General features: G+C 70.3%; 30 protein-coding genes, 1 tRNA gene and 2 pseudogenes (1 of these 33 only partly in view). 16 read left to right on the top strand and 17 right to left on the bottom strand.

Annotated elements, in window-relative coordinates; translation table 11 throughout:
• Positions 1–7, bottom strand: a pseudogene (locus tag ABZZ74_RS25970) (ATP-binding protein) (its annotated part extends 95 nt beyond the left edge of the window); the annotation flags it as partial.
• 289 nt (positions 8–296) lie between these two features.
• Here ABZZ74_RS25970 and ABZZ74_RS25975 point away from each other — a divergent pair.
• Together ABZZ74_RS25975 and ABZZ74_RS25980 are read left to right on the top strand one after the other, a co-directional pair.
• A pseudogene (locus ABZZ74_RS25975) lies at positions 297–1,283 on the top strand (IS701 family transposase); the annotation flags it as partial.
• A complete protein-coding gene (locus ABZZ74_RS25980) occupies positions 1,260–1,403 on the top strand; it encodes a hypothetical protein (RefSeq protein WP_356768853.1) in 144 nt (47 codons plus the stop codon). The pseudogene ABZZ74_RS25975 and the gene ABZZ74_RS25980, both read left to right, overlap by 24 nt.
• Before the next feature lie 175 nt (positions 1,404–1,578).
• On the opposite strand, the gene ABZZ74_RS25985 is transcribed toward ABZZ74_RS25980, so the two are convergent.
• From ABZZ74_RS25985 to ABZZ74_RS26000, 4 genes are all read right to left on the bottom strand, one after another.
• A complete protein-coding gene (locus ABZZ74_RS25985; RefSeq protein WP_356768786.1) occupies positions 1,579–2,019 on the bottom strand; it encodes a DUF4304 domain-containing protein in 441 nt (146 codons plus the stop codon).
• 128 nt (positions 2,020–2,147) lie between these two features.
• Positions 2,148–13,100 (bottom strand): LamG-like jellyroll fold domain-containing protein, encoded by a 10,953-nt coding sequence (locus ABZZ74_RS25990; RefSeq protein ID WP_356768788.1) that lies wholly within the window; start codon positions 13,098–13,100, stop codon positions 2,148–2,150.
• 314 nt (positions 13,101–13,414) lie between these two features.
• Positions 13,415–13,936, bottom strand: coding sequence for a hypothetical protein (locus ABZZ74_RS25995; RefSeq protein ID WP_356768790.1), 522 nt, complete (start codon positions 13,934–13,936; stop codon positions 13,415–13,417).
• Between the two features lie 31 nt (positions 13,937–13,967).
• Positions 13,968–14,681 carry an HNH endonuclease family protein gene (locus tag ABZZ74_RS26000; protein ID WP_356768845.1) on the bottom strand — a complete coding sequence of 238 codons (714 nt, stop codon included), beginning with the start codon at positions 14,679–14,681 and terminating at the stop codon, positions 13,968–13,970.
• A gap of 194 nt (positions 14,682–14,875) precedes the next feature.
• Between ABZZ74_RS26000 and ABZZ74_RS26005 the strand changes: the two genes are divergently transcribed.
• Together ABZZ74_RS26005 and ABZZ74_RS26010 are read left to right on the top strand one after the other, a co-directional pair.
• Complete coding sequence (locus ABZZ74_RS26005) at positions 14,876–15,061, top strand: antitoxin (protein WP_356768792.1); 186 nt, start codon at positions 14,876–14,878, stop codon at positions 15,059–15,061.
• Positions 15,062–15,200: 139 nt separating this feature from the next.
• Positions 15,201–15,965 carry an SDR family oxidoreductase gene (locus tag ABZZ74_RS26010; RefSeq protein ID WP_356768794.1) on the top strand — a complete coding sequence of 255 codons (765 nt, stop codon included), beginning with the start codon at positions 15,201–15,203 and terminating at the stop codon, positions 15,963–15,965.
• A 31-nt stretch (positions 15,966–15,996) separates the two neighbouring features.
• On the opposite strand, the gene ABZZ74_RS26015 is transcribed toward ABZZ74_RS26010, so the two are convergent.
• The 6 genes from ABZZ74_RS26015 to ABZZ74_RS26040 form a co-directional block, all read right to left on the bottom strand.
• On the bottom strand, positions 15,997–16,776 hold the full coding sequence (locus ABZZ74_RS26015; protein WP_356768796.1) for an ABC transporter permease: 780 nt from the start codon (positions 16,774–16,776) through the stop codon (positions 15,997–15,999).
• The gene (locus ABZZ74_RS26020) at positions 16,773–17,744 is read right to left on the bottom strand and encodes an ATP-binding cassette domain-containing protein (RefSeq protein WP_356768798.1); all 972 of its coding nucleotides are present in this window, start codon (positions 17,742–17,744) and stop codon (positions 16,773–16,775) included. The genes ABZZ74_RS26015 and ABZZ74_RS26020 overlap by 4 nt, the downstream gene beginning before the upstream one ends.
• A gap of 34 nt (positions 17,745–17,778) precedes the next feature.
• On the bottom strand, positions 17,779–18,444 hold the full coding sequence (locus ABZZ74_RS26025; RefSeq protein WP_356768800.1) for a DUF4097 family beta strand repeat-containing protein: 666 nt from the start codon (positions 18,442–18,444) through the stop codon (positions 17,779–17,781).
• Between the two features lie 186 nt (positions 18,445–18,630).
• Positions 18,631–22,185: a transcription-repair coupling factor gene (gene mfd / locus ABZZ74_RS26030; protein ID WP_356768802.1), complete on the bottom strand. Its 3,555-nt coding sequence runs from the start codon at positions 22,183–22,185 to the stop codon at positions 18,631–18,633.
• Positions 22,186–22,423: 238 nt separating this feature from the next.
• On the bottom strand, positions 22,424–25,003 hold the full coding sequence (locus ABZZ74_RS26035) for an FtsX-like permease family protein (protein WP_356768804.1): 2,580 nt from the start codon (positions 25,001–25,003) through the stop codon (positions 22,424–22,426).
• Positions 25,000–25,788 carry an ABC transporter ATP-binding protein gene (locus ABZZ74_RS26040; protein ID WP_133045909.1) on the bottom strand — a complete coding sequence of 263 codons (789 nt, stop codon included), beginning with the start codon at positions 25,786–25,788 and terminating at the stop codon, positions 25,000–25,002. The genes ABZZ74_RS26035 and ABZZ74_RS26040 overlap by 4 nt, the downstream gene beginning before the upstream one ends.
• Before the next feature lie 392 nt (positions 25,789–26,180).
• On the opposite strand from ABZZ74_RS26040, the gene ABZZ74_RS26045 reads away from it, so the two are divergent.
• Positions 26,181–27,707, top strand: coding sequence for an MFS transporter (locus ABZZ74_RS26045; RefSeq protein ID WP_356768806.1), 1,527 nt, complete (start codon positions 26,181–26,183; stop codon positions 27,705–27,707).
• Between the two features lie 109 nt (positions 27,708–27,816).
• Here ABZZ74_RS26045 and ABZZ74_RS26050 read toward each other — a convergent pair whose 3' ends face one another.
• Positions 27,817–29,004, bottom strand: coding sequence for a hypothetical protein (locus ABZZ74_RS26050; protein ID WP_356768808.1), 1,188 nt, complete (start codon positions 29,002–29,004; stop codon positions 27,817–27,819).
• A gap of 277 nt (positions 29,005–29,281) precedes the next feature.
• Between ABZZ74_RS26050 and ABZZ74_RS26055 the strand changes: the two genes are divergently transcribed.
• Both ABZZ74_RS26055 and ABZZ74_RS26060 read left to right on the top strand, forming a co-directional pair.
• Entirely contained in the window at positions 29,282–29,749 is a 468-nt protein-coding gene (locus ABZZ74_RS26055) for a DUF485 domain-containing protein (RefSeq protein ID WP_356768810.1), read from the top strand.
• Entirely contained in the window at positions 29,746–31,359 is a 1,614-nt protein-coding gene (locus ABZZ74_RS26060; RefSeq protein ID WP_356768812.1) for a cation acetate symporter, read from the top strand. Before ABZZ74_RS26055 ends, ABZZ74_RS26060 begins: the two co-directional genes overlap by 4 nt.
• A gap of 62 nt (positions 31,360–31,421) precedes the next feature.
• On the opposite strand, the gene ABZZ74_RS26065 is transcribed toward ABZZ74_RS26060, so the two are convergent.
• The 3 genes from ABZZ74_RS26065 to ABZZ74_RS26075 all read right to left on the bottom strand — a co-directional run bounded on the left by ABZZ74_RS26065 (position 31,422) and on the right by ABZZ74_RS26075 (position 36,876).
• Complete coding sequence (locus tag ABZZ74_RS26065; protein ID WP_356768814.1) at positions 31,422–32,309, bottom strand: cellulose-binding protein; 888 nt, start codon at positions 32,307–32,309, stop codon at positions 31,422–31,424.
• A 192-nt stretch (positions 32,310–32,501) separates the two neighbouring features.
• Positions 32,502–35,855, bottom strand: a complete 3,354-nt coding sequence (locus tag ABZZ74_RS26070; protein WP_356768816.1) for an SUKH-4 family immunity protein — start codon at positions 35,853–35,855, stop codon at positions 32,502–32,504.
• 7 nt (positions 35,856–35,862) lie between these two features.
• Entirely contained in the window at positions 35,863–36,876 is a 1,014-nt protein-coding gene (locus ABZZ74_RS26075; RefSeq protein WP_356768847.1) for an SMI1/KNR4 family protein, read from the bottom strand.
• Between the two features lie 354 nt (positions 36,877–37,230).
• On the opposite strand from ABZZ74_RS26075, the gene ABZZ74_RS26080 reads away from it, so the two are divergent.
• Positions 37,231–37,779 carry a YwqJ-related putative deaminase gene (locus ABZZ74_RS26080; protein WP_356768818.1) on the top strand — a complete coding sequence of 183 codons (549 nt, stop codon included), beginning with the start codon at positions 37,231–37,233 and terminating at the stop codon, positions 37,777–37,779.
• Between the two features lie 79 nt (positions 37,780–37,858).
• Positions 37,859–38,353, top strand: a complete 495-nt coding sequence (locus tag ABZZ74_RS26085) for an SUKH-3 domain-containing protein (protein ID WP_356768849.1) — start codon at positions 37,859–37,861, stop codon at positions 38,351–38,353.
• Between the two features lie 12 nt (positions 38,354–38,365).
• On the opposite strand, the gene ABZZ74_RS26090 is transcribed toward ABZZ74_RS26085, so the two are convergent.
• Positions 38,366–39,670 carry a histidine kinase gene (locus ABZZ74_RS26090; RefSeq protein ID WP_356768820.1) on the bottom strand — a complete coding sequence of 435 codons (1,305 nt, stop codon included), beginning with the start codon at positions 39,668–39,670 and terminating at the stop codon, positions 38,366–38,368.
• Positions 39,671–40,001: 331 nt separating this feature from the next.
• Here ABZZ74_RS26090 and ABZZ74_RS26095 point away from each other — a divergent pair.
• The 7 genes from ABZZ74_RS26095 to ABZZ74_RS26125 all read left to right on the top strand — a co-directional run bounded on the left by ABZZ74_RS26095 (position 40,002) and on the right by ABZZ74_RS26125 (position 45,584).
• Positions 40,002–40,076 (top strand) — tRNA-Gln (locus ABZZ74_RS26095).
• 118 nt (positions 40,077–40,194) lie between these two features.
• Positions 40,195–41,643, top strand: coding sequence for a bifunctional UDP-N-acetylglucosamine diphosphorylase/glucosamine-1-phosphate N-acetyltransferase GlmU (glmU, locus tag ABZZ74_RS26100; RefSeq protein ID WP_356768822.1), 1,449 nt, complete (start codon positions 40,195–40,197; stop codon positions 41,641–41,643).
• 87 nt (positions 41,644–41,730) lie between these two features.
• The gene (locus tag ABZZ74_RS26105) at positions 41,731–42,705 is read left to right on the top strand and encodes a ribose-phosphate diphosphokinase (protein WP_133045902.1); all 975 of its coding nucleotides are present in this window, start codon (positions 41,731–41,733) and stop codon (positions 42,703–42,705) included.
• 190 nt (positions 42,706–42,895) lie between these two features.
• Complete coding sequence (locus tag ABZZ74_RS26110) at positions 42,896–43,489, top strand: 50S ribosomal protein L25/general stress protein Ctc (RefSeq protein WP_356768824.1); 594 nt, start codon at positions 42,896–42,898, stop codon at positions 43,487–43,489.
• A 69-nt stretch (positions 43,490–43,558) separates the two neighbouring features.
• Positions 43,559–44,161: an aminoacyl-tRNA hydrolase gene (gene pth / locus ABZZ74_RS26115; protein WP_133045900.1), complete on the top strand. Its 603-nt coding sequence runs from the start codon at positions 43,559–43,561 to the stop codon at positions 44,159–44,161.
• A gap of 88 nt (positions 44,162–44,249) precedes the next feature.
• Complete coding sequence (locus ABZZ74_RS26120) at positions 44,250–44,750, top strand: hypothetical protein (RefSeq protein WP_356768827.1); 501 nt, start codon at positions 44,250–44,252, stop codon at positions 44,748–44,750.
• Positions 44,751–44,885: 135 nt separating this feature from the next.
• Positions 44,886–45,584, top strand: a complete 699-nt coding sequence (locus tag ABZZ74_RS26125; protein WP_356768829.1) for an LPXTG cell wall anchor domain-containing protein — start codon at positions 44,886–44,888, stop codon at positions 45,582–45,584.
• A gap of 66 nt (positions 45,585–45,650) precedes the next feature.
• Here ABZZ74_RS26125 and ABZZ74_RS26130 read toward each other — a convergent pair.
• On the bottom strand, positions 45,651–45,745 hold a 95-nt coding region (locus ABZZ74_RS26130; RefSeq protein ID WP_356768851.1), incomplete at its 5' end, for a phosphoenolpyruvate carboxylase.

Here is a 45,745-nt window from a genome sequence, read left to right on the forward strand (position 1 = left end):
GGGCCAGGACATCAGCACGGCGGAATGGGAAGCGGTGGTCACTGCCGATCCCGGCCTCGCGACGGCGCCGCTGTGGTGGAGCGCCGGGCGGATCGTGTCCAAGAACTCGAGCGATGCGGTGATCGCGAAGATGCGCGAGTGGCCAAGGCGCTCATGGCACGGGGCCAGGGCGACGACGGCGAGTACTACGACGCCTGATGCGTGCGGCCACCGCGAGATGATCAAGGGTTGTGTGAACTCCTGAAGATCTTGCGGTGGCCGCAGGTCACAACATAGACGCCGGCCGCTGGCGGGCGATGTTCGACCAGGCTATGGCCCTGATCGCGGACCGGATCAAGCGAGTGGAGCCGCGGGCGACGGCCCGTGCCCTCGTATTCGGCCTGCTGTCCGGCGTGGAGCGCTGTGGGCGGTTGGCCGAGCAGGCCGGCCATACCCGCCCGGGAGCGATGCAACGGCTGCTGCGAAGCGTCCGTTGGGATGCCGATGCCGTTCGCGACGACGTCCGGGCTTACGTCCTCGAACACCTCGGTGCCGACGACGGTGTCCTGATCGTGGACGAGACCGGCTTCTTGAAGAAGGGCACCGCCTCGGCGGGTGTGCAGCGGTAGTGCACCGGCACCGCGGGCCGGATCGAGAACACCCAGGTCGGCATGTTTATCGCCTACGCATCCCGCAGTGGACAGGCGTTGATCGACCGTCGGCTCTACCTACCCGACGCCTCGTGATGCCGGGACGCCGAGCGCCGAACCCGCGCCGGAGGGACCGAGCAGGCCCAGTTCGCGACCAAGCCCACACTGGCCGGGCAGATGATCGCCGCAGCACTTGACGCCGGGATCGACGCGTCCTGGGCGACCGGCGACGAGGCCCACCGCCAAGACCCGGCCTACGAGCCCTGTTGGAGGGGTCGGCTACGTCTTGGCCGTCGCCTGCAGCACACGTGTGCGGGCCAACCATGGGCGGACCGTCGCCCGCGCGAACGCGGTCGCCGACCCCGCCCCCGGGTCGGCCTGGCACCGGCAGAGCGCCGGAGCCGGGGCGAAGCGACCGCGCTTCTATGACTGGACCTGGCTAGAGGCCGCGGCGAGCTCGCCTTCTATCTGTGCTGGTCCCCGAGGCGCGTGCCGCTGTCCGAGCTGGTCCGGGTGGCCGGGACGCGATGGTGCATCGAGGAGTGCTTCCAGGCGGCGAAAGGCCAGGTAGGACTGGATCACTAATCGATCCGCCATTGGACCGCCTGGCAGCGGCATATCACCCTGGCCATGCTCGCGCTGGCCTTCCTGGCAGCGCTCGCCGCCGACGCGAGCAGGCAAGACCGACCCAGCCAAACCGCCCCGTCCGTCCGCAGCACCGAACCGATCGACCTGACCGTGCCTGAGGTGCGCCAGCTGCTTGGCGCCCGCTGAACCCACTGAGCGCCTCCCCATGTCGACTACTGCACTGGTCAACCTGGCGCAGACACCACCAGGCCGGCGCCCACCGCAGCCATTACCGGCGGCGGCTCGAGCTGCCGGCCGGCGAGGAAATCCCCATCCGGGCCCCAGCGCCATCACTTTGTACGCATATCACTCAAACTCCGCCTCAACCTTTCAGCCGTCGCCGTTCACTCAAAGCAGGCAGCGCGTAATCCGTGCAAGCTGACACAACCTTACCGGCGAGATCGTCCGGAGAAGTCTCGTGAGTCACGTTCCACCAAAAGTCTTGCCCCCCAGGCATCAACGCCCCAATCCGGGACCACCAAGCCCATTTTCCATAAACCTTATTGGGGCTAGGTCGCGCAGGATATTTGGCGCCCGCGTCCAGCATTTCTTGCCATTTCCCTTTGGGTACAGCAGCGACGTTGATCGTAAAACGCAGCTGCATTGCAGTTGCTCCTGAGGATTTCTGGAATCCGAGCAAGAGCCACGTCTCATCATCCGGAAGTTCGAATACCTGACCGGAACCGACGAAGCCATGCTTGCGTAGCTCGGGGGAAATGTTCGTACGGATTGCCGTCGAAAGTACATCTTGTGCGGTCGTCATGCGTCACCTCTTCGATTGGCAGGCCAGTCGCCGACTGCTATGCAGAAACCCTTCAGCCGAACAAGCAAGCCTGCATGGGCACACTCTCGATTATCAGGGGTGTCCATGCAGGCTCCTGACCAGGGAAGCTAATAGTGCAGCTTGAGTTTAACTCCCTGTCTAAGGAGTCGCCAAGCAACGCTGCCGGTTGGGCCCATCTTGCCGGTCAATGGACTCCTGAAGAATTCCCACTCCTGCTCATCATGGGTTCCATCATTAAGTAGGGTCGCGTCGTTCGTCATCTCCTGCCGAATTGACGAGACATTGGAGACGCGCCCCACCTTCACTTCAATTGCCTTGGTTCCGCCCGAAGGAAGCGGAACTTCAACATCAGTACGCCGCGTCGTACCATTCGGCATAGCGTGACTTACCTCGCGCTGAGCGCCAGGAAGACCGTCAGCTACCTCGTCGGCATACGCGTCTCCGATTTTCTTGTTCAGCTTGACGCCTGTGAACTCGGGATCGGTGACCTCTCCGCCGGGACCACATTCGAATGCGTCGCCGGGTTTGATGTTGTGAACCAGAATCGGCGTATTTCCAGCGACCACGTAATACGTGTGGAGAGCACCGATGGTCAGGTCGTAAGTGGTGGTGTGTGCGTGGTACAGCCGAACCCCGGTGACCCTGGCCGTCCCGGTCGGCGTCTGCAGGACGTCGCCGGCCTTCAGGTCCTTCGCGTCGACGAACGCCGACTGCGTCTCGTCGTAGAAGGGGTGGTGGAAGGTCGTCGTCAGGTGTGCGTCCTGCGCATCCGACATGGTCCCGGCAAGTGCCTTGCCGCTCTGAGCGGACGGCACCGACGAGACCGCCGCGACCGTCTTCGTCGCCGGCTCCTGAGCGGTGCCGTGGCCGTGGCTCGCTGCCAGCGCGCCCAGCACCGCCGCCGACGCCGCCAGGCCGAACGCCGCCTTGCGGGCGACCTTCTTGGCCAGTGACTTCGCTCCAGCCTTCACACTCTGCTTCGCGGTGGAGTCGGCTGTCGCCTTGATCGTCAGGTCCACGAAGTCGTGGTCCGTGTGCGTCACGATCACCGCGGTGACCTTGTGCGCCTGCGTACCCGCCACGCCCGGCACCGAGTTGGCGATCGTGTCGCCCACCCGCACCTGGTCGATCGCCTTCGTCGAACCGTCGGCCAGCAGCACCCTGGTCGCGCCGGTGAAGCTGTGCGGGATCGGGCAACTCGCGCCCTCGTCCTCCGACGAATGGGACTGCGATCTCGACCCGGCCGCTTCGGACTCCGCCGCCGAAGCCGCCTCATCCGTGGCGTCCGCCGCCCCCGACTCCCCCGCCTCCGCCGCCTTCCCGAACAGCCCCCCGACGACCTCCATCGCCTTCGGGGCCGCCTTGGCGAGGAGCTTGCCGCCCAGGGAGCCCAGGGCGCCGCCCAGCGCGCCGGTGACCGCGCCCTCGACCGCCGAGCCCGCGAAGGCTCCGACGCTGCAGTCGCTGCCTCCGTTGTCCGCGCACTTGAAGCCCTGCTCGACCAAGGAGCCGGCCGCGCCCGCGAGCGCCGCGCAGCCGATCGAGCCGACGCCCGCCGTCGCCGCTTCGCAGCCCGCGAAGACCACCGTCGACACCACGATCGACGTGATCGCCGCCGCGTGGTGCTTGACGAACTTCGCGGTCGTCTTCACCGCCTTGACCGTCGCGTGGTACGCGGTGCGTGCCGCATGCGCGACCGCCTTCGCCGCCTTCTTCACGGCGTGGGCGACCTTGTGCGCCGCCTTCTTCACCGCGTGCACCACGCGGTGCACGGCCCTCGACACCTTGTGATACGCCGTATGCACCGCATGGACGGCCGCATGGTAGATCCGTCTGACGTGCCGGACCGTGTAGTGGTACACCCGCCGCGTCACCCGCACCGTCGCCCGGTACACGTCCCGCACCTGGTGCACGACCTTGTGCGCCGCGTGCTTGACCGCGTGGACGACCCTGCGGGCCACGTGCTTGGCCGCGTGGTAGACGGCCCTCGCCACGTGCTTGACCTTCTTCGCCACGTGCTTGACGGCCTGTGTCTCGCACGAGCCGGTCCACCAGGAGCAGTGACCCGACGGGTCGGTGCCCACCAGCGGGTTGTCGTCGACGTACGCGAACGGGTTCGCCGCCACCGAGTCCGGCGTCGGGTTCGGCGACACACTGTCCTTGTTCAGGAACTCACCCGTGTTCGGGTTGTACCAGCGCGAGGCCGTGCCGACATCGCCCGTGCCGGGCTCCGTCCACCCCGACTGGAAGCCCAGATGGCCGATCAGCGACGCCGTCGCCGTCACCTTGCCCAGCGGGTCGTACGTCGCCGAGCCGGACAAGCTCGTCCCGCCTGACGTGAATGTGCCCACCACGTCGTCGTGCAGGTCCGTCAGTGCCAGGGACCCGGAGGACGAGCCACTCGCCTTGATGCCGACCAGGCCGCCCGTCGGGTCGTGCGTGTACGTCGCGTCGCCGTCCGACGCGATCGTGTTGTCGGCGCCCGAGTAGGCGAAGGTGCGGGTCGAGGAGGCGCCCGTGTCGGTGTCCGTGATGTTCCGGCCCAGTGCATCCAGCGTGTAGGACTGTGTGCCGGCCGTGATCTGGTCGCCGAAGGCGTCCGTCTTGTACCCGACCGTGCCGCCCGCCGTCGACGACTCCTGTGTCATCGTGCCGCGCGCCGAGTACGTGTACGTGTGAGTGCCGTCCGAGGTCAGTTGGTCCCGGGCGTCGTACGTGTACACGTCCGAGCCGACCCGCACCCGGTTGCCCGAGGCGTCGTACTGGTACGCCTTCGTGGTCGTGCCGTTGTTCCACGAGGTCAGGCGGTCCGACCAGTCGTAGGTGTACGTGTTCGACGACGCGCCCGTCACACCCGTCGTCGTCTTCGACGTCAGGTTGCCGTTGTTGTCGTAGCCGTACGTGAAGCTCGACAGGGTCGACGCGCCCTGCACCAGGACGTCGCTGGAGAGTTCGTGCGCGCTGTTGTAGTTGAACGTGCGGGTCTGACCGGTGCTGCCGTACTTGATGGTCTTGACGTTGTTCAACTGGTCGTACGTGTACGTCAGATGCGTGCCGCTCGCCGCGTCGTCCAGGGAGGACAGCCGGCCCGCCGTGTCGTAGCCGTACGACTGGGTGCCCGCCGCGTCCGTCCTGGTCAGCATCGAGCCGTCGTCGTTGTACGTGAAGCTCGACGAGCCCGCCGAACCGGAGGTGGTCAGGACGTCGCCGCGGTCGTCATAGGTGAACGCGTCGTGCGTGGACGCCTGGTGGTCCACGGCGCCGGTCGTGCCCGCCTCGTCCGTGTCCGCCGACGTCACCCGGCCGTCGGCGTCGTAGGAGAAGCTGTGCTTCGCCGACGCCGCCTCAGCGCCCGCTCCGGACATCGTCTTCAGCTGGCCGTTGGCGTCGTACGTCATCGACGTCGTGACACCGCCGGGCGCGGTGGCCGAGGTGACGTTGCCGTCCGCGTCGTAGGCGAAGGTCGTCGTGGAGTCGGCGGCCGAGGTGTACTGGGACGTCGTCGGCTCGATCACCTTCTCCTGCTGGCCCCACGGGGTGTAGCCGTAGCGCCAGGAGTTGCCGCGGCCGTCGGTGAAGCGGGTGCGGTTGCCGGCCTGGTCGTAGCCGAAGGACGTGGTGATCGAGGTCGTGGCGTCGACCGGCTCGACCTGCTGGGTGATCGTGCCCGCCGCGTCGTAGGTCCAGCGCGTGGTGTGCTGGTTGGCGTCCGTCGCCGCGACCAGGTTGCCGTTGCCGTCGTACTGCTGCGACGTGCCGTACAGGAACGTGCCGCTCGAGTCGTAGCTGCGGGTCGCCGTCGGGTCGTCGTTGACGTTGTAGTCGGTGACCGTGTAACTGCCGTCCGCCAGCGTCGTCCTGGTGTTGTTGTCCTCGAAGTCGTAGGTGTAAGAGGTGGAGTTGCCCGCGCCGTCGGTCACCGAGGTGACGTCGCCCGCCCGGTTGTAGGCGTACGAGGTCGTCACGCCGCCCGGAGTCTGCACCGACGCCAGGTGGGCGCCGTAGGGGTTGCCGGTGGTGGCGCCGTAGGAGTAGTTCGTCGTCAGCGTGCGTGTCGACGGGTAGCGCTCCAGAGTCGTCGCCGTGGCCTGACGGCCCAGGAAGTCGTACGTCGCCTGGGTCTGGGCACCCGTGCCGTCCGTCACCGAGCGCTCTTCGCCGTTGGCGTCGTAGACGGCGTGGGTCTTGGTGCCGTCGGGCTCGGTCGTCTGGGCCAGGTCGCCCAACTGGTCGTAGAGGTACGAGGTGGTCTTGCCGCCGGGAGTCGTCGCGCTGGTCTGGTTGCCCTCACTGTCGTACGTCCAGACGGTCGTGCCCGCGTTGGGGTTCGAGGCACCCGCCGGCGTGTAGGACGGGAGGGTCTCGCTGACCTTGTTGCCGTCGGCGTCGTAGGCCGTGGTGGTGACCAGGCCGTTGGGGTCCTTCTCGGCGACCGCCTCACCGAAGGTGTTGAAGCCGCTGTAGGTGACCGGGCGGACCGTCTGAGCGTTCGCCGCGATGCCGTCGGCCTCCGCCTGCACCGCCGGTGCCGTGGTGGCCGCGAGGTTTCCGGCCTCGTCGTAGTCGTAGTTGGTGGTGTGCTGCTCGGGGTCCGTCATGGACGTGGGCAGACCCCGCTGGTCGTACGTGTACTTGGTGGTCTGTTGGTCCGAGGAGCCGACCGTGCCACCACTGCGGCCCTTGCCGTAGAGCGAGGAGATCTCGCTCGCCGACAGGGCCCGCTGGTAGGTCTGGACGTTGCTGACCGAGCCGTTCACGGCGTTGCTGACGGTGCCCGAGGCGGTCTCGGCGCCGCCGATGGACAGCGGGCCGGATCCGGTCCACGGCGCGGGGTTGCTCGCACTGCCCGCGAGGGCGCCGTTGACGTACAGGTTCATGGTGCCCGTCGACTGGTCGAAGACGCCGACCAGATGGGTCCAGGTGTTCAGCGCGGGCGCGCCGGAGGCGTAGGCGTTGTAGTACGCCGACGGGGTGCCGGAGGAGTCCGAACTGGGTGCGATCAGGCGGAAGACACCCTGGCTGGAGGCGTACTGGAGATAGAAGGAGGACCGGTTGGTGCCGCCCTGGGAGACGAAGGTGCGGAACGTCGACGTGTCCGACAGCTTCACCCACGCCGAGACGGTGTAGGAGGCGCTGGTGTCCAGGACCAGGCTGTTGGTGGCCACGATGTCGCCGTTGCCGCTGGTGTCGCCGCTGAACTGGGCGGCGTCGTCCGACCAGGTCACGCCCGGTCCGGCGGTGGCGGTGTTGCCGGTGCCGGAGGCGTCGGTGACGGACCTGCCGGAGGTCTGGTTCAGCTTCCACCAGCCGGCCGGGTGCCCCGATGCGTCGCCGTACAGCGTCTCGCTGAGCAGGTTGCCCATGTCGTCGTACGTGTCGGTGGTGGTGCGGTCGTAACCGGTCGCGTCGTGGTCGTTCTCCGAGGCGACCTGGTCGTCCGGGGTGTACGAGACGGTCGACACGCGGTCGACTCCGGTCGGGTCGACGGTCGTCGACGTCGTGCGGTCGGAGGCGTCGACGGTGTACTGGGTGACGTTCTCGCCGTTGTCCGTCGTCTGGCTGAGCAGGTTGCCGGCCGCGTCGTAGGTGTCCGACTCCAGGGTGTAGGTGCTGCTGCCGTCGGAACTGGCCCGCTTCACGGTCGCGGTGAGGCCGTCGTCGGTGTAGGTGTACGACGTCTTGTTGCCCATGGCGTCGGTGACCGACGCGAGCCGGCCGGCCGGGTCGTAGGCGCGGGAGGACTCGACGAGCGAGGTCGCGGTCTGCGGGTTGACCGGGTCGCCCGTGTACATCAGGGCCTGCGTGAGCAGGTTGCCGTTGTCGTCGTAGGTGTAGTCGGTCTCGTTGCCGGAGCTCGTCACCTCCTTGGTCTTGTTGCCGGAGGTGTCGTAGGAGTACGTCGTCGTGTTGCCGTAGGACGTGCCCGCCGCGACGTTGGCGTCGGACTGGGTCCACAGCCGGTCGTAGCCGTCGTAGGTCTGCGTCTCGGTGCGCGAGGCGTCACCGCCGCTCGCGTCGGAAACGGTCTGCGAGAGGACGTCGCCGTCGTCGTCGTAGACCGTGCTGGAGACGGCCGCGTGGGTGGCGCCCTGGACCCGGTCGGTGATCTGCGGGTCGCTCTCCCTGGTCACCTGGCCGTTCTTGTCGTACGTGTAGCTGGTCGTCAGTCCGTTCGGGTAGGTGTCGGAGACGACCTTCTGGCTCAGGACCTGGCCCAGGCCGTCGTAGGTGTACGACGTCACCAGGCCGATGGCGTCCGTGGTGGAGGCGACGTCGCCGTTGGAGAAGTACGACACGGAGTTGACCGCGCCGCCGGGGCTGACCGTCCTCACCGGCAGGCCCTTGGGGACGACCCCGCCGTCGGCGGACGGGTAGGTGCTGGTGCCGTCGCTGTAGACGGTGGTCGTCGCGCGGCCGCTCGGGAAGCCGGGCACGGCCGGGCCGGTGACGACGGTCTGGTTGCCCGCCGAGTCGTAGGTGTACGACGTCAGGTAGGTGTTGTCGGTCGCGGACGCAGAGCGGCCGTCACGCTCGGTCAGCAGCTGGTCGTTGCGCGGGTCCGCGGTGGTCAGCCGGGCGGTCGTGTCGTCCGGGTAGTACGTGTAGTACTCGGTGTTGCACTTGTTCGCGACCTGGTCCTGGCAGTTGGTGGACGAGACGACATTGCCGCGGACGTCGTGACCGGTGGTGGTGACCGCGCCGTTGGGGTCGGTGACGGTGTGCTCGAAACCGGCCGTGTCGTAGCCGAAGCTGGTCTTGTTGCCGAGGCCGTCGGTCTCGGTGAGGGCGCGGTTGCCGTTGGTGACGTCGTACGTGTAGGTCAGCGTGGACGTCGTCGGCGAGGTCACCTTGACCGTCTCGACCGGGAGCAGGCCGGTGGAGTTCTTGGCGGCCTCGACATGTGCGGCGACGTCGGCGGCGGTGAGCGCCGAGTGGTAGAAGGCCGCGTCCGCGATGGAACCGGTGAAGTGGCTGACGTCCGCCGGGGAGTCGAGCCAGCTCTTGGCGAAACCGGCGCCGAGGTAGACGTGGTTGTAGGTCTGGTCGGCCGGGGTGCCGGAGTAGCTGGACTGCTTGACGCCGTCCAGGTACAGGGTCTGGGTGGCGCCGGAGGCCGTGAGGGCCACGTGGTGCCAGGCGTTGTCGGTGACGGTGCCGGTCGAGCCGAACGCGGTCGAGCCCGAGCCGCTGCCCGAGTAGTAGTGGCCGTGCAGCTTGTTGTCGGAGCCCACGTACAGCAGGGGCGCCCAGGTGCCGGAGGTGGTGGTCGCACCGGATATCGCCGCCGACTGGGCGCCGACGATGACGCCCTGGCTCGCCGTCTTGAACCAGAGTTCGAGGCTGCGGTCGCTGGTGCCGAACTGCACGGAGGTCGGCAGTTCGGTGTACGAGGTGCTGCCGTTGTAAGTCGTGGCCTTGGCGTCGCTGAACGGGCCCGTCGCGCCGAGCGTCACGGCGCTGTAGGTGCCGTTGCCGCCGTGCACCTCGTTGAGGGCCGTGGTCGCCCCGGCCGCTTCGCCGAGCCGGTAGTAGCCGGCGGGGGCGGCGCCGAGCACCGCGCCCCGGTAGGTCTGGCTGGAGCCGGTGACCGTGGGGGCGGCGAGCTTCCAGACGCCGCCGTTCTCGTCGGTGAGCTGGGTCAGCGTCGTGGTCGCCGGGTCGTACGTCATCGCGGCGAAGGTCTTGCCCGAGGGCCGCTTCACGGAGGTGAGCAGGCTCGCGGAGTGGGTGCCGTACTGGTAGAGGGAGTTGACGTCGGCGGCGACCAACGGCCGCCCGTACCAGGCGACGTCGGCGATCGAGCCGGTGAAGTACGTGGCGTACCCGGTCGGGTCGCTGCTGTTGCTGTGCGACTCGTCCGGCCAGTTGCCGCCGAGGAACCCGGTGCCGAGGTAGTTGAAGACCTGGTTCTTGCCGAAGGCCACCGCGCTCTTGATGGAGACGGTGCCGGTGCGCGAACCGACCTTCGCGTTGTCCAGGAACAGTGTCTGGGAGTTGCCGGCCGCGCTCAGCACCACGTGGTGCCACTTGCCGTCGGCCACGGACGCCGAGGACACGATCGGGTTGATGCCGCCGCTGTACCAGAACTCGGCGTTCAGCTTGCCGTCGGTGCCGACGTAGATCGACGGCGTGTAGAAGCCGGCGGCCTGTCCGGAGCCGATCGGCTGGGAGGCGTAGGAGTAGAGCACGCCGGGTCCGGCCGAGGTCTTGAACCACAGCGAGATCGCGCCCGAGTCGGTGTCGTTGCCGGTGTTCTTCGGCAGCGCGACGTCGGAGGTGCTGCCGTTGAAGGAGGCGGCGGTGGAGGAGGAACCGGTGAGCGGGCCGGCGGCGCCGAGCGTGACGTTCTCGTACGTGGCGTTCTTCGTGCCCTCGTTGGCGAGGACCGCGTCCTTGGCGGTGGTGCCGGAGCTCTCGGTGAGCGGCCAGGCGGCGCTCGGGTCGAGGTCCAGGGAGGCGTTCTGGTACTGCGAGCCCGTCGTGTAGCCGTACGTCGTGCACTTCGTCGTCGACAGTGGGGCGCACACGGTCGTCAACTGGTCGCCGGTGTACCCGTAGTTCCAGGTCAGCGCGGACGAGGAGTCCTTGGGGTCGACCAGATCGGTGGTGACGGTGGCGACGTGTGCGGCGAGGGCGCCGCTCGGCGTGGACCAGGTGAAGTTCAGGGAGCGCCCGGAGACGGCGGACTTCATTTTCGTGACGTGCCCGCCGGTCCAGGTCAGCGCTATCGCCCGCCCGTTGGCGTCCGTGACGGAGCTCAGGCCGTATCCGCCAGAACCCAGCGAGGTGGTGAAGGCGTAGACCGTGTCGTCCTTGTCGGTCAGGCTGTAGCCACCGCCGCTGACCGTGGTGAACGTGGCCCAGCGGCCGGTCCCCGGCGCGAAGGTGCCGTCGCTGTTTTTGCCGTACCCGACCTGGGAGCCGTCCGGATAGGTGACGTTGACGCTGGTGACGGTCCCGGCGGCGTTGTACTGCTCGGTGGCGCGGGCGTCGACGATGGACGACCACCCGGCGCCGAAGGCCCCGGTCCAGCGCGGGTCACGGGAGTTGTAGGAGCGCTCGACGTCCAGGGACGGCCCGACGGTGGAGATCGAGGCGTCCGTGTCAGAGGTCGTGTAGTTGCCGATGGACGCGTCGAAGCCGTGGTCGCTGCTGTTCTGCGACAGCCCTGAGGTGATCACGGGCTGGGGTACCTGGACGGACAACTCGTAGGGATCGGCGGGCGAATAGAGCCCGGTCGCGGAGTCGTACGCCTGCACCTGCCAGGTGTAGTTCTTGCCCCACGCCAGTTTACCGGACGGCACGGTCCAGTCGCCGGTGGAGACGAGGCCCGAGTCGGCGACCAGGGTGTTGTTCGCGTCGTAGACCTTGAACTGGTACTGGTTGCTGCTGCCGCTGGTGGAGTTGGCGCCGCCCGCCCAGGCGGTGAGTTCCGGGGTGGTGGTGCCGACGACCGCGTTGTCGGCGGGGAACTGCTCGTAGAGCTGCGGGGCGGTGTTCCCGGTGTAGTTGACGACGATGTACGGGCCGAGTGAGGGGTCGTTGAACGATCCGAACTGCTTCCAGTGCAGGGCGTCGCTGGTCGCCGCGTACACCGCGAGGCCGTAGTCGGCCGTGGTGCCGCTGAACCAGCCCTGGATCGCGGAGGTCGACAGGGAGACGCTGACCCAGTCGCCCACGCTCCGGTCCGCGTCCTTGTTCGCGCAGGCGTTCGGGACGGTCGGGGTCGCGTTGCCGATGGAGGAGCCGTAGGTCGGGCCGGGGTAACTCGTGACACCCTCGGGCGTCCACGCCTTGGTGACCAGGGCGACGTCGAACTTCTCGGCGGTGCACGTCGCGGCCCAGGTGTCGAACAGGTGCAGCGTTGCCGAACTGACGGTCGCGCCGCTCGCGTCCCAGGCGGTGTCCCAGTGGTTGATGTAACCGGCGGCGGAGTGCGTGCCCGAGTCGTAGGAGCCGATCTTGATCGTCTGCTCGTAGGAGTGGTCGCCGGCCGCGCCGGACTCCGCGTACGTGGTCGTCCAGCCGTCGGTGACGGTCGGGTCGACGGTGACGGGGAAGACGCGGTGCGCGTCCGTCAGCCAGGTCTCGTCGAGGCTGATGTTCAGCGCGTAGCCATTGCCGTCGCGCACGAGGGTCGTGGTCACGTCGTGCGTGGTGGCCGGGTCGCCGGAGCGCGGATCCACCTTCGAGTCGTAGGCGTACGACGAGGGGACGCGCTCGACGGTCTTGCCCGCGGCGTCACGCAGGACGATCGAGCCGTCCTCGTTCTGGACCGGGGTGAGGCCCTTGAGGTGGAGCGGGAAGGTCCAGGAGTTGGCGGCGTCCGCGGAGTGCAGGACCACCGCCTCCTTCACGCCGGTGGCGGTGGGAGACACCTGGAGGTCGGTGTCGGTGAGGACGTCCGGGTAGGTGACGCGGGAGCCGTCGGCAGTGCCCTTGACGGCCTCGGCGCCCTTCAGCCCGTAGGCGACGGAGTGCCGGGGGTCGGGGGAGAGGGAGACGAGGCTGGAGTCGTCGGCTTTCGCGGCGAAGTCGACGTCGACGGAGTTGGCCTTCTCCTGCCACCGCCCGTCGGGCCCGGCCCGCAGGTCCACGTCGATGGGCGCCCACTTGCCCTTGCCGACCTGGTAGTTGACGGGCGTCGGGTAGATCCGTCGGGTGGTGGACCCGTCGGCGTTGTCGTACACGGTGTCGGTGCGGGACGACTTGGCCGCGTCACGCTTGCTGGTTCTGGCGTCGAACCTGGCGACGCCGGCGCTCTTTCCCTGCTTCACGGCCGCCCGGTGCGCACGGTAGGCGGAGAGTTCGCCCCTGCCCTTGCCCGGCTTGTGTCCCGCGCCCCGGTGCGCCTCGGTGGCCCGGGCCGAGACATGGTGCCGCTTTCCGCTCGCGGTGCCCGACTTCTCCGTGGGCAGCCGACCCCAGTGCGGGTCCTTCAGCCAGGCCGTGAGCGAGGACAGGCTCGGCATCGCGAGGTGCACGGAGTGCAGTTCCGCCCCGGCCGCCATCGCCGACTGCGTCGTCCACATGCAGGCGAACACGGTCAGCAGGAGCACGGCGACACCGCGACGGGCTCGCCGCGTACGGCGGGTTGAGCGGACACGGCTGAAGGGCCGAACGCGCACGACTGGGACTCCCCCACATCAAAGGCGACAACAGGGCGGCCCACAACGCCGGTTGACGCACTGACAGGGAGGCCACGGGAAACGGAGAGATCTTGCCCGTTGTAAACAAAGAGTGAATAGAGCAAAGAAGCGATCTTGGACGGGCCTTGACCACTCCTTGCTGAACCTGTCCGACTTTGCTCCGACCGCCCCTTTGCTCCCTTCGGAAACTTTTGCCGTTCCATTGACGAGAGCACATCAAGCGTTCACGTGCCGGGCGATTCGGTAAGAGAGTGAGCGAGGCCGGTAAGGAAGCGGGCGAGGCCGGTAAGAGAGTGCGCGATGCCGGTCAGAGGCGATGCCGCATCCACACATTCGGCTCGACATACACGGCGTACCCCCGTTCCGGTGGCGCCGGCACGGGCGTGGAGCCCAAGGCCCTGCGCGTGCGGGGCGACGACGATCGAGATGGCGCTGACGGTGTCGGGCCGCACCCCTCGGCGCAGGTCGGCGAAGGCCCAGACGAGGACCTGGTCCCAGCCGCGGTCGGGGAGCCGGTGCCGCCCCTCCGTGGCGAGACGGAAGGGCCCGCTGAAGGCATGGGCGAGGACTTCACCGCGCTCGGTCCCGGCGAAGAGGACGTACTCGGGGAGTTCGGTGGCGATGCGCCCGTAGTGGGCGTTGCCGACCGGGTCCTGAATGGTGAACTCCGGCCAGCTGTCCGGCATGTCGAGCACCGCGCGCAGCATGTCCGGACGGCCGGCGAGGCTGGACACCTTCAGCTCCATGCGATCATCATGCAGGAAGGTCCCTGACTCGTCAGTCGGCGTGGAAACGGGCCGGCGCCTCGGTCGGGTTGCCGCCCGTGGGCAGTTTCTGGCCGGGGCAGGTCTCCAGCACCTTCTCCATGGCGGACTTCTCGGCGGCGGTCACCCACAGCCCGTACTTCTTCTTCACCGCGACCTGCCCGGCGACGTAGGTGCACCGATAGGACTTGTTGGGCGGCAGCCAGGTCGCCGCGTCGCCGTCGCCCTTGGAGCGGTTGGTGCTCGCGTCGACGGCTATGAGGTTGAGCGGGTCGTTGGCGAGGGCTATGCGCTTGCGGGCGTCCCAGTACTTGGCGCCCTTCTGCCAGGCGTCGGAGAGCGGGACGATGTGGTCGATGTCGACGAGGCTGCGACCGCGCCGGTAGGTCACCTCCTTGCCGGAGTAGGGGTCCGACGGGAGCAGGCCGTACGACACCTTGCAGCTGCCGCTGGTGAACCTCACCTCCTTGAGGTCCCGTTTGAGGATGTCGTCGCGGGTGTCGCAGTCGTTGGAGTCGGTGTCCGCCCAGGCGGTGCCGAAGCGATCGCGGGCGTAACCCGTCTTCGGCGCCCGCCCCTTCACGGTCAGCGACTCGGCGACCTTGAGCGCGGCCCCTCCGGCGCCGGTCTGCTGCGGCCCGCTCGAGCCCGTCTGCGTCTCCGCCTTGCATCCGGCGACGGCACACACCAGTACGACGGCGACCGCGGCCCCGCCCCTCAGACGCATCACGATGCGCCCCTCCCCTGTCTCCTCCGGTCGGCCCCCGCAGGGTGCGCCTTCCCTGGTACGGCGCCGCGCACACCGTAGCCGCAGGGCGCGCGGGGGCACTCATGAGGTCCAGACCACCAGGGACTCCGGTGGGCATACCACGCAAATGGGTCGTATCGTCGGTGCTGAGTCACCTCCCAAAGGAGCTCTGTATGGGCATCTTCGACAGGTTCAAGAGCAACCGTCAGCTGCAGGACAAGGCCAAGGACGTGTCCGACGCCGCGGAACGGAAGGCCAACGAGAGGACCGGCAACAAGTACGAGAGCCAGGTCGACGACGCGCAGCAGCGGATCGAGGGGCAGCTCGGCATGGACCGCGACCGGCCGGACCAGCCGTAGCGCGAGGACCTCTCCCCTGCGCCGCACGCCAGTCCAGGCCGTCCGCGAACCACCCTCCCCGCGGACGGCCGGCGGCGCGTCAATCCCCCGCGGAAGCAGGCGGGTTGAGCGCTCGCGCACGTGCTGACAGGCTCCCGCCATGGATCTGGGACTTGCGGGGAAGACGGCCTTCATCACCGGGGGAAGCGCCGGTATCGGGCTGGCGATCGGCCGGGCGCTGCGGGAGGAGGGAGCTGAGGTCACCGTCTGCGGACGGGATCCGCAGCGGCTGAAGGAGTCGGGACTGCCCGGCGTCCAGGCGGACGTCGGCGATCCGGAGGCGCTCGGCCGGGCGGTGGACGAGGCGGCCGAGCGGATGGGCGGGCTCGATCTGCTGGTGGCCAACGCCGGCGGGGCGTACGGGGGCGGGCTGCTGGACTCGACGCCGGAGGACTGGCTGCGCACCTACGAGTTGAACGTGCTGCACGCCGCCCACGCCATCCGTACGGCGGTACCGCACTTCGAGCGGCGCGGCGGCGGCAGCGCGCTGGTCGTGGCGTCGATCACGGGATGGAAGCCGGGCCCGAAGTCGTCGTACGCCTCCGCGAAGGCGGCGGAGATCCATCTCGCCGCCACGCTCGGCCAGGAACTGGGGCCGCGCAACATCCGGGTGAACGCGCTCAGTCCGGGGTCGGTGATGTTCGAGGGCGGGGGCTGGGCCTGGTTCCGGGACAACCGGCCCGAGCGGTACGAGGCTTTCGCGCGCGAGGACTTCCCGCGCGGCCGGCTGGTGGAGTTGCGGGAGGTGGCCGACGTGGCGTGCTTCCTGCTGTCGGCCCGGGCCGCTGGGATCAACGGCGCCAACATATGCGTGGACGGCGCCCAGGATCACCCGAGCGCCGGCCGGTTCTTTCCTCAGAAGTAGTGATGACCGCGGAAGTGCCACCGGCTCACGGTTACTTGGGGTCCCGGTCGAACGCCGAGGTGGACCAGACGTAACCGAGGACCGCGAGGCCGACGCACCAGGCGACCGCGATCCACCCGTTGTTGCCGATGTGCGTGCCGAGGAGGAGTCCGCGCAGGGTTTCGATGGCGGGGGTGAAGGGCTGGTACCGGGCGATGGGCTGGAACCAGCCGGGCATGGAGTGCAGCGGGACGAAGGCGCTGGACAGCAGAGGCAGCAGGATCAGCGGCATCGCGTTGTTGCTGGCGGCCTCGGCGTTGGGGCTGACCAGGCCCATGCCGACCGCGATCCAGGTGAGCGCCAGGGCGAAGAGCACGATCAGCCCGAACGCCGCCAGCCACTCCAGGACGCCCGCGTCGGTGGAGCGGAAGCCGATCGCCACGGCGACGGCGCCGACGAGGACCACGCTCATGACCGACTGCAGGACGCTGCCGACGACGTGCCCGACGAGGATCGAGCCGCGGTGGATGGCCATGGTGCGGAAGCGGGCGATGATGCCCTCGCTCATGTCGGTGGACACCGACACCGCGGTGCCGATCACGGTGGAGCCGATCGTCATCAGCAGGATGCCGGGCACGATGTAGGCCAGGTAGGCCGAGCGGCCCGCCCCCGCGCTCATCGCGTTGCCGAAGATGTACACGAACAGCAACAGCAACATGACCGGGGTGAGCAGCAGGTTCAGGGTGAGCGAGGGGTAGCGCCGGGCGTGCAGGAGGTTGCGGCGCAGCATCGTGGAGGAGTCGCGGACGGCGAGGGAGAGGGAGCTGCTCATCGGGCGGCCTCCGTGGTCTTGTCGGTGCCGGCGGCCGTTCCGGCGCCGCGGGTGTCGGTCAGGGCGAAGAAGACGTCGTCCAGGTCCGGTGTGTGCACGGTCAGTTCGTCCGCCTCGACGTCGGCCGCGTCCAACCAGTCCAGGACGGCTCGCAGTTCGCGTTGGCTGCCGTCGCTGGGGATCTGCAGGGCGAGGGCCTCGTCGTGCCGGGTGGCCTCGCCCAGGGCCGCGGCGGCCGCCCGGTAGGCGGCCGGGTCGTTGAAGCGCAGCCGGATGTGCCCGCCGGGAATGAGCCGCTTCAGCTCCTCCGCACTGCCCTCGGCGGCGATCCTCCCGTCGTGCAGGACGGCGATACGGTCGGCGAGTTCGTCTGCCTCGTCGAGGTACTGGGTGGTGAGGAAGACGCTCACCCCGTCGGAGACGAGCTCGCGGATGATCTGCCACATGGTGTGCCGGGAGCGGGGGTCCAGGCCGGTGGTGGGTTCGTCGAGGAAGATGATCCGGGGGCTGCCGACCAGGGTCATGGCGATGTCCAGGCGGCGCTTCATGCCGCCGGAGTAGGTGGAGGCGGGCTTCTTCGCGGCCTCGACCAGGTCGAAGCGCTCCAGCAGTTCGGCGGCCACCCGCCGCCCCTCGCCCCGGGACAGGTGGTGCAGGTCGGCCATGAGGAGCATGTTCTCCTCGCCGGTGATCAGTCCGTCCACGGCCGAGAACTGTCCCGTCACCCCGATCGCGGCGCGCACCGCCTGCGGGTCGGTGGCCGGGTCGTGGCCGCCGACGCGGATCTCGCCGCCGTCCGCGCCGATCAGCGTGGAGAGGATCTTGACGGCCGTGGTCTTGCCGGCGCCGTTCGGGCCGAGCAGGGAGAAGATCGTCCCCGCGGGTACGGCCAGGTCGACGCCGTCGAGCACGACCTTGTCCCCGTAGGACTTGCGCAGCCCCTTCGCCGCGATGGCCAGGTCGGTCATGAGAAGTGCCCCCTCTTTTTCTGCCGGCTGCGGATTACAGGCTGCGGGCGGTGATGTCGCCGTTGGCGGTGGTGGCGCGGATGTCGAGTCCGGCCGTGCCGTCGTTCATGAGGGCGTTGCTGACGCGGCCCCGGGAGGTGCCGGCGTCCAGGGATGCGGAGACTCCGCGGGCCGCGGCGACGGAGATGTCGCCGGACCGGGTGCTCAGGACGACCGTGCCGCGGGCGGCCTCGGCGATGCGGATGTCGCCCCGTGCGGTGCTGATCTCGGCCGAGCCGCCGAGGCGGCCGATCTCGACGTCGCCGTCGACGGCGGTGAGGCGGACGCTCGTGGCCTCGTCGAGCTTGATCCGGCGGTAGGCGCCGTCGAAGGCGACGTCACCGAGGCGGCCGACTCCGCGGAGTTCGGCGCTGCCGGCCCTGGCCTCGACTCGGGACCCGGCGGGCAGCTGGACGGTCACCTCGACGGATCCGGAGGGGCCGAAGAGCTGGTTCCCGGCCTCCGGGGCCGCGATCCGCAGGACGCCGTCGCCGTAGGCGACCTCGATCTTCTCCGCCGCCTTCACATCCCGGCTCCGGGAGGCGTCCACGGGCCGGACCTCGACCGTGGTGTCGGCCCGGTCGGAGGCGATGAACTGGACGCGGCCCGCGGGGATGTCGAGGACGGCGGAGACGGGGGCGGGGCTGTCGAACTTCTGCATGATGCGCTCCTGTGTCGGTCACTGTTTCTGACACCGGAAACGCTACGTTGCATTCATAGATCCATCAACGTAGTCGTTGCGCACAGAATTCATCTATGCAGCTCAGGCGCTAGAAATCGTTGCACTGGGCGACGACTTAACGCAACAACAACCCCGCCACTCATTGCAATGAGTGAGCGTTGAACGCTACGACCCCAGAATCGACGTCAGGAACTCCCCCACCCAGCCGAGCAGTTCGCGTCCGACCAGCGGCTTCCCGCCCACCTTGGCCGTCTTGGGCCGCGGTACGAGGACCTGGCGCACGGCGGGCTTGATGACGGACCCGGGGTACAGGCGCTTGACGCGCAGCTCCTGCGACTCGCGCAACTCCACCGGCGCGAAGCGGATGTTGTTGCCCTGCAGGACGATCTCGCCGACCCCGCACGCACGGGCGAGCATGCGCAGCCCGGCCACCAGCAGCAGGTTCTCGACGGGCTCGGGCAACTTGCCGTAGCGGTCGACGAGTTCCTCGCGCACGGACTTGATGTCCTCTTCCGTGTTGGCGGAGGCGATGGCCCGGTAGGCCTGCAGGCGCAGACGCTCGCCGGGGGCGTAGTCGTGCGGGACGTGGGCGTCGACCGGCAGCTCGATCTTGACCTCCAGCGGCGGCTCCTCCTCCACCCCGCCCTCCAGGGAGGCCCGGTAGTCCGCGACCGCCTCGCCGACCATGCGGACGTACAGGTCGAAGCCGACGCCCGCGATGTGGCCGGACTGCTCACCGCCGAGCAGGTTGCCCGCGCCGCGGATCTCCAGGTCCTTCATCGCCACGTACATGCCCGCGCCCATCTCCGTGTGCTGGGCGATGGTCGCCAGGCGCTCGTGGGCGGTCTCCGTCAGCGGCTTCTCCGGCGGGTACAGGAAGTAGGCGTAACCGCGCTCGCGGCCACGGCCGACCCGGCCGCGCAGCTGGTGCAGCTGGGAGAGACCGAAGTTGTCGCCGCGCTCCACGATCAGCGTGTTCGCGTTGGAGATGTCGATGCCGGACTCGACGATCGTGGTCGACACCAGGACGTCGTACTTCTTCTCCCAGAAGTCGACGACCACCTGCTCCAGCGTCTGCTCGGACATCTGGCCGTGGGCCGTGGCGATCCTCGCCTCGGGGACGATCTCGCGCAGCCGGGAGGCGGCCCGGTCGATCGACTCGACGCGGTTGTGGATGTAGAAGACCTGGCCCTCGCGCAGCAGTTCACGGCGGATGGCGGCGCCGATCTGCTTCTCCTCGTAGGGGCCGACGAAGGTGAGCACCGGGTGGCGCTCCTCCGGCGGGGTGGTGATCGTGGACATCTCGCGGATGCCGGTGACCGCCATCTCCAGGGTGCGCGGGATGGGCGTCGCGGACATGGTGAGCACGTCCACGTTGGCACGCAGCTTCTTCAGCTGCTCCTTGTGCTCGACGCCGAAGCGCTGCTCCTCGTCGACGATGACCAGGCCCAGGTCCTTGAACTTGGTCTCGGAGGAGAACAGCCGGTGGGTGCCGATGACGACGTCCACCGAGCCCTCCCGCAGGCCCTCCAGCACCGCCTTCGCCTCGGTGTCGGTCTGGAAGCGGCTGAGCGCCCGTACGTTGACCGGGAACTGGGAGTAGCGCTCGCTGAACGTCCCGAAGTGCTGCTGGACCAGCAGGGTCGTCGGGACGAGGACCGCCACCTGCTTGCCGTCCTGGACCGCCTTGAAGGCGGCCCGCACCGCGATCTCCGTCTTGCCGTAGCCCACGTCGCCGCAGATCAGGCGGTCCATCGGGACCGACTTCTCCATGTCCTCCTTGACCTCGGCGATGGTGGTGAGCTGGTCGGGGGTCTCCGCGTAGGGGAAGGCGTCCTCCAGCTCGCGCTGCCAGGGGGTGTCCGAGCCGAAGGCGTGCCCGGGCGCCGCCATCCGCGCGCTGTAGAGCCTGATCAGGTCGGCCGCGATCTCCTTGACCGCCTTCTTGGCGCGCGCCTTGGTCTTGGTCCAGTCGGCGCCGCCCAGGCGGTGCAGGGTGGGGGCCTCGCCGCCGACGTACTTGGTGATCTGCTCCAGCTGGTCGGTGGGGATGTAGAGGCGGTCGCCGGGCTGGCCGCGCTTGGCGGGGGCGTACTCGACGACGAGGTACTCGCGGGTGGCGCCCTGCACCGTGCGCTGCACCATCTCGATGTAGCGGCCCACGCCGTGCTGTTCGTGGACGATGTAGTCGCCCGCCTCCAGGGTGAGCGGATCGATGGTCTTGCGGCGGCGGGCCGGCATCCGGGCGCCGTCCTTGCCGGCCGCCTTCTGCCCCGAGAGGTCGGTCTCGGTCAGGACGGCCAGCTTCAGCGCGGGGTCCACGAAGCCGTAGTCGATCGAGCCGCACGCCACGTGCACGACGGACGGCACGATCGAACCGAGCTCGATGTCGAGGCGCGCGGCGATGCCCTCGCCGCCCAGCACCTCGACCGTGCGGGCCGCCGGGCCGTGGCCCTCGGTGACGAACACCGTGCGCCAGCCTTCGGCGAGCCAGCCCTTGGTGTCGGCGAGCGCCTTGGCGGTGTCGCCCCGGTAGGTCTCGGTGGCGTGCATGCCGAGCTTCAGGGTGTCCCCCGCCGCGTCAGCGGCAAATGTCTCCGTGAGCTCTTCGTCGGCCGCGAAGGGCGAAACGGACCACCACATCATGTCCAGCTCGCGGGCCCGGTCCCGGACGTCCGCGATGGACCACAGGGAGGCCGCGCCGACGTCGATGGGGGCCTCGCCGCCGCCCGCGGTGGCCGCCCAGGACGCCTGCAGGAACTCCTGGCTGGTGGCCACGAGGTCGGCGGCCCGCGTGCGGACCCGCTCCGGGTCGCAGACGACCGTCATGGCGCCCTTGGGGAGCACGTCCAGGAGCAGTTCCATGTCGTCGACGAGGACGGGGGCCAGGGACTCCATGCCCTCGACCGCGATGCCCTCGGCGATCTTGTTCAGGAGCTCGCCCAGCTCCGGGTGCTGCTCGGCGAGGGCACGCGCGCGTGCGCGGACGTCCTCGGTGAGCAGCAGCTCGCGGCACGGCGGTGCCCACAGGCCGTGCTCGGCGACCTCAAGGGACCGCTGGTCGGCGACCTTGAAGTAGCGGATCTCCTCGACGTCGTCGCCCCAGAACTCGACACGGAGGGGATGCTCCTCGGTGGGCGGGAAGACGTCGAGGATGCCGCCTCGTACGGCGAACTCGCCGCGCTTCTCGACGAGCTCCACGCGCGCGTACGCGGCGGCGGCGAGAGCTTCCACGACCTCGTTCAGATCGGCGGTCTGCCCGGTCCGAAGCGCGACCGGCTCCAGGTCGCCGAGCCCCTTGACCTGTGGCTGCAGCACCGACCGTACAGGCGCCACGACGACGGAGACGGGTCCGGTCTCGGGGTCGTCGGGGCGGGGGTGGGCGAGCCGGCGCAGGACCGCCAGCCGGCGTCCCACGGTGTCGCTGCGCGGGCTGAGCCGCTCGTGCGGGAGCGTCTCCCAGGACGGGTACTCCGCCACCTCCTCCGGCGGCAGCAGCGACCTCAGGGCGGCCGCCAGGTCCTCCGCCTCCCGTCCCGTGGCCGTCACCGCCAGCACCGGGCGGCCGGTCTCGCGGGCCAGCGCGGCGACCGCGAAGGGGCGGGCCGCCTGGGGTCCGACCAGGTCGACGTGCATGCGGTTGCCGTCGGCCCCCGCTCTGATCGCTTCGGCGAGGGCGGGGTCCTTGACGACGGCGTCGAGCAGACCGTGCAGGCTCATTCGGGGCGGCTTTCGTCCGGGGCGGGCAACGCGAACCACCCGACACGCGTGGCGGGCCGGGGGTTCCCAGGGTACGTCGCGCTCCGCGGTCGTGCCGGGGCCTGTGGATACCGCTGTCGGGCTGTGGAACGGCTGGGGACACGACAGACCCGGCGCCGGGACGTCCCCCCAAGGACGTCCCGGCGCCGGGCTCTCCCCCGCAACCCCCGTGTGCGGTGGTCGTACCCCCGTGGCTCCCCTACTCGGTGGCGATCGCGTTCAGGACGTTCATCCGGCCCGCCCGGAAAGCCGGGATCAGGGCGGCGACCAGGCCCACGACCGCGGAGCCGAGGAAGACCGTGATCAGCGTGGACCAGGGGACCTCCAGGACCTTCAGGCCCTCCAGGGCGAGGAGCTTCTGGGCCGTCGCGCCCCAGCCCATGCCGAGGCCAAGGCCGAGCAGGGCGCCGAAGAGGGCGATGACCACGGACTCCATGCGGATCATCCGGCGCATCTGGCGGCGGGAGAGACCGATGGCCCGCATCAGGCCGATCTCCCGGGTCCGCTCGACCACCGAGAGGGCCAGCGTGTTCACCACACCCAGGATCGCGACGATGATCGCCAGCGCCAGCAGCCCGTAGATCATGTTGAGCAGCTGCCCGATCTGGTCCTTCAGCGCCTGCTTGTAGTCGGTCTGGTCGCGCACCTTGTACTGCGGGTAGTCGTGCAGCGCGGACTTCAGCGACGTGTACGCCGCGTCCTGCTGCCCGTCCTTGGCGGTGGCGAAGACCAGCTGGTCCAGCGGCATCTTGTCGGCCGGCACGTACTTGGCGAGCGTCGCGATGGAGGTGTACTTCGAGCCCGCGTCGATCAGCCCGTCGTTGCTGGTGATGGCCCGGACCGTCAGGTCGGCGGTGGCGCCGTCCTTGAAGGCGATGCGGATCTTCGAGCCCAGGTGGACGTCGTGCGCCTTGGCGAACTTCTCGTGCACCGACATCGAGTCGGGCAGGTAGGCGTCCTTGAGGTTCCCGGCGACGGTCTTGACCCGCAGGTCCGTCGCGTACGTCGGGTCGGCCGCCGTGATGTCGGTGTTCTTGAGCGTCCTGCCGTCCGGGGTGGTGTAGTCGGCCTCGGTCGTCTTGTACTCGGTGACCCGCTTCAGGCCCGGCGTCGACTTCACGGCCCTGACCGCCTGCGGGGTGATCATCTGGCCGCTGTCGGACTGGATGATGAAGTCCGTGCCGACGGTCTTGTCGAGCTGGTCCGTCGCCGAGGCGACCATCGAGGAGCCGACCACCGACAGACAGGCGACCAGCGCGAGCCCGATCATCAGGGCGGCGCCCGTGGCGCCCGTACGGCGCGGGTTGCGCAGCGCGTTGCGCTCGGCCATCCGCCCGACCGGGCCGAAGGCCCGCAGCAGCACGGCGCCCAGGACCCGGACGACACCGCCCGCGAGCAGCGGGCCGATCACCACGAACCCGATCAGGGAGAGCACCACGCCCAGGCCCAGCCAGAGCGAGCCGCCGGTCGCCTTGTCGGCGGAGGCGGCCAGGTAGAGGGCGAAGCCGCCGCCGGCGGTCAGCAGCGTGCCCAGCACGGCCCGTACGGCACCGGCCTTGGCGTCGGCGGGGGCGCCGGCGTCGCGCAGCGCGGCCATCGGGGAGACCTTGCCGGCCCGGCGGGCTGGCAGGTACGCGGCGAGGACGGTGACGACGACACCGAGGACCAGACCGACGACCGGGGTGGTCCAGGCGACCGTGAGGTCCGCGGTGGACAGATGCATGCCCAACTGGCCCATGACCTTCATCAGGCCGACCGCGAGTCCGACGCCCGCGCCGACGCCGAGGACCGAGCCGGTCACGCCGAGCAGCAGCGCCTCGGCCAGCACCGACCGGTTGACCTGCTTGCGGCTGGAGCCGATGGCCCGCATCAGGCCGATCTCCCGGGTGCGCTGGGCGACCAGCATGGAGAAGGTGTTGATGATCAGGAAGATGCCGACGAGGAAGGCGATTCCGGCGAAGCCGAGCATCGCGTACTTCATGACGTTCATGAAGCTCTCGACGTCCTTCTGGTTGGCGTCGGCGGTCTCCTTGGCGGTCTGCACCTTGTAGTGGGTGCCGAGCGCCGAGACCACGTTCCGCTTCAGCTGGTCGTCGCTCACCCCGGAGGCGGCGGTGACGTTGACGTTGGTGAAGACACCGGTCTTCCCGACGAGCGTCTGCTGGGCGGTCTTCGTGTCCAGGTAGAAGATCGCCGCGCCGGGGTTGGTGACCTGGAAGGAGGCGATGCCGGAGATCCGTGCGTCGTGCGTGCCGACCGCGCTGATCACGGCCAGCGTGTCACCGAGCTTGAGGTGGTGCTTGTCGGCGGTGTCGGCGTCGACCATCACCTGCTCGGATCCCTTGGGCGCCGAACCGGAGGTGATCTTCATGGTGCGGGCGTCGTTGCCGTTCCAGCTGCCGACGATGGTCGGGGCGCCGCTGGAGGGCGAGAGGTTGTCCTTCTTGGCGTCGACGACGGTCACCGAGGTCGAGAAGACGGTCCCCTCCGCCGCCTTCACGCCCTGCGCCGACTTCACCCTGGCGACCACGGAGGCCGGCATGACCGGCGGTTTGCCGTTGTCGGACGTGGTCTCACCGCTGTCCGAGGCGCCCTTCGCGCTCACCGTGACATCGGAGGAGGTGGCCGCGAACAGCTTGTCGAAGGTGGTGTTCATGGTGTCGGTGAACACCAGCGTCCCGCAGACGAAGCCCACCGACAGCAGCACGGCGATCGCCGAGAGGGCCATGCGCCCCTTGTGCGCGAAGAAGTTGCGCATCGAGGTCTTCATCACGGTCATGACGTACGCCCCCGGGCGTCGAAGTCCTTCATGCGGTCCAGGACGGCCTCCGCGGTGGGCTTGTACATCTCGTCGACGATCCGGCCGTCGGCGAGGTACAGCACGCGGTCCGAGTAGGAGGCGGCGACCGGGTCGTGCGTGACGATGACGATGGTCTGCCCGAGCTCGTCCACGGACTGCCGCAGGAAGCCCAGCACTTCGGCACCCGCGCGCGAGTCGAGGTTTCCGGTCGGCTCGTCACCGAAGATGATCTCGGGCCGGGCGGCCAGCGCGCGGGCCACGGCGACGCGCTGCTGCTGTCCGCCGGAGAGCTGGGTGGGCCGGTGCTTGAGCCGGTCCGCGAGGCCGACGGTGTCCACCACGCGCGCGAGCCACTGCCGGTCCGGCTTGCGGCCCGCGATGTCCATGGGCAGCGTGATGTTCTCGATCGCGTTCAGCGTGGGCAGCAGGTTGAACGCCTGGAAGATGAACCCGATCCGGTCCCGCCGCAGCTGGGTGAGCTTCTTGTCCTTCAGCCCGGTGATCTCGGTCTCGTCCAGGTAGATCTGCCCGCTGGTGACGGTGTCGAGCCCGGCGAGGCAGTGCATCAGGGTGGACTTGCCGGACCCCGAGGGGCCCATGATCGCGGTGAACTGGCCGCGGGCGATGTCCACGTCGACATGGTCGAGGGCGACGACGCGGGTCTCCCCGGCCCCGTACGCCTTGACGACCTGCCGCGCCCGCGCGGCGACGGCCGTCCGTCCTCCAGTGCCCCCGTGCCTGGGAATGGTCACGGCCGAAGTCATGGTAAGTCTCCTATGTCGGGCAGCCGATGACACCGGGCTGCCTGCGGATGAGCTGTGCGGATCGGTACGTCGATGAGTCTGGCGTCGAAGAGGGGTCCCGCGCGCTGGTGCTCGGCACCCTCTTGTACGGGGGTAAACCCCACCCCCGCCGGTTCGGTGAACCGCCCCCCGACCGCTCCCCAGCGGCGTAAAGCCAGGTTAAGGACCGGTCCCGGCCCCTCTCGTCCTCCAGGGGGACGAACCCTCCCCCAGCCGTAGTACGGAGGGGACCCCTAGGGGCCGTCCACCGACAGGTGGAGTCGATCTCGGGGTTCGCTCCACCCACCGGCCCACTCAGGCTCCACCCTCCCGCTGCGTCAGGGTCAAGTGGGAAGCTGTCGGACGGCGGATAGATGCAAGGGGAAAGGAATCACGTGGACCAGGGGGGCACAGAGACACGTGCCGGTGTGGCGCCCGGCCGGCCGGCGGACACGCACAGACGCGGAGCGGTCGTCGCCGCGCTCATGCTCGCGATGGCGCTCGCGGCGCTCGACGCCACCATCGTCTCCACCGCCGTCCCCCAGATCGTCGGCGACCTCGGCGGGTTCTCGTACTTCTCCTGGCTCTTCTCCGGCTACCTGCTCGCGGTCACGGTCACGCTCCCGGTGTACGGCAAGCTCTCCGACACCTTCGGCCGCAAACCGGTGCTCGTCGCGGGCGCCGCGGTGTTCCTGCTCGGCTCGCTGCTGTGCGCCGCGGCCTGGAACATGGGCGCGCTGATCGCCTTCCGCATCGTCCAGGGGCTGGGCGGCGGCGCGTTGCAGGGCACGGTGCAGACGCTCGCGGCCGACCTGTACCCGCTGGAGGAACGGCCCAGGATCCAGTCGAAGCTGTCCACGGTCTGGGCGGTGTCGGCGGTGGCCGGCCCCGGAATCGGCGGCCTGCTCGCCGCGTACGCCGGCTGGCGCTGGATCTTCCTGGTCAACCTCCCCATCGGGGCGGTGGCGTTGTGGCTGGTCATCCGTCATCTGCGGGAGCGGCGACGGGAGTTCGAGCGCCGTCCGCGCATCGACTGGGCGGGCGCGCTGGCGGTGTTCGCGTGCGGGGGCGTGCTGCTGACGGCGCTGGTGCAGGGCGGGGTGGCCTGGCCGTGGCTGTCGGCGCGCTCGTTGGCGCTGTTCGGTTCGGGGTTCGCGCTCGCCGGTACCGTGGTCGTGATCGAACGCCGTGCGGCCGAGCCGGTCATCCCCGGGTGGGTGTGGCGGCGGCGGACGATCGCGGCCGTCAACCTCGCCCTGGGCGCGCTGGGGCTGCTGATGGTGGCGCCGAGCGTGTTCCTGCCGACGTACGCGCAGTCGGTGCTGGGTCTCGCGCCCGTGGCGGCGGGCTTCGTGCTCTCGGTCTGGACGCTGACCTGGCCGGTGTCGGCGGCGCTGAGCCAGCACGTGTACCGGCGGATCGGATTCCGCAACACGGCGATGCTGGGCATCGGCACGGCGGCGCTGCTCCTGTTCGCGTTCCCGTTCCTGCCGTACCCGGGATCGGCCTGGCAACCGATGCTGCTGATGCTGCTGTTGGGCGCGGCGCTGGGGCTGTTCCAACTCCCGCTGATCGTGGGCGTGCAGTCGACGGTGGGCTGGGCGGAACGGGGCACCACGACCGCCTCGGTGCTCTTCTGCCGCCAGACCGGCCAGACGATCGGCGCCTCCGTCTTCGGCGCGGTCGCCAACGGGGTGCTCGCCTCCCGCCTGGGCGGCGCCGGCGACCTGGACTCGGTGACCCGGGGCCTGGACTCGGGCGCCGTACCGGAGGCGACGCGCCGGGCGATCGCGGACGCGGTGCACGCGGTGTACATCGGCGCGGGCTGCGCCGCCGCAGCGGCCTTCCTCGTCCTGCTGTTCCTCGCCCCGCGACGCTTCCCGGTGCTCAAGGAGGAGTGAGAGGGCGAGGAGCCGGTCCGGTCGCCGCCTCGGGTCGCGAAGGCCCACTGGGGTCACCGGCGGCGGAGGCGGTCCTGGTCACTGTCTCCGCACCGAATATCCGCCGGGGCTACCGTCGGCTCGCGCGGCGGCGTGCCGCCAGGAGGGCGCCCGCGCCGAGGACGACGGCCGCCGCCGCGGCGCCCGCGAGCGGCAGGGCCGGACCGGAACCGGTGTTGGCCAGGCCCCCGCCGGACGCGGGGGAGGGTCCGGTCGAGGGCGTCGCGCTCGCACCGCCGTTCGGCGACGCGCCACCGCCGGTGACGTCGGTCGGGATGTCGGCCTTGTCGTTCTTCGCGTTCGGGTCGAACGGCCGGGACCCGCCGGTGAGTTCCACCGATCCCCGGGCCCCCGGCACGGCCTTGTCGATCCGCACCTGGAAGGTGTAATTCCGCTCGTAGCCCTCCTTCACCCAGAAGACCTCAGTACTGCAGCCGTAGCTCCCGGGCCCCTTCCTGCTGCAGTAGGGATCGCTCTTGGTCACCGTCGTACCGGCGGGCATCCTGACCAGGACGTGCACCGCCTGGCCGTGACCCGGCCGCCACACCCACCCCGGTCCGGCGTTGGTGTACTTCACGGTCACGGGGACGGTGTCCCCGACGCGGCCCTCGACGCGCGCCCCGGTGACCTGGAAGTCGGCCGTGTTCTCGGACGTCACCGGCACCCAGACGAAATCCCCGTCCGCGTGCTTCGCGCTGCCGGGAGGCGCCGGAGTGGCGTCGGGCTGCTCGACCAGCTTGATCGCGGGTGCCGTTCCGGGCACCGGATGCGAGAAGTTGTCCCCCGGATAGGGGAAGCCGGAGCTCACGACGGCCACCTCGGCCCTGTCGTACAGCGCGCTGTCGCGCACGTCGATGCTCAGTTGCTTCTCAGGGGCGAAGACGACACCGGGCTTCACCGTCTGGTCGAACTCACACACCGCGTCGGTCTTGTTCGGCTCCTCGTCCTCCTCCGGGATCTCGAGGTACCAGCAGTTGGACGGCAGTCCGGCCAGTCCCGTGTGGCTCAGCCCGCGGGTGAGGGTGTACGACAGCCAGACCTTGTCGAGTGCCTTCGGGCCCGTGTTCGTGAAGCTGGTCGGCAACTGCAGGGTGCTGCCCGGCCTCGCCCCGTCGACCGGGGCGATGGCTCCCAGGACCAAACCGGGTGACGGCTCGTCGGCCACGGCGGGAGCGGCACCCAGCGCGACCAGGGCGAGGACGCCGATGGGGCCGACGGCCCGGAGGAGGCGCAGGGGAAGAGAAGACGTCTGGAACACGCGTACCCCACATGAACTCATAGCGACGGACAGACGAGCGGCGGGGTAACGCGGGTCCCCGCTCATCAGACCCCCGACCACGCCGAACGGTTGTGCAGGCTCCAAAGATCAGAGTTAACGCGGGTAACGTCACAGGTCAGCGAAGTAAGCGCATACCGACCGGACAGTTTGTCGAAAAGGCTGTGCAATTCCGAACCGCCGAGTAACGTGCGGGACTCCGCCGCCCCCACCTCCCTTGCGGTCCGCACCGGACCCGAGCCACGCAAGGAGTACCGGGATGTCCTACGACCCGTCCCCGTCGTACCCGTACCGACCCGCACAACAACCCCAGCAGTACCGGCAGTACGACTCCTCGCCGTCCTACGAGGCCACGTACCCCTGGCAGCCGCCCATCGCGGACCCGCCCGAGCCGCCCCGGCGCCGCCCGCCGCATCCACCGCTCGGGCACCACAGCGACCTGCGGATCCTGCGCAGCGCCTATCGCTGGCAGCGCCGCACCGCCACCCTGACCGCGCTCGGCTACTTCATCCTGTTCCTCGTCCTGTCCGCCTTCGCGCCGTCGGTCATGGCCGACGACGTCACCGACGGCCTGCCGACCGGACTGCTGCTCGCGCTGATCCAGATCCCCGTCACCTGGCTGGCCATCGCGCTGTACGAGCACACCGCGCGCCGTTACGTCGACCCGATCGCCGACCGCATCCGCAAGCAGTCCGCGGTGGACGCCAAGCGGGAGGCGGCCCGATGACCAACGGCTTCAGCGGCAACGCCCAGGCCATGTCCCTCGTCGCCTTCTCCGCGATCGCCACGATCACCCTGCTGCTGTGCGTGATGACCGGCCCCGACCGCGACGACCTCGACGAGTTCTACACCGGCTACGGCTCCCTCTCCCCCATGCGCAACGGTCTCGCCATCGCCGGCGACTACATCTCCGCCGCGAGCGTCCTCGGCACCGGCGGGGTCATCGCCCTGTGCGGTTACGACGGCGTCGTGCTCGCCCTCAGCACCGCCCTGTCGCTGATGCTGCTGATGTTCCTGCTGGCCGAACCCCTGCGCAACGCGGGCCGGTTCACCATGGGCGACGCGCTGGCGCGACGGATGCCGGGGCGCGCGGTGCGCATCACGGCGTGCGCGGTGACCATCGCCGCGCTGCTGCCGCTGATGCTGGTCCAGCTCGCCGGCACGGGACAGCTGCTGGCCTTCATCCTCGGCTTCTCCGGCGACTCCCTGAAGACCGGCTGCATCATCGGCCTGGGTGCCCTGATGATCAGCTACGCCGCCATCGGCGGGATGAAAGGCACCGCCCTGATCCAGATCCTGAAGATCGTGATGCTGATCGGCTCGGGCGCGGTCGTGGCCGTACTGATCCTGCGTCGCTTCGACTGGGACCCCGGGGCCCTGTTCCACGCGGCCGCCTCGCAGAGCGGGGTCGGCACCGCCTTTCTCCACTCGGGCGTGGAGTTCGCCGGCAGCCCCAACCCCCGCCTGGACATGATCAGTTCGCAACTGACGGTCGTCATCGGCGGCGCCTGCCTCCCGCACGTCACGATGCGCATGTACACCGCCTCCAGCGCCCGGCAGGTGCGCCGCTCGATGTCCTGGGCGGTGTCGATGGTGGTCCTCTTCGTCCTCATCATGACGGTCGTCGGCTTCGGCGCGACGGCGCTGATCGGGCGGGCGGCCATCGCGCAGGCCGACCCGCGCGGCAACACGGCCTATCTGCTGGGCTCCCGCGCCGCGTTCGGCCCCGAGGTCTCCACCGCGGAGACCTTCCTCTTCACGACGATCACGACGGCGATCTTCCTCACCCTGCTCGCCTCCGTCGCCGGCATGATCCTCGCCTGCGCCAACTCCCTCGCCCACGACGTCTTCGCGGCCCGGGTCCGGGAGATGTCGGCGCGCCGCGAGATGGGGCTCGCCCGGGTCTCCGCCCTGGCGGTCGGCGTTCCCGCGATCCTGCTGGCCACCCTGGTCCAGCACCACAGCCTGCAGCCCCTGGTGACCCTCTCCTTCTGCCTCGGCGCCTCCGCCATCGCGCCCGCCCTGGTCTACAGCCTCTTCTGGCGCCGCTACACCCGGGCGGGCCTGCTGTGCACCCTGATCGGCGGCAGCGTGGCCGTCCTGCTCCTGATGCCGGGCACCAACCTGGTCTCGGGCTCCCCCGTCTCCGCCTTCCCCGATGCCGACTTCAACTGGTTCCCGTTCACCACGACGGGCCTGGTGACGATCCCCCTGGGCTTCCTGTTCGGCTGGTTGGGCACGGTGCTCTCGGGACGGCGGGCGTCGGAGGAACAGCGGCATCAGTACGAGGCGGTGGAGGGGTGGATTCTGGCGGGGGCGGTGCGGAGGGGCGGGTGAGAAGTGGCGCCCGGCGCATGCCGGGCGCCCTCATGCGGCACCCGGCGCCGGTCCCGCGCGCGTCACTCCCCCGACGCGGAGCCCGTCAGCGCCGTGAGGCTGCTGCGCACGTAGTCCATCTGCGCCTGCACGTCGTCCCACCGCTCCGCGTGCTCGCGCAGCAGCCGTTCGGTGTCCCGGGTGATCTGCTCCTCACCGGCCCGCGCCTCCGCGAGGATCTCCGCCGCCCGTACCCGCGCCTCCTCCTGGCACCGCAGCGCGGCCTCCTCGGCCTCACGGAACTCCCGTTCCGCCTCGGCCAGCGCTTCCTCCGCCCGCGCGACCCGTTCGGCCTCCCGCGCATCGACCGCGGCCACCCGTTCGGCCTCGGCCCGCTCCAACTCGGCCAATCGCTCGGCGAACTCTTTGGCCTGATCGGCGAGCATCCCGGAGGTGCGCTCGCGCGCTTCCCTGAGCACCCCCAAGGCCTCACCCCGCCCGTCCTTCACCGCGCGCCGGGCGGAGATCCGGATCTCGTCGGCCTCGGCCTGCGCCGCGAGCAACCGCTGCCGGGCGCGCTCCTCGGCCTCGGCGCGCACGGCGTCGGCGCGCGCCTGCGCCGCGTCGCGCACGCCGGCCGCGCGCGCCTGCGCCGTCTCCACAAGGCGCTGCGCCTCCTGCCGCGCGCGCTCCCGCACGGCGGCGGCCTCCTCCTCCACGCACTGGAACAGCCGCCGCGCGCCCTCGCCGAGCGTCTCGTACGTCTGCGGCGAGAGGTGCGCCACGGTCTCCCGAAGGTCCTCCGCCTCCTCCTCCATCTCCCTGGCGAGCACGGTGAGCCGGGCGGCCCTCTCCCACGCGGCGTCCCGGTCGTCGGAGAGGGCGGCGGCGTACGCGTCGACCTGGTCGGGACGGTAACCGCGCCCTCGTACGGCCCCGAAGCCATGGGCCGAGACCGATGCGCTGCTCATCCTGGAACCCCTCTCCGCCGAACGGACGCGAAATGATGATTTCGCGCACATCTTGATGTATCGGACGTAAGTGTTCATAACCCGACACTCCGCACGCGGGTCGCGGCCAGAATGCGCACACAAAAAGGCCGGGCCCGGTCACAGTGACCGGGCCCGGCCCGAAGGGTTCCTCGTGTCAGGGGAACGTCGGTGTCACAACAAGCCGTCCCACATCTGCTCGAGCAGCACCGACCACCAGCTCTCCGGCGACCCGAGCGCCGCCGGGTCGAGGGAGGCCAGCTGGGCCTGGAAGTCGACGGTCCAGCGGCCCGCCTGCTCCTGGTTGAGACCGAACCGCAGCCGCCACATCCGGCCGAGCAGCGCAAGGCAGCGCTGGAACTCGGGCAGCCCCGTGTTCACGAACTGCGGCGGCACCGGAGCACCGCCGGGCCCGGCCTCCACGGGGACGGCCACGATGTTCGCCGTGCCGTACTGCACGCACAGCGCCTTGCCGAAGTCGCTGCCCATAACGAGGTAGGAGGCCGCGTCCGACGCCGGCTGCACACCGCGCTCCTGCGCCAGTTCGGCGAGCGTCGGCACCGGCCGACCCGGCTGCGCCTGCGCCCAGAAGAACGGGCCCATGTCCAGCGGCAGTCCCGCCGTCACCAGCGACTGCGCCACGATCGGCGGCACGCCCTGCCGGGAGACCGCGGCCTGCTCGAACCGGAAGACGCCCGGCCCGAACGCCGCCGCGAGCTCCTGCGCCACGGCCTCCGGCGGAACCGGCGGCGCCGCCTGCACCGGCGGCAACGGCGCACGCACCGGCGCGGGGCGCGCCGGCCCGTCCGCCACCTGGTGCAACTCTCCCTGATGCGCGAGCAGTTGCCGCATGCCCTGCTGCCGGCTCGCGTGATCGGTGCCGTAGGGCGCGATGCTGGTGATCCGCGCCTGCGGCCACTGCTCCCGGATCATCCGCGCGCAGTACGCACCCGGCAGCTCGCAGGACTCCAACTCGGTGTGCAGTTCCAGCACCTGGTCCGGCGGCACGTTCATGCCGCGCAGCTCGTGGAAGATCTGCCACTCCGGGTGCGGCGTCCCCGGCGCGGACCGCCGGATCACCTGCTGCTCGGAACCGTCCTGCGCCCGGTACCGAAGAACGGCCTGATACCCGGGACCGACGGTCGGCTGCCCGGCGGGCTGCTGCGGATACCCGTACGCCGACGGCTGCCCCGGCGCCGGCATCCCACCGGGCCCCGGCGGCATGGGCGGCTGGGGCGCACCCGGGCCCATGTGAGCCCCAGGAGCCCCGGGAGCCACACCGGGGGCGCCCGGAGCACCGAGCGCGCCGGGGGCTTGCGGCGGCGGAGGAACACCGGGACCACCCACGCCCGGTGCACCGGGACCACCCACCGGCGGAGCGCCGGGACCACCCACAGGCGGCGCGGCCAACACGGTCTCCGCGTGGTGAACGGGCCCGGGCGCGCCCCCTGCAGAACCGTGCGCGCCGGGGGCGGCTGGTGCGCCGGGGGCGCCGGGGGGTTGAGGAGCGCCGGGCGCACCCGGCATGCCCGGGGCGCCTGGCGGTTGGGATGCGCCGGGCGTGCCGGGTACACCCGGGGCGCCCGGAGGCTGAGACGCGCCGGGCGCTCCAGGCCCCTGGGGCGCCCCCGGGAAACCGGCTGCGCCGGGGGCGCCCGGAGGCTGCGGGGCGCCGGGAGGCTGAGGAGCGCCGGGCGCGCTCGGCATACCGGGGGCTCCTGGGGCTCCGGACGCGCCGGGCGCGTTCGGCGTGCCCGGGGCGCCCGGAAACGCCTGCGCGCCGGGTGCGCCCGGGAAGCCTGGGGCACCCGGAACACCCGGGGCGCCCGGAGGCTGCGGCGCGCCCCCACCCGGGCCCATTCGACCCGGGTCGGCAAGCACCGTCGCGGCGTGGTGGGCGCCGCCCGGCGGAGCACCGCTTGGCGAGTTCGGCGCACCGGGCGGTTGAGGGGCGCCCGGCGGGTTCGGCGCGCCGGGCGGATGCGGTGCGCCCGGGGTCTGCGCAGCCCCCTCCGGACCGTCAGGACCGAGCGCTGAGACGAGTTGCGTGGGCACGTACCCGCCCGCACCGGGCCCCGGCGGAGGCGGAGGTGCGCTGCCCGTCCGCGCTCCCGGTGCCCCCGGGGCGCTCGGCGGGGGCGGCGGAGTCGACCCCCGACGCGACGGAGGCGCGGCCTTGCTGGTCGCAGCATCGGCGATGTCCCCGGCGTTCGGCGCAAGCCCCGGCGCCCCCGGAGGCTGCGGCATACCCGGCGCCCCACCGGCCCCTTGCGGATACCCATAGGAGGACGCACCCGGCGGAGGCGGAGGCACCGGCCCCGGAGCCGAAGCCCCCGGAGACGAGCCAGGCGCTCCCGCACCGCCAGCCCCCTGCGGATACCCATACGACGACGCACCCGGCGGCGGCGGAGGCGCGGAACCCGGCGCGGGCGCCCCCGGCGCCCCCGCACCACCCGCACCCTGCGGATAGCCGTACGCCGGTCCACCCGGCCCGGGCGGAGGCGGCGGCGTACCCGGCGCACCAGCACCCGCGGGCGCCCCCAGCGCACCACCTGGCCCGCCCGACGCACCATGCGCACCGTGCGCCCCCGGCACTCCGGACACGCCCGACGCACTCTGTCCCGCGGGCGCCCCAGGCACACCCCCCGCGCCCGACGCCCCCCGGTCGTCCAGCGCCTGCGCCACCGCCGTGGGCGGAAGCTGGCTGCCGCCCGCGATCAGTGCCGTCTCGGCGTCGGGCGGGGTCGACGGCGCCGACGGAGGCGCGTCCTCGATGTCGCTCAGCGGCGGCGCGAAGACGGTCGCCGGCAACGGCACGGAACGGTCCTCGCCCACATCCGCGTTGGTGTCGGTCCCGGCCCAAGGAGTCGCCCCGGCGGACACGTTCGGCGCACCGGCAGCTCCGGGCGCCCCCGAACCGACCCGAGCGCCGGGCGAGTTCAAGTCACCGGAAGCCCCGACCGGCACCCCGGGCTGCGTCTCGGGAAGCGTGCCCCCCGACGCACCAGAACCAGACGAGCCAACCCCACGCCCATCACCACCGGCACCCGCACCGGCCCCCGCACCCGCACCGGACACCGCACCCGCGCCGGCCGCAGCACCACCCGCAGCCGCAGCCGCAGCCGCCCCCTCACTCCGCCGCTCCCCGATCCCCAGCTTGTCCGCCGCGTCCTGCAGCCACTCCGGAGGGCTCAACAGGAACGACGTCTGGTTCAGGTCGACGCGGGGGGAGGACGCGGCCGGCGGCGCCGGTTCGTCGGCGGGGTCCGGGCGGCCGTACTCCTCCTCGTAACGGCGGATGACCTCACCCACCGGCAGCGAGGGCCACAGCGTTGCCTCGCCGCTGTCCCGGGCGATCACCAGCCGCTGGGCGCCGCCGTCCGACCGCGGGCCCTCCGCACGATCCTCCGCCCACACCACGAAACCGAGCTCGAACTCCCGTACCCGCACCTCACGGTGCTGGTACGACGGCACGTCACCGTTGATCCACTCCTCGGCGCGCTCCTGCGCCTGCGCGAACGTCACCATCGCCGGCTCACTCCCCCACCACGGGAACGGACCGCGCGAAACCGCCGTCCACCATCAGATTCGCCACCGTCTCCAACTCCGGCGGGGATCCCGCCAGTCGGGACAGAAACACGTCGAAGTCCTCACCGCACGGCAGCAGCAGACGCTCCACCCGCTCCGCAGGTGCCCACGACGGATCGACGTCCCGCACGTCGTCGTACGCGCAGAACCACACAGAACCGATGCGCTCGCCCTTCACCTTCACCGCGAGCAACCCGCCCTGCACGAACCCGACGCCCAGATAGTCCTTGGTCAGATGGTCGCGCAGGCACTTGTTGACGTACACCAGGTCATTGACCGCGGCCTCGTCGCGCACCGTGAAGAACGGCTGGTCGATCAGCAGGCCGAGCCCCGCGTCGAGCGCAGTGCCCACCGGCGCGCAGCCGCCCGCCGCCTTCAGGAACGAACGGTACGCACCCGGCAACCGGTACCCGAGGTCTTCCTCGACCCCCTGCACCTGCGCCTCCGTCACCGCCACCCCCGACTTCGGCAGCCCGAAATGCGCCGGACGCGTCTCCTGCAACGGCCGCGTGCCTCGCTTGTCCTGGTCCACCGCCGACGTCGCGATCCCGCCGTGATGCCGCAGCAGCGCCTTCACCTCGACCGGGATCAGCTCCAGCCGCCGGCTGCCCGCCACGTGATGCCACGTCCAGCCGTGCGGCGTCGCCACCGGCACCACCGTGTCCCACAGGTCATGACCCGAAGCCGCCAACGCCGCGTTCGCCGACACGTAGTCCGTCAGCCGCAGCTCGTCGACCCCGAAACCCTCCGGCGCCTCCGCGATCTCCGCGGCCGCACGCGCGTAGGGAGAGAAATCGGGGTAACCGCGCTCGTCGACCCGTACCCCTCTCGGGTGACGGGCCGCCCGGACCGGATCCGGGAAATGCACGACCTGCCCGGCATAGGCCGCGTTCGGCGGCGCGGCTTGTCCCCCAGCCTGGCGGCTGGGCGGCGCCCCCAGCCCGAGCCGACCTGTCGTCATGGCGGTTGCCCCCTGCGGCACTCTGGTACGAACCGCGGCGACCGGCACCCGCCGCCCACCACGCCCCGTATCGACTGTCTCGTCCGTCCCGACTCACGTCGTGACCACACCGCGCCCGCCACCACACGCCCTCACGCATGCCGGCAAGCGCCACCCGCACGAAAGCGGTGCCGACAGCCTATGCGGTACGACCGCACCGGTCACCGGGCCCCGGTCAGCCACCCTCCGCTTCCGTGACCAGCCGTCACCCCGCCCTCACGGACCGCCCAAACCCGGGCGTGTCGCACCGCCCCAGCTACCGCACCAGCAACGGAGTTTGGCAGTCTGTCTCCTCCGGGGGGATGCACGGAGGGGATGACGATCATGAACGCGACGCAGACGGGACCACACGCGGGCACGTCCGCCACGCCGCACCGCGGCCTGTCCGGCGACCCCCGCATCGGCTGGAGCGCCACCACCCACGCCTCCGCCCCCACCCTCCTGCACCGCCGCGACGGCATACTCCCCACCGTCGCCGCCGCCCTCTCCGTCCGCGGCGCCACCCTCACCGGCACCGCCGCCCGCGGCGACCAGCCGCCACCCCTGCACCCCCTCGTGCAGGACTTCCTCGACACCCTCACCAGCGCCCAACGCGACCGCTTCACCGGCCGCTGCGCCGAGACCATCCTCATCTCCCGCCACATAGCCGCCGCGGACGCCGCCCGCAGCAAGCGCGCCGCCCGCAAGCCCATGACCAACGGCGAAGCCCGCAAAGCCCTCAAGCAGGCCAAACTCACCGCCCGCCGCATCCGCGAGGACGGCGACCCCCTGCACGGCAGCTTCGCGGCACCCTGCCGAGCCTGCACCGCGCTCAGCGCCCACTTCGGCGTCCGCGTCGTCGACCCGGCAGCGGCAGGCGACTGACTCCCCCGACCAACCCGTACGACAGCACGGCCCCCAGGGCCGGTCAGTGACGCCGGCGAACTCGACGATCGAAGGGCAGATGCACCCCGACCGCACCTCCACCACGCGCTTCCCCGTACCCGTCGACGCCGCCCTGCGCGCCGCCGGCTGGCAACCCGGACGCTGGGACATAAAGCAGGCCGAGATCTGGGCCGACGCCCTGCGCGAACACACCTCGCCCGCCGGCCACCGGCACGCCGTGTTCCCCGCCGCCGTCGAGGCCTGGGCCGAGTTCGGCGGCCTGCACATCACCCCCACCGGACCCGGCCGCCAGATCGCCCCCACCGCGATCCACCTCGACCCCCTGCACGGCCTCCACATGGCCCGCACCCTCGCCGACCTCGGCCGCGCCCTCGACCGCGAGGTCAGCCCCCTCGGCGCCGAGACCGACTCCGCCGCCCTCCTCGCCATCGACACCGAAGGCCGCGTCTACGCCCTCGACCACACCGGAGACTGGTACCTCGGCCCCGACATCGACCAGGCCCTCGCCGCCCTCGTCGCGGGCATCGAACCCGTACGGCTCACCGCGGGCTGACCGGCGAAGGGCCTACGCCGCCGGAATCACCGCCGACACCCGGAAACCCCCCGCGTCCGTCGGCCCCGACACGAACACACCACCCAGCCCGGTGACCCGCTCCTTCATCCCCACCAGCCCGTTCCCCCCGGAGGGCAACCGCGCCGACGACGCCGACGCGAGCTCCGGCGGCGGCTCGTTCTCCACCTGCATCGCGATCTCCGACACCCGGTGCGCCACCCGCACATACGTCTTCGCACCCGCCGCGTGCTTGTGGACGTTGGTCAACGCCTCCTGCACCACGCGGTACGCCGTCTGCTCGATCTCCGCCGCGTACGAGCGCACATCCCCCTCGACCGACAGAGCCACCACCATCCCGGCCGCTGCCGACTGCCCGACCAACTCCTCCAGCTCCGAGAGCCACGGCCCGTCGCCCTCGTCGACAACCCTCGACGCGGCCACCGCGGCAGCCATCCCGACAGCGGCCAGCGGAACCGGCTGCTGCGCCCGCCGCGAACCCTCCCCGCTCCTGAGCACCCCGAGCATCTCCCGCAACTCGGTCAGCGCCTGCCGCCCCATGTCCCCCACCAGCGCGGCGTTCTTCACGGCCTTCTCCGGGTCCTTGCGGGCCACGGCCTGCAACGCCGCCGCGTGCACCACCATCAGACTCACCCGGTGCGCGACCACGTCGTGCATCTCCCGCGCGATCCGCGTCCGCTCCTCGCCGCGCGCCCACTCCGCACGCTCCTCGGCCCGCTCCGCCAGCAGCTGCAACTCGCGCTCCAGGCTGTCCGCCCGCTCCCGCAGACTCTCCATCAGCCGGCGCCGGGCACCGACATACAGCCCCAGCAGCAGCGGCGGCGCGGTCATCCCGATCGCCGTCGTGATCGACGCGAACGGCACGAACCAGTCACCCAGGTCCAGACCGCCGTGGGCCATGTCCTGCCGCACCCGCACGAACATCACGATCAGCATGCCCACCAGCGACATGCCGGCCAGCGAGCCGATGATGCGGCGCGGCAACTCCGACGCGGCGAGCGTGTACAGGCCGACGATGCCCATGAGATAGCCCATCTGGGCGGGCGTGATGGCGATCGAGACAAGGACGACGGCTATCGGCCACTGCCGGCGCACGAGCAACGCGGAACCGGCCAGCACGCCGAACACGATCCCCGCGGCCAGCGGGATCCCCGCGTCCCGCGCGAACCGGATCCCCTCGAACCCGCACTCCACCGCGGACGCGACAGCCAGCCCGACATCCAACGCGGCACTGCGCCACCTGGTCCACCACCACGGCCCTCCCCGGACCGTGGCATGGTCTTCCCCCGTCGTGGTCATGCCTCCAGCCTACGGTCGTTCGTGGCTGGTTTTCCGTCGAGTTTCCACGACTGGCCTACACCACACTCCGTGACCGATCAACCACCACCCCCCAGACAGGTCTCGTACGCAAAGGGGGATCGAGCTCTTGGAACACCCCTGTTCCACCTGGAGCCGACGCAGGTCGCCCCTGGCGATCTCCTCGGCGTGGAACCCACCGCGTTCCAGCAGGCGACATTGAGGACGTACTGCGGAGTGCCGACCTGTACCGTCGCATGGATGGTGCCTGGTACGGCATAGTAGGAGGCGCCGCTCGACGGACTGACTGAATGTCCGTTTCGGTGATGTTTGTTCCCCTGTGGTGTAATTGGCAGCACTGTGGCTTTTGGTGCCATATGTCCGGGTTCGAGTCCTGGCGGGGGAGCCAAGCTCGGTTCGGGCCCTGACCGCTGAACGCACGGTCAGGGCCCGCTCTCATGTCCCCCACGAAACGCCCCGGTATCCTGCGGATGTCCCCACCATTCCAGAAGCCGAAGGGCAACCCCGTGAGCGCCATTCGCCCGGCAGCCGTCGTCGTTCTCGCAGCGGGTGAGGGCACCCGTATGAAGTCGGCCACACCGAAGGTCCTGCACGAGATCTGTGGCCGCAGCCTGGTGGGCCATGTCCTCGCCGCAGCCCGCGAGTTGGACCCCGAGAACCTGGTCGTCGTGGTCGGGCACGCGAGGGAGAAGGTCGCGGCCCACCTCGCCGAGACCGATCCGGCCGCCCGTACCGCCGTGCAGGAGGAGCAGAACGGCACCGGGCACGCCGTACGGATCGCCCTGGAGGGGCTCGGCGGGTCGGTCGAGGGGACCGTCGTCGTCGTGTGCGGTGACACCCCGCTGCTGACCGGCGAGACGCTGACGCGGCTGGCCGCCACCCATGCCTCCGACCGCAACGCCGTCACCGTGCTGACCGCCGAGGTCCCGGACGCCACCGGGTACGGGCGGATCATCCGGGACGAGGCCACCGGCGCCGTCACCGGGATCGTCGAGCACAAGGACGCCACGGAAGTGCAGAGGAGCATCCGGGAGGTCAACTCCGGGGTGTTCGCGTTCGACGGGCAGCTTCTCGCCGAGGCGCTGAAGAAGGTGCGGACGGACAACAGTCAGGGTGAGGAGTACCTGACGGACGTGCTCGGGATCCTGCGTGAGGCGGGGCACCGGGTCGGGGCCTCGGTGGCCGGCGACCATCGTGAGATCGCCGGGATCAACAACCGGGTGCAGCTGAGCGAGGCGCGGCGGATCCTCAACGACCGTCTGCTGACGCGGGCGATGCTGGACGGGGTCACGGTGATCGATCCGGCGACGACCTGGGTGGACGTCACGGTGACGTTCGAGCGGGACGCCGTCGTGCATCCGGGTACGCAGCTGCACGGTTCCACGCACGTCGGCGAGGGCGCGGAGGTAGGGCCCAACTGCCGGCTGACGGACACGAGGGTCGGCGCCGGTGCCCGGGTCGACAACGCGGTGGCCGACAGCGCGGAGGTGGGGCCGGAGGCGAAGGTGGGGCCGTACGCCTATCTGCGTCCGGGCACGCGTCTCGGTGCGAAGGGCAAGATCGGTACGTACGTGGAGACGAAGAACTCCTCGATCGGTGAGGGGACGAAGATCCCGCATCTGTCGTACGTGGGTGACGCGACGATCGGTGAGTACACGAACATCGGTGCCGCCAGCGTGTTCGTCAACTACGACGGACAGGAGAAGCACCACACCACGGTGGGGTCGCACTGCCGTACCGGCTCCGACAATATGTTTGTGGCTCCTGTCACGGTCGGGGACGGTGCGTACACCGCTGCCGGGTCCGTGATCACCAAGGACGTTCCGCCCGGTTCGCTGGCCGTGGCCCGTGGTCAGCAGCGGAATATCGAGGGTTGGGTGGCGCGCAAGCGTCCGGGGAGCGCGGCGGCGAGGGCGGCGGAGGCGGCTGCTCGCCGGGAGGAAGGCGAAGGCTGACCGGAAACGGTCGGGTCAGACACGGCGTACCGTGATAAGTGCACATCCGCACCCCACCTGCTGAGACACCTCTGAGGAGACAGTGCTGTGACCGGGATCAAGACGACCGGCGAGAAGAAGATGATGTTCTTCTCCGGCCGCGCCCACCCCGAGCTTGCCGAGGAGGTCGCCCAGCAGCTGGGTGTCGGGGTCGTCCCGACGAAGGCCTTCGACTTCGCCAATGGCGAGATCTACGTCCGTTACCAGGAGTCGGCACGTGGTGCGGACTGCTTCCTGATCCAGAGCCACACGGCTCCGATCAACAAGTGGATCATGGAGCAGTTGATCATGATCGACGCGTTGAAGCGGGCCTCGGCACGGTCGATCACGGTGATCGTGCCGTTCTACGGCTATGCGCGTCAGGACAAGAAGCACCGTGGCCGTGAGCCGATCTCGGCGCGGTTGATCGCGGATCTGATGAAGACGGCGGGTGCGGACCGGATTCTGACGGTCGATCTGCACACGGACCAGATCCAGGGCTTCTTCGACGGTCCGGTGGACCATCTCTTCGCGCTTCCGCTGCTCGCGGACTACGTGGGCGCGAAGGTCGAGAGGGACAAGCTGACGGTGGTGTCCCCGGACGCGGGCCGGGTGCGGGTGGCGGACCGTTGGTGCGACCGGCTGGGCGCGCCGCTGGCGATCGTGCACAAGCGCCGGGACAAGGACGTGGCGAACCAGGTCACCGTGCACGAGGTGGTCGGTGAGGTGGAGGGCCGCGTGTGTGTGCTGGTGGACGACATGATCGACACCGGTGGGACGATCTGTGCCGCGGCGGACGCGTTGTTCGCGCACGGCGCGGAGGACGTCATCGTGACGGCGACGCACGGGGTGCTGTCGGGTCCGGCGGCGGACCGGCTGAAGAACTCCAAGGTGAGTGAGTTCGTGTTCACGAACACGCTGCCGACGCCGAGCGAGCTGGAGCTGGACAAGATCACGGTGCTGTCGATCGCGCCGACGATCGCGAGCGCGGTGCGTGAGGTGTTCGAGGACGGTTCGGTGACGAGCCTGTTCGACGAGCAGTAGGCCCGTCTCCCTCGGGAGTGATCGATTTTTCTGCGGCCTCCCTCGCCGAGTAGACTGCCCCAGTTGCTCGGCGAGGGAGGCCGTTCCCGTTTCTTTTCGGGGTTCGGCTGTCCGTTATCGACGCGCTCTTCGTAGCAGGCCGTTCGTGGCCGGGTGACCCCGTCCGTTTCTACCTCTACGAGGAGTGATCATGTCCGAGGTGAAGCTCGCCGCCCAGACGCGCACCGAGTTCGGCAAGGGTGCCGCCCGTCGTATCCGTCGTGACAGCAAGGTTCCCGGTGTGCTGTACGGCCACGGCGTGGACCCGCTGCACCTGACGCTTCCGGGCCACGACCTGCTGCTGGCGCTGCGTACGCCGAACGTCCTGATCTCGCTGGACATCGAGGGCCGCACCGAGCTGGCGATCCCGAAGGCCGTGCAGCGCGACGCGATCAAGGGCTTCCTGGAGCACGTCGACCTGCTGCTGGTCAAGCGCGGCGAGAAGGTCACGGTCGAGGTCCCCGTCCACACCGAGGGTGAGCTGGCCCCGGGCGCCTACCTGCTGGAGCACGTGCTGAACGCGCTCCCGGTCGAGGCCGAGGCCACCCACATCCCCGAGTCCGTCAGCGTCTCGATCGAGGGCCTGGAGGCCGGTGCCTCCGTCCTCGCCAAGGACATCACGCTGCCGAACGGCACCACGCTGGCCGTCGAGGAGGACGCGGTCGTGCTGCAGGTCCTGGCCGCGCAGGCGGAGGAGTCGGCGGGCGAGGAGTCCGAGGGCGACGAGGCCGTCGCCGAGGCCTGAGCCTGACGCTCACTTTTCTGTCAGCCGCTGTTCCCTCAGGGGGCAGCGGCTGGCGTGTATCGAGGAGACATGGACGTGACGACCGACGCCAATGGCCCGTGGCTGATCGTGGGCCTCGGGAATCCCGGGCCCGAGTACGCCATGAACCGGCACAACGTGGGGTTCATGGTGGCCGATCTGCTGGCCGAGCGGATCGGGGGGAGGTTCAAGCGGGCCGGGAAGGCTCAGGCGCAGGTCGTGGAGGGGCGGATCGGTCCGGTGGGCCCGGCGAACCGGCGGGTGATCCTCGCCAAGCCGATGTCGTACATGAACCTCTCGGGTGGGCCGGTGAACGCCCTGAAGGACTTCTACAAGGTGCCGGTCGCCAACATCGTGGCCGTGCACGACGAACTGGACATCGACTACGGGACCCTGCGGGTGAAGCTGGGCGGCGGGGACAACGGGCACAACGGGCTGAAGTCGATGACGAAGGCGTTCGGTGCGGACTATCACCGGGTGCGGTTCGGGATCGGCCGGCCGCCGGGGCGGATGCAGGTCGCGGACTTCGTGCTGAAGGACTTCTCCTCGGCGGAGCGCAAGGAGCTGGACTACTTCGTGGACCGGGCGGCGGACGCGGTGGAGTGTCTGGTGGTGGAGGGGCTGGAGCGGGCGCAGAGTTCGTACAACTCCTGAGCATGACGCGGCGCAACTCCTGGGCACGGACCCGTACAACTCCTGACATGTCCCCCAGCGGGTTTGACTGACCGTCGGAGCATGGCCAATGATCCCCGCCATGCCCGCAGCCACCGCCACCCGTCAGGCCTCCGTCACCGCCCTGCGGTTCGGGCGGCTGGCGGCGATGGGCACGGTCGCCGTGCTGATCCTGATCGCCGGGGTGTGGGCGTCGTGGCGGACCGCCCCGTACGTGATGCTGACCAAGGGGCGGGAGCACGGCACGGTCGCGGTGACGACGTGCGGTGAGGACACCTGCACCGGTCCGTACACGCCGGCCGCGCAAGGGGCGCCGGTCCGGCGGCAGGTGGTCATCGACAGGTCGGTCGCGGTGAAGAAGGGCCGGAGCTACGCGGTCGTCGTGCTGCCGGGGAGCGACGAGGTGGTGCGCTCGGGGCCGGGCGGGGTTCTGTACGCGTGGGTCCCGCTGGGCGGGGCGCTGTTGCTGGCGTCGGTGGTCGTGGCGGGCGGGCTGCGGCGGACGCGGGCCGCGTGGCTGCTGGCGGTATCCGGGATCGCTCTGCTGACGGCCGCGTTCATGACGGTTTGACGCCTTCGCCGCCCTCCGCATCTGTGGAGGATCTGAGTGTTGCCTGTTCGTGATTGACCTTCGGTCAGTCGGGGCTGGATGCTGAGCCGCCCCCTCCACATCTTCCCGTCCGTAACTCGAAGATGGACTTGCCCCATGCGTACCCTCACCCGCGCCGGCGCGCTCTCCGCCGTCGCAGCGGCCGCGCTGTTCGCAGCCCCGGTCGCCGCCCACGCCACCGCTGTTGCCGCAGGCCCTGGTGACAACGGCACCGTGAAGATCCACGACGCCACGACCGGAGAGGAGCTGAAGCGCAACGAGCCGCACGTTTGCACCTTCTACTTGGACGCCTTCGGCTTCGATGGCGTCCAGAAGGTCGACTGGCACATCGAGGCCTGGGCCCCGACCGCGGCCTCCAAGGGCGCGACGGTGAAGACCGGCGACATCACCCTGGACGCCCAGGGTCACGGCCGTACGGAGGACCTGTCGCTGCCCGACGGCCACTACAAGCTGTTCTGGAACTTCGACGGCGAGAAGGGTGCCGCGAAGCACAAGGTGTTCTGGACGGACTGCGAGGACGAGGGCGCGGGCGGCTCGACCCCGACCTCGACCCCGTCGTCGTCGGCTGCCGCGTCCACGTCCGCGTCTCCGTCGGACGGCGCTTCCGCCGCGCCGAGCCCGTCCTCCTCCGAGGCCGGCTCCGTCTCCGCGTCCTCCTCGCCGTCGGCGCAGGGCGGCGGCTCGGGCGACCTCGCCGAGACCGGCAACGGCGTCCCGGTCGGTCTGCTCTCCGGTGCCGCTGCGGCGCTGGTGGCGGGCGGCGGTTACCTGGTGGTCCGGCGGCGCCGGGCCTGACGTACCACCACAAAGACGGTGCCCCCGAGTGGACGACTCGGGGGCACCGTCATGTCCGTGGGAGCGTCAGCCGGTGTTGCGCAGGCCGGCCGCCACGCCGTTGACGGTGAGGAGCAGGGCGCGGGAGAGCAGCGGGTCGGGGTCCTGGCCCGCGGCGGCGG

Origin of the sequence: Streptomyces sp. NPDC006476 (assembly GCF_040612015.1) — a bacterium.
Classification (GTDB): Bacteria; Actinomycetota; Actinomycetes; order Streptomycetales; family Streptomycetaceae; genus Streptomyces; species Streptomyces griseorubiginosus_B.

What these genes read in the sequence shown, in the direction of transcription:
- ABZZ74_RS26065 (WP_356768814.1), bottom strand. Translation starts at nt 32,309, where the DNA reads ATGAGCAGCGCATCGGTCTCGGCCCATGGCTTCGGGGCCGTACGAGGG.
- ABZZ74_RS26090 (WP_356768820.1), bottom strand. Translation starts at nt 39,670, where the DNA reads ATGACCACGACGGGGGAAGACCATGCCACGGTCCGGGGAGGGCCGTGG.
- ABZZ74_RS26070 (WP_356768816.1), bottom strand. Translation starts at nt 35,855, where the DNA reads ATGGTGACGTTCGCGCAGGCGCAGGAGCGCGCCGAGGAGTGGATCAAC.
- ABZZ74_RS26055 (WP_356768810.1), top strand. Translation starts at nt 29,282, where the DNA reads ATGTCCTACGACCCGTCCCCGTCGTACCCGTACCGACCCGCACAACAA.
- ABZZ74_RS26000 (WP_356768845.1), bottom strand. Translation starts at nt 14,681, where the DNA reads ATGCGTCTGAGGGGCGGGGCCGCGGTCGCCGTCGTACTGGTGTGTGCC.
- ABZZ74_RS26010 (WP_356768794.1), top strand. Translation starts at nt 15,201, where the DNA reads ATGGATCTGGGACTTGCGGGGAAGACGGCCTTCATCACCGGGGGAAGC.
- ABZZ74_RS26020 (WP_356768798.1), bottom strand. Translation starts at nt 17,744, where the DNA reads ATGACCGACCTGGCCATCGCGGCGAAGGGGCTGCGCAAGTCCTACGGG.
- ABZZ74_RS26075 (WP_356768847.1), bottom strand. Translation starts at nt 36,876, where the DNA reads ATGACGACAGGTCGGCTCGGGCTGGGGGCGCCGCCCAGCCGCCAGGCT.
- ABZZ74_RS26120 (WP_356768827.1), top strand. Translation starts at nt 44,250, where the DNA reads ATGATCCCCGCCATGCCCGCAGCCACCGCCACCCGTCAGGCCTCCGTC.
- ABZZ74_RS26025 (WP_356768800.1), bottom strand. Translation starts at nt 18,444, where the DNA reads ATGCAGAAGTTCGACAGCCCCGCCCCCGTCTCCGCCGTCCTCGACATC.
- ABZZ74_RS25980 (WP_356768853.1), top strand. Translation starts at nt 1,260, where the DNA reads ATGCTCGCGCTGGCCTTCCTGGCAGCGCTCGCCGCCGACGCGAGCAGG.
- ABZZ74_RS26080 (WP_356768818.1), top strand. Translation starts at nt 37,231, where the DNA reads ATGACGATCATGAACGCGACGCAGACGGGACCACACGCGGGCACGTCC.
- ABZZ74_RS26125 (WP_356768829.1), top strand. Translation starts at nt 44,886, where the DNA reads ATGCGTACCCTCACCCGCGCCGGCGCGCTCTCCGCCGTCGCAGCGGCC.
- ABZZ74_RS25985 (WP_356768786.1), bottom strand. Translation starts at nt 2,019, where the DNA reads ATGACGACCGCACAAGATGTACTTTCGACGGCAATCCGTACGAACATT.
- ABZZ74_RS26015 (WP_356768796.1), bottom strand. Translation starts at nt 16,776, where the DNA reads ATGAGCAGCTCCCTCTCCCTCGCCGTCCGCGACTCCTCCACGATGCTG.
- pth (WP_133045900.1), top strand. Translation starts at nt 43,559, where the DNA reads ATGGACGTGACGACCGACGCCAATGGCCCGTGGCTGATCGTGGGCCTC.
- mfd (WP_356768802.1), bottom strand. Translation starts at nt 22,185, where the DNA reads ATGAGCCTGCACGGTCTGCTCGACGCCGTCGTCAAGGACCCCGCCCTC.
- ABZZ74_RS26085 (WP_356768849.1), top strand. Translation starts at nt 37,859, where the DNA reads ATGCACCCCGACCGCACCTCCACCACGCGCTTCCCCGTACCCGTCGAC.
- ABZZ74_RS26035 (WP_356768804.1), bottom strand. Translation starts at nt 25,003, where the DNA reads ATGACCGTGATGAAGACCTCGATGCGCAACTTCTTCGCGCACAAGGGG.
- ABZZ74_RS26110 (WP_356768824.1), top strand. Translation starts at nt 42,896, where the DNA reads ATGTCCGAGGTGAAGCTCGCCGCCCAGACGCGCACCGAGTTCGGCAAG.
- ABZZ74_RS26045 (WP_356768806.1), top strand. Translation starts at nt 26,181, where the DNA reads ATGCAAGGGGAAAGGAATCACGTGGACCAGGGGGGCACAGAGACACGT.
- ABZZ74_RS25995 (WP_356768790.1), bottom strand. Translation starts at nt 13,936, where the DNA reads ATGGAGCTGAAGGTGTCCAGCCTCGCCGGCCGTCCGGACATGCTGCGC.
- ABZZ74_RS26060 (WP_356768812.1), top strand. Translation starts at nt 29,746, where the DNA reads ATGACCAACGGCTTCAGCGGCAACGCCCAGGCCATGTCCCTCGTCGCC.
- ABZZ74_RS26040 (WP_133045909.1), bottom strand. Translation starts at nt 25,788, where the DNA reads ATGACTTCGGCCGTGACCATTCCCAGGCACGGGGGCACTGGAGGACGG.
- ABZZ74_RS26005 (WP_356768792.1), top strand. Translation starts at nt 14,876, where the DNA reads ATGGGCATCTTCGACAGGTTCAAGAGCAACCGTCAGCTGCAGGACAAG.